The organism is Phycisphaerae bacterium (genome assembly GCA_012729815.1).
Taxonomy (GTDB): domain Bacteria; phylum Planctomycetota; class Phycisphaerae; order JAAYCJ01; family JAAYCJ01; genus JAAYCJ01.
Map to the genome: position 1 here is coordinate 1 of JAAYCJ010000176.1, position 41,236 is coordinate 41,236.

The following is a 41,236-nucleotide window of genomic DNA, read 5'->3' on the forward strand; positions in this document are numbered from 1 at the left end:
ACGACGCTGACCGCCCTCCACGCGGTGGACAAGGGTTTTCGGGAAGCGATCAAAGCCGAAGCTGAGATCGAAGAAGCCCAGCAGAAGGGCACGGACATCTTCACAAGCCAGACCCTGGCCGTCCTCAAGCAGACTCAGGAGAAGCTTGCGGCCCTGCGGGAGCACTTCGCCGAGCAGAGCAAGCAGGCCGAAGAGGCTCTCAACGCCACCGCCGACATCTCGCAGTGGACGGTGACCCTGGTCTCGATTGTCGCGGTCGTGGCCGGCCTGGCCATCAGCATCTTTCTGGTCCGCTCGATCTCGCTGCCGATCAACCGGGTGATCGCCGGTCTGCGGAGCGGGGCCGAGCAGGTGGCGGCGGCGTCGGGGCAGGTGTCCCAGTCGAGCCAGCAGATGGCTGAAGGCGCCAGCGAGCAGGCATCGAGCCTCGAGGAAACCAGCTCCTCGCTTGAGGAGATGGCCTCGATGACCAAAAAGAACGCCGAGAACGCCAAGCAGGCCAGCGGCATGACCAACGAGGTCGGCTCGGCCGCCGAGAAGGGCGGCGAGGCCATCCGCCGCATGAGCGACGCCATCGCCAGGATCAAGACCTCATCCGACCAGACGGCCAAAATCCTCAAGACGATCGACGAGATCGCGTTCCAGACCAACCTGCTGGCCCTCAACGCCGCGGTCGAAGCCGCGCGGGCCGGCGAGGCGGGCAAGGGCTTTGCCGTGGTCGCTGAGGAGGTGCGAAATCTGGCCCAGCGGTCGGCCGAGGCGGCCAAGAACACCGCCACGCTGATCGAGGAGGCCCAAGGCAACGCCGAACACGGCGTGAGCGTCTCGAGCGAAGTCGAGAACGTGCTTAAGGAGATCATCGAAGGCGTCCATCAGGTCACCACGCTGGTCAATGACGTCTCCTCGGCCTCGGATCAGCAGGCCCAGGGCATCGACCAGATCAACACGGCGGTGGCCCAGATGGACAAAGTCACCCAGTCCAACGCAGCCAACGCCGAGGAGTCGGCCAGCGCCTCCGAGGAACTCTCGGCCCAGGCGGTCGAACTGACCGAACTGGTCGGCGCCCTGGTCCGGCTCGTCGAAGGCGCCGGCGCCGGGTCCGCGCAATCCGGCGACCAAGCCGCCAGGGCCCAGCCGAAGGGCAAGACGCTCGCGGCCACGATGGACAAAAGCAAAACTCCCAAGGCGGCCGCCTGCGGGAAGTCCGTTGACGGTCATGGCGATCTGACGGAGTTCTAGTCTACACTACCCCAGTGTTTACCCCGGAGCAGGGGCGAAGGCGCTACTCCTCCTTCGCCCCTACCCCTTTTTTTACACGTTTACGCGTCCACCGGCCGGTAGTCGGCGGATGCCTCGTTTCGAAAGTTATCGGGCGTTTGAGCATCCCAGCCGATCCGCCGGATGGAAAAACGCCATGCGAGGACTCTTACCTAAAGTGGTCGCCTGTTTTACCGACTATACCAATAGCTCGACACACGTTGGGGCACCCAGCGGCCGTTTGAGCCGCACTTGTCGTGAAAACGAAAGGGCTGAATGATGACCACCGCAGTGAAAGGTCAGGAAAGCCGTTCGATGGACTCTCACACCGTCGCTGCAACGACCCCGGTCCGGGCTGAGGCGGGCAAGTACCTGACCTTCAACCTGGCCAGTGAGGTCTATGGTCTGGAGATCCTCAAAGTCCAGGAAATCATCGGCATCATGCAGGTCACCCGCGTGCCCTGCATGCCCGACTTCGTCCGCGGGGTGATCAATCTGCGCGGCAAGGTCATTCCGGTGGTGGACCTGAGACTCAAGTTCCGCATGTCCGAGCAGCAGGACACCGAAAAGACCTGCATCATCGTTGTCCAGGTCGCCCGGAGCACCGGCCAGATCACCATGGGCATCATCGTGGATGAGGTCTCTGAGGTGATGGACATCACCGGCGACCAGATCGAGCCGGCCCCCTCCTTCGGCACGAACGTCGATACCGAGTTCATCCTCGGCATGGGAAAGGTGGGTCAGCGGGTGGTCATCCTGCTCGACATCGAGAAGGTGCTCTCGAGCACCGAAATCGAACTGGTGGATACGGTGGCCGAGGAGGCTGGGGCCTGAGCGTCCCGCAGCCGAGGCTCAACCACTTCCAGATAGTTTCGAGCTTGCGATTTGTCATAAACAGGCGGCCGGCCTGGGGGGTACGGCCGCCTGTTCCCGTTTTACCCGCCTGGCCGCCACCCCTTGCGGTTGTAAACCCACCCGGCCGGGACTACAATTGTCCGTCACATTCCGGAGATGATCGTGTACCGCGTGTGCAAACATTTCGAGTTCCAAGCCGCCCATGTGCTCGGCAAGCACCCGGGCCGATGCCGCTATCCGCACGGCCATGGCTACCGCGTCGAGGTCGTCCTGGCCGCCGAGCGGTTGGATGACAATGACATGGTCTGCGACTTCGGAGCCATTAAGGCCATCGTCGAGGAGTGCCTGGACGGCTGGGACCATGCCATGATGATCAACTCCGCCGATACGCGCACCGTTGAAACGCAGGCCGAAAACCCCCGAAAGGTCGTTTTCCAGGATCGCGACCCCAGCAGCGAGGTCCTGGCCCGTGAGCTCTTCGAGCACATCGTCCGCCGTCTGGCCCAGCCGACGGTGGAGAACCGGCATGGCGTCCGCTATAAGCTCAATCCTTACGCCCATTTGGAGAAAGTGCGGGTCTGGGAAACCTCCGGCGCCTGGGCGGAATACGAGGCGGACTGACCGGTGAGCACGGCCCTCAGATCCTCGGCACCGCCGCCCGGGCGATTACAGCCCCGTACACCCGGCGCGCCCCGCCGCCTCGCAGGGCACGGGCGGCCTCCCGGATGGTCGCCCCGGTGGTCATCACGTCGTCAACCAGGCACACCACGGCTCCATCCAGCGGCATATGAGATTTAGTTCTAAAAGCTCCACTGATGTTCTCGGCTCGGGACGTCGCACTCAAGTTCACCTGCGGCGCCGTTGCCCGCGTCCGCTCCAACACTCTCAGAACCGGGATGCCCGTTCGCCTGGCCAGATGCTCAACCAGCAGGCGGGTGTGGTCGAAGCCCCTTCGCCAGATCCGGCTCCAGTGGCTGGCCACCGGCACCAGGACATCCACCTCCTCGATCCACAGCCGGTCCGCCAAGTGTCCCGCCAACAGCTCCGCCAGAACCTGGCCGGCATGCAAGTGCTTGTTGTATTTGTAGTTGCGGATGGCCTCGGACAGCAGAGGCTCGTACGTGCCCACCAGGCAGAGCCCGGCCAGCACCCAGGGCTCGTTCTCGCAGCCGGCGCAGCGTTTCTTGCGGGTAATCCTCTGGTGAGGGCCCAACGGACGGCCGCAGGTCGGGCAGTAGGGCCGCTGGCGGGTAATGACCAACTCATTCCAGCAGGGGGGGCACCAGTTGGCCTGCGGGCCGAGCAGCCTCTGGCAGGCCACACAGTGCCGGGGAAATGCCAGAGCGGCCAGATGCTCGCCCAGTCCGGCCAGTCTTTCCCGCAGAACTGCCATCGGCCCACCGCCATCCGGGTTGGTCCCGCCTGGACCTTCAAACCATGGTTGCATAAGCCTACTGCCGCTGGTATTTTACGCACTAATGTATGGACCGCAATGGGAGACCTGAGAAACCACCGGTACCGGCGTGCTCGGAGAGCGTCAGCCGCCGGGCATGCGATGCGGCGCGGACCGGACAGAGAGTGAAACGAAACAAACCATGATTGTTATTCTGCAACGGTACATTTTTCGCGAGTTGTTCCGGGCGTTCCTGCTGACCGTGGTCGCCCTGACCGCGATGCTGGGCTTCGGCGGAGGGGTCAAGGACCTGCTGATGAGCCAGGGAATCACAGCCGACCAGATGGTCAAGCTGCTGATCTACCTGCTGCCGGTCGTGCTGACCTACGCCCTGCCGGTGGCGGCCCTGTTCAGCACGACGATCACCTACGGGCGATTCTCTTCGGACAATGAGATCAACGCCTGCCGGGCCAGCGGCATCAACATCCACAAGCTGCTGATCCCAGCGTTCGTCCTGAGCATCATCGTGACCGTCCTGACCTTCGGGCTCGAGAACTTCGTCATTCCCGATCTGGCCGAGCGGACCGGCCGGCTGGTCAAGGGCAACCTTCAGAGCATGGCTGAGTTCCAGCTCCGTCGGCGCGGGTATCTCGCCCACATGGGTCGCGCCTTGCACGCCGATCGGGTCGACGGATCGGTGCTGCCGAAGCGTCAGCCGGACGGCACCATGTCGCGCGGCCACATTCAGCTTTCCCAGGTGACCTTCCTCGAGCAGCAGGACGACGTGCCTGTCCGTTACGGGACGGCCAGGTCAGCTTTGATCTTCTTCGACTATGACCCGGACGGCCTGCGGATCGACTTCTGCTTCAATAAAGTGCGCATGTTCGACGAAGAGCAGGGGCAAATGGTCCAGTTCGACTTTTACACCCCGGACAAGAGCCTGAGGCCGCCGGACGGTCTGATGGATCAACGGCGGGTCAAGTTCCTCCCGCTGCCGATGCTGCTGGACATCGCCCGCGATCCGATGACCTTCAAGCCGATGACCGAAAGCGTAGCCGCCCTTCGCGGGCAACTGCGTGAGGCGGTGGCGTCCGCGATGCAGATGGACGAATTCCGGCGCGAGGGCGAGATCCGGCTGTTGGACGCCGACCACCGCTACGCAGTGACCGCTGACGAACTGACGCTCCGCCCGGACGGCCAGCTTCTGCTCCAGGGCAACGTGAAGGTAGTGCGGAACGGTCCATCCGGCGTTCAGAGCTTGCTGGCCCGCTCCGGATCAATCCTGGCGGTCGATCGTGGGCCCGGTTCGCCTCCCGCGGCTCAGGTCCGCCTTCGCGACGTGCGAATTCAGGACACCGCCTCAGCCGACCCGAACATGGTGGTGGAGCGGCCGGACATCGAACTGGAGAACCTTCAGACCGCTCCGGAGGCGCTCTCCGAAGCTGAGGAGTATACCGACGATCAGCTTCTCGACCCGGATTTCCCCCTGGACTTCGGCGACATGTACCTGGCCAACGTCCGCGATCAGGCGATCGAAAATCGGGCCCGGTTCTTCAACCAGTCGATGGCTGAGATCAACACCCGCCTGGCCTACAGCTCCAGCGCCCTGGTGCTGCTGATCCTGGGAGCGGGGCTGGGCATCATCTTCCGCGGCGGGCACTTCGTCAGCGCCTTCGGCCTGAGCTTCATTCCCATGCTCGCGGTCGTGGTGATGATCGTGACGGGCAAGCAGATCAGCCGGGCCGGCGACCCGGTGATCGGCTCGATCGCCATCTGGTCGGGCCTGGCTCTGGTGATCGTGGCCGACGTCGTCATTCTGGGCAAGTTTTTGAAGCGTTAGGACCGCATCATGCGATATCCGATCAAGACCATAGACCGCTACCTGATCCGCAGCTTCACCTACAGCTACCTGATCAGCGTGCTGATCATGATGAGCCTCTACGTGCTGCTGGACATGTTCGCCAACATCGACGAATTCGCCGACCCGGACAAGCCGATGCGGCGGATGATCCGGGAGATCCTCAGCTACTACGGCTACCACAGCTTCCTCTACTTCGCCCAGGTGGCGGGCATGATCACGCTGGTGGCCGCCGCCTTTACCCTCGCCCGGCTCTACCGCAGCAACGAGCTGACCGCCATGCTGGCCGGCGGGATCTCGCTCTACCGGGTGGCCCTGCCGATCATCCTGATGGGCCTGGTCTTCAACGCCCTGTGGGTGGTCGATCAGGAGTGTATCATTCCGCGGATCGCGGACAAGCTGGTGCTCGCCCACAGCGAGGCCGGCGGCAAGCGGGCCTTTTCGCTGGGTTTCCTGCGCGACTCCCGCAACGCCCTGCTGACCGCGTCGCGCTACGTGCCGGCGGAAAAGAAGATGGAAGAGATGCTGGTCCTCGAGCGGGACGCCGAGGGCCAACTGGTGGCCAAGATCTCGGCTGAGAGCGCCACCTGGGACGCCGATCGCGGCTGCTGGGCCCTCACGCGGGGCATGGTTCAGGCGCCCTCCAACGTCGAGGAATTCGTGGTCCGCGGCGAAGTCAAGCGCCGGCCGATGGAGTACTACAAGAGCGAGTGGCAGCCGGACGACCTTCTGCTTCGCCAGGCCGCCGGATGGACCTGGTTGATGGGCCTCGGCGAGCTCAACGCCCTGTTGCGCAAGCCTCACCTGGTGCCGGATATCCGCGAGATCGTGGCCGCCCGGCACGTGCGATTCACCCAGCCGGTGGTCAACATTCTGATCCTGCTGCTGGGAATCCCGTTCTTCCTGAATCGCGAGCCGCACAACGTGCTGTTGTCGGTGGGATGGTGCCTGGCCCTGGCGATCCTGTGCTTCATGCTGGCCTTCGTCAGCCAGAACGTGGCGTCGACCTCGGCCTATCCGGCCCTGGCCGCGTGGATGCCGATCCTCGTGTTCGGGCCGGTGGCCACGTACCTGATCACGAGCATCAAGACCTGACGCCGGATCGACGGGACCGACGTCGGAAAATCAGTGGGGTACAAACCGGGAACGGACCGATGTCGATTTTCACCGTGCCCATGACCATCCGCTACACCCAGCGCCTGGGACAGATCGTCTCGGCCATGGCCCGCCACGGATTCGGCACGTGGGTTTCCCAGTTGCGCCTTCGCCGGCATGTCCCCTGGTCCGGCCGATGGCTCGGGCGCCGTGAGGTCCCGGATGAACAGGTCGCCAAGGCCAGCGTGGGCAAGCGGCTTGTCGCCTTCTGCGAGGAACTCGGTCCGACCTTCGTGAAACTCGGACAACTGCTCAGTTCGCGGCCGGACCTGATCCCGTCCGACTGGATGGACGACCTGCGCACGCTTCAGGACCGCGTCATCGCCTTTCCCACGCCTCAGGCCCACCGCATCATCGAAGCCGACCTGGGCAACCCGGTCGCCAAGCTTTTCGCCGAGTTCGACCCGGTCCCGCTGGCCAGCGGGTCGATCGCCCAGACCTACCGGGCCAGAACCTTCGACGGCTGCGACGTCGTGGTCAAGGTCCGCCGTCCCGGAATCGACCAACTCGTCCGGCTTGACATGCACATTCTGACCCGCCTCGCCGAGAGCATGGAGAAGTACATTCCGGAAGTGCGGCTTTATCAGCCGACCTCCGTGATCGACGAGTTCTCGCAGACCATCGCCCGCGAAATGGACCTGCTCAACGAGGCGACCGTCACCGAACGAATCCACCGTTTCTTCGCCAATCACTCCAACGTAGTCACGCCCGCTGTCCGATGGGACTTGACCTCCAACCGCGTGCTGACCATGACGTACCTCAAGGGCCGAAGCTTCAACGAGGCCCTCTCCGACCCGGACCTGCCCATTCAGCGCCGGGCACTCGCCCGCACCCTGGTCGACGCGTTCATGCAGCAGTACCTTGAACTGAACGTCTTCAACGCCGACCCGCATCCGGGCAATCTGATCGTGATTCCCCCAGCCACCATCGGCATCATTGACTTCGGCATGGCCGGCCAGCTCGACTCCAAACGCTGCGCCTATTTCATCGTCCTGATGACCGCTGCGACCTACCGACAAATGGACCTGGTGATGGACCTGCTGGCCACCATGAACGCCCTGACGACGGCGACGGACGTCGAACTGCTCAAACGCGATCTGGGCGCCCTGCTCGATAAGTACCAGGCCCTGCCGTTGCGCTACATGAACTTTCAGATCGTCTTTAACGAGATGAGCGCCCTGGCCCGCAAACACCACGTGAGCCTGCCGCGGGACTTCGTGATGATGGGCAAGAGCCTGGTCAACGTCGGCGGCGCGGCGCTGCAGCTCGATCGCGACATGAACCCCAACGAGGTGATCCGCCCGCGCGTTCGCCAGGCCCTGCTCAAACTCTTCGGCCGCGACAACCTCGGCCGCGAAGCCCTGCTGGGAGTCTGGCACGGGGCCATGCTGGTCAAGGATTTGCCCGGCATGGTCCGCGAACTCTCGCGCAAACTCCTGCGGGGCGAACTCAAGGTGGTCATGGGCCACGAAGGGCTCTACGAGCTGACCCGCGAACTGGACCGTTCGAGCAACCGGATCTCCTTCGCCATGGTCGTCGCGGGCATCATCGTCGGCTCCAGCCTGATCGTCCATGCCCGAGTCGGACCCACCTGGTTCGGCGGCATGCCCATCCTCGGCCTGACCGGCTACCTGGTCGCCGCGGTCATGGGCCTCTACCTGCTGATCGCGATCATCCGCAGCGGCAAGCTCTCGTAATCCAACCGTCGTTACGCTACAATAACCCGGCGGCCGTACCGCCGTCGCGTGGAGCAATGCGATGATCCTACTGATCGACAATTACGACTCGTTCACCTACAACCTCGTCCAGCGGATCGGCGAGATCGACCCCTCCGTAGAGACCCGCGTCTTCCGTAACGACCAGGTCACCATCGAGGAAATTCGACAACTCGCCCCTCAGCGGATCATCATCTCGCCCGGCCCCTGCACGCCCCTGGAGGCTGGGATCAGCAACGAGGTCATCCGCCAGTTCGCCGGGCAGGTGCCGCTTTTCGGGGTGTGCCTGGGCCACCAGTGCATCGGGCACGTCTTCGGCGGCAAGGTCGTCCGCGCCGGCCGACTCATGCACGGCAAGACCAGCCAGGTCGAACACGACGGCAGGGGGGTCTTTGCCCAGGTGGAAAACCCGTTTACCGCCACCCGCTACCACAGCCTGATGGTCGAGGAGGCGTCGCTGCCCGAGTGCCTGGAAATCACCGCCCGCACCACCGACCAAGGCGAACTGATGGGTCTGCGCCACCGGCAGCACAAGATCGAAGGGGTTCAGTTCCATCCCGAGAGCTTTCTCACCGACGCCGGTTATAAAATCATTGAGAACTTTCTTAAGCTGTAATTGATTTCAATCAAGTATTGAAAGAGGGTTTCCTTTACTCCCGTATCGCGATACGATTTCAGGAAACCTTAAAAGGAGCGAACGATGGGAAATAAGGAATTGAAAGACAAGGTTCAGGAAGTGATCGACGGCGTTCGCCCCGCGCTGCAGGCGGATGGGGGCGATGTGGAATTGGTGAACGTGGAAGACGACGGTACGGTCAATGTCCGCCTTCAGGGGGCGTGCGGATGCTGCCCGATGGCCCAGATGACCCTGAAAATGGGGATCGAGCGGCGGCTGAAGGAAAAGGTGCCGCAGGTCAAGGAAGTCGTCGCGGTTCAATAGTGATATGCGTGGATGGGCGGCAGGCCGGTTGGTTTGCCGCTCCGTCGCCTATCATCATCTGCTTAGAGCCCAAAGACACGGTCCGGCGGAATGACCCGCCGGACCGTATTCCTATCTGGGCATGCCCCAATTATGGGGCGGCCTCGGCCGTTGTTGTGGCCGCGTCCTGGGCTGCGGATGAGTCCCCGTCATCGTTGTAGCTGAGCAGCAGCAGGATGCTTCCTTTGGCCGAGGTCCGCCCGTTGTGCTCGCTGCGCCAGGCGTCAAAGAGCGGGAAGATGTAGTTGTGGTCGTCAAATTCGACCATCGCGCCGTCCCCGTCGTACCGTCGGTGATGGTCCCAGCCGATCAGCAGGAGTACGTTCCCCCTCTCGTTGACCCAGCCGCTTCCGTCCGGCTCGGGCTGTCCGGACTTCTGAGCCACAAGCAACGGCCAGATGCCCACATACTGTTCCATCTGCTGAACCGAGGAAACACGTGTTTCCCCGCAGCCCGCCGCTGCAACGCCGATGCCCGCGACGACCAGACAGGACAACACTCTTCCGCCGCTCTTCATAATTTTTCTCCTCGTAACGCCACTTGACGCCTTCTGTATGAGAAACCGGAATGGGAGTAGTCTCCATTCAGTTTTTTCTGCGTCCATTTCGCATCGGCTGGCTTCCGTACCGGACAGTTGCTCCTGGCACGGGACACTTATCGTGCCCTGGTTCCAATCGCCGTAAAGCTATAATCCATCAGGGGCCGATAATTGAGAAAATGTCATGGCCAAAGATAGGCAGGACGACAACCTCGACGTGGAACTCGGCCACGGGGACCGGATCGGCGGGAAGTACCTCAAGCACTCCGGCGTGGGCTTCGAGTTTGCCGGGGCGGTGGCCTTTTTCACCGTGATCGGCTACTTTCTGGGCCGCCACTGGGGCAATGTCGCCGTCGGGGTGCTCGTCGGGGCGTTGGTCGGGATTGCCGTCGGGATGTATCTAATTGTAAAAGCGGCACTTATAATGAACAGGGAAGAGGGCGAGAGTCGCCGGAAGTAGCCATTCGTTTTCCGGGGTGGGGCGGAAATAGTTGACATTGTCCGGCATATGTTTAACATCTATCTCTTTTGACCGGGCGCGCGGAGCCCCGGGCCGTTGGACAAGGATGTCACATGCCACAGGCCGGTGAACAAGGTGAACGAGGCGGGCTACAGGCAGCCGCCATCGATCGCCGCAGTGCGGTGGCGCTGGTAGCCGTGCCGTTGGTGGCGATCCTGGTGGCGGCAGGGGCGGCCATGGTTATCGGACGTAGCGCCTCGTGGTTCGGGCCGCTGATCGCAGCCCTTCTGGTGGGCATGGGTGGTTCAGCGGCCGGTTCGCTGATCGTGGTTTTGACGGGGACCTACCGGCCGGACTACCTGCCGCAGGGGTGGCTGGGCGGCATGGCGGCACGATTGTTCGCCACCCTCATCGGCGTCCTGGCGGTCGGCATCGCCCTCGACGGCAGCGCCGTGTTCCTGATTTCCGCCGTGGCCTTCTACCTGATCGGTCTGGCCGCGGAGACGATTTTGGCGGTTCGAACGGTTCGGCAGTGCAGTTTTTCAGGATAGTCTGATGTTGGGTCTACTCGTCGCAGCCAGTCCGCTGGAGCACGTGGTCAGCCACGACCTTTTCCACGTCGGCCCGATCGTGGTCAACAACCACATGCTCATGTCGGCGGTGGCCGCGCTGCTGATGCTGATCGTGTTCGTGCCGATGACCCGCTACCGGTCGCTGGTGCCGTCGGGCGTGCGGAATTTCTTCGAGTCGATCTGCGTCTACTTCCGCGACGAGGTCGCCCGCCCGATTCTCCACGACGAGACCGACCGGTTCATCGGCGTCATCTGGACCACGTTCTTCTTCATTCTCTTCGCCAATCTGCTGGGCATCATCCCCATCGCGGCGATTGTCTATCTGGTCAGCAGGGGCGAACTGCACGAGTGGGGCGGGACGGCCACCGGCAACATTTATGTCACCGGGGCGTTGGCCGGCTTCATGTTCGTCTTCATCCATCTTTCGGGCATTGCCCAGAACGTTCGGCATCAGCGTCATGCGGGCCGCTCGCCGATTACGGCCGGCCTTTTCGGCGTGGCGGTCTACCTGTACAAGATGGTTCCTCATATCGAGGGCGCGCTGGGCATTATCCTATTCCTGCCGCTTCTGGGACTGGAGTTTCTGGGAGCGGTGGTCAAGAGCGTGGCCCTGGCTATTCGGTTGTTCGCCAACATGATCGCCGGGCACATCCTGCTGGCCGTCCTGTTGTTCTTCATCACCTTCGCCCAGGGCTACCTGAGCGGGTTTGCCCTGGCGAGCGTGAGCGTTGTGGGCAGCGTGGCGATCACGCTGCTGGAGTTGTTCGTGGCGTTTCTCCAGGCGTACATCTTTACGTTCCTGGCGACGATCTTCATTGGCATGGCCGTGCATCAGGATCACTAGTGCCGGCCGCGGAACGGAGTCCGACTTTCGGTTGTGCTCAACTTTTTTGGAGGTTTCTCGATGTCGAGCAGGTTTCTCTCGATGGTGGCGTTGACGATGATCGTGCTGGGAATGACCTCGATGGCCATGGCCCAGACGGAGCACCAGGCGGCGGAAAAGGCGGTCGTCGCGGGTCCCGAGTCTCTGTTGTTCGACAGCGCCGGGGCCGCCCACTTCGCCGGACCCATCGGGGCCGGACTGGTTCTGATCGGCGGCGGCTTGGGCATCGGGCGGATCGCCGCTTCGGCGTGCGAGAGCATCGCCCGTCAGCCGGAGGCCGGCGGCCGGATCTTCACCTCCATGATCATCACCGCGGCGATGATCGAAGGCGCCACCCTGTTCGGCGTCGTCGTCTGCCTGCTGGCGATCTTCGTCTAGCGCGTGGCAACCGCCGTCCGGACGGATAGAATGGTAGATTTGAGGAGTTCGGCAATGGGCCGAAGCACGTGGATGCGCATTGGAACGGCCTGCCTGATCCAGGCGGGGGCTGCGCTGGCCGCCGAGACCGAGGGCGAAACGCCCTCGCTGTTCTCGGGCGGGTACGGCACCGCCATCTGGCAGTTGGTGGTCTTCGTGGTCCTGATCGTCGTGCTGGGCAAGTTCGCCTGGCCCAACCTGCTCGACGCCCTGCGCAAGCGGGAGGATCGGATTCGCGGCGAACTCGACGAGGCCAGCCGCCAGCGGAAGGAGGCCCAGGACCTGCTCTCGCAGTACGAGAGCAAGCTGGCCGCCGCCCAGGTCGAAGCCGAGAAGATTCTCAAATCCACCTCGGGCGAGGCTGAGCGGATCAAGACCGAGATGCTCCACGAGGCCCAGAAGCAGGCCCAGGAGACCCTGATGAAGGTCACCGGGCAGGTCGAACTGGCCAAGCGCGAAGCCCTGCGGGAGATCTACGGCAAGAGCGCGGACCTGGCGGCGGATCTGGCCGCCCGCATCCTCGGTCGCGAGGTCAACGCCGAGGACCATCGCGTTTTGATCCATGAGTCGCTGGAGACGCTGGACGAACTGGAGCCCAAGTCGTAGCAGGAAACCATGGCCGCTGAAGACCGTTACGAACGTCGTCGGATCGCTGCGAGTTACGCCTCGGCCCTTTTCGAGCTGGCCCAGGCGGGCGACGCGGTCGATCGCATCGCCGAGCAGCTTGCCGGTTTGCGCAGCGTGCTCGAGGCGCACCCGGAACTGGTGACGCTCTTTGAGTCCCCGGTGGTCGGTTTCGAGGATCGCCGTCGGCTGGTCGAGCGGATCGGGTCCGGCTGCGATGAGATGCTGGCCGGCACGTTGGCGGTGATGAACCGTCGGGGCCGGCTGGGCATGCTGCCCGAGATGATCGCGGCGTTCCGGGACCAGTTGGACCGCCTCCGCGGTCGGGTTCGGACGCGGCTGACCACGGCGACGGACGTCGACGAGACCACGATGGCGGATATCCGCAAAGCCCTCGGCAAGTACCTGAAGCGCGAGCCGGTGATCACGCACCGGGTCGATCCGGCGATCATGGGCGGTTTCGTGGCCCGGGCGGGCGACACCCTGATCGACGCGTCGGTGCGGACGCAACTGGCCATGATGAAAGAACGTTTAACCCAACGAGGCGAAGATGAAGTTCAAAGCGGACGAGATCACGTCGGTCATTAAGCGGGAAATCGAGAACTTCCGGACCGAGCTGGATCTGGCCAATGTCGGGCAGGTGCTGGAGGTCAGTGACGGGATCGCCCGGGTCTACGGCCTGACCTCGGCCATGGCCGGCGAGATGGTCCAGTTCGAAAGCGGCGTCTACGGCCAGGTATTCAACCTCGAGGAAGGCAGCGTGGGCATCGTCGTGCTCGGCGACTACCTGACCATCGAGGAGGGCCACAGCGTCCGATGCACCGGGCAGTTGCTTTCGGTGCCGGTCGGACCGGAGCTGATCGGCCGCGTGGTCAACCCGCTCGGCCAGCCGATGGACGACGGCGGGCCCATCGTCACCACCCGCCGCCGTCCGGTCGAGACGCCGGCGCCCGGCATTGCCGAACGCCAGCCGGTCACCGAACCGCTCCAGACGGGCCTCAAGGCCATTGACTCGATGACCCCCATCGGCCGCGGCCAGCGCGAGTTGATCATCGGCGACCGCAAGACCGGCAAGACCGCCATCGCCCTCGACACGATTATCAACCAGAAGGGCCAGGGCGTGATCTGCGTCTACGTCGCGGTCGGCCAGAAGGAGTCGACGATCGCGAGCGTGGTCGATACGCTCAAGCGGGCCGGCGCGATGGACTACACCATCGTCGTGGCCGCTTCGGCCGCCGATCCGGCCCCGCTCCAGTACGTCGCCCCGTACGCCGGCTGCGCCATGGCTGAACACTTCATGTACGAGGAAGGCCAGGCCACGCTGTGCATCTACGACGACCTCTCGAAGCAGGCCCAGGCCTACCGCCAGTTGAGCCTCCTGCTTCGCCGGCCTCCCGGCCGCGAGGCCTATCCGGGCGACATCTTCTATCTGCACAGCCGCCTGCTCGAACGCTCGGCCAAACTCGCCGAACGCCGCGTCATCGTCGAGATGACCTCGCCGCCGGACACCCGCGAGGGCGTCAACGGCAAGGTCTACGTCGGCGTGCCCGGCATCCACGAGGCCAAGACCGACCTGGGGCGGATGGACAACCGCGACCGCCTTGAGGTGCGGGTCGTGCCCGGCAGCGGCGGCTCGCTGACCGCGCTGCCGATCATCGAAACCCTCGAGGGCGAGGTCTCGGCCTACGTGCCCACCAATGTCATCAGTATCACCGACGGGCAGATATACCTGGTCTCCGACCTGTTCTTCGCGGGCGTCCGGCCGGCGGTCGAGGTGGGCATCAGCGTCTCCCGCGTCGGCGGCAAGGCCCAGAACAAGGCCATGAAAAAGGTCGCTGGTTCGCTGCGGCTCGACCTGGCCGCCTATCGCGAGCTCGAGGCGTTCGCCCAGTTGGGCACCGAACTTGACGCCGCCACCCAGGCCCAGCTCGACCGCGGGGCCCGCATGGTCGAGATCCTCAAGCAGCCGCAGTACGTGCCCATGTCCGTCACCGACCAGGTGTTGATCATCTACGCCGGGGTCAAGGGCTTCCTGGACGACGTCCCGATTCCGCGGGTCCACGAGTTCGAAAGCAGGTTCCTCAAGTTCATGCGGGACCAGACGACCGACATCTATAACGAACTGCAGTCCAGGGGCGAGCTGACCGACGACCTGGAGGAGGGCATCCGCCAGGCGATCAAGACGTTCAAGGAGACCTTCAAGCGGTCGTAGCCCCGCTGCGGCGGGCGCGGCGAATCCGCGGCGAGCACACCGATGGCCAAGACGCGAGCGATACTTCGGCGACGACGGGCGGTGCAGAACATCCGCAAGATCACGCGGACCATGCAACTGATCGCGACCGCCCGCTTCCAGCGGTCCTTCAGCCGGGCCACGCGGTTTCGCCCGTACAGCGAGCAGATCGCCCGGATGGTGGCCAACGTCTCAGCCTACGCCCAGGTCGATCACCCGCTGCTCCGCAAGGTCGAACAGCCCCAGCGGATCGCCCTGCTGATCATCAGCGCCAACCGCGGCCTGTGCGGCGGATACAACAGCCAGGTCATCAACACCTCGCTCGGCTTCTACCACGAGCGGCGGCATCTGGGGCTCGACGTCGACCTGTCGGTGGTCGGCAAGAAGGGCAACGCCTACATGCGCTACACCGGCGTCCAGGTCGTCCATCGCCATCTGCTCGGCGACAACCCCACCTACGCCCAGGTCGAACAGATTGCCGACGGCTACCGCCGCGACTTTGTCAGCGGCAAGGTGGACGCGGTCTATGTCGGCTACATGCGGTTCCACTCGGCGTCCCGGCAGAACCCGGAAGTGATCCAACTGCTGCCCGCGACGCCCGCCGCCCCGGCCGCCAACCAGACCTCCCAGGTCGTCTGGCAACACGAGTACGAATTCACGCCGCCCGCCGAACAGCTTCTGGCCGAACTGCTGCCGGAGGCGGTCAGCGTGCGGCTCTACCAGTGCTTCATGGACGCGGTGGTCTCCGAGCACGTGGCCCGGATGATTTCGATGAAGGCGGCCACCGACAACGCGACCGAGATGATCAAGAGCCTCACCCGCGACGCCAACCGGGCCCGGCAGTCGCAGATCACCGGCGAACTGACCGAACTGATGGGCGGGGCCGAGGCGATGTAGCGGCCGCCGTCCGCGGTCGGGCCGCTCGGAAAAGTGGCATAGCAAGGAGATAGATCCATGGCGAATATGGGCAAGGTCGTTCAGATCATCGGTTCGACGCTGGACGCCGAGTTTGACGAAGACCAGGTGCCGGCCCTCCTGAACGCCCTGAAGATCGAGGCGGACAGCCCGGTCGGCAGGATCAACCTGACCTGCGAGGTCGAGCAGCAGCTCGGCGCCGGCCGCGTTCGCGCGGTCTCGCTCGGGTCCACCGACGGCATCGTCCGCGGCATGGAGATCATGGACACCGGCGCGCCGGTCAAGGTGCCGGTGGGCAACGAGACCCTTGGGCGGGTGTTCAATCTGCTGGGCGAGACGGTGGACATGCGAGGCCCCATCCAGGCGGCCCAGTCGCGGGCCATCCACCAGGACCCTCCGGAGTTCGCCGACCTGGAGCCCAAGACCGAAACCTTCGAGACGGGCATCAAGGTCATCGACCTGCTCGCCCCGTTCGTTCGCGGCGGAAAGGTCGGCCTGTTCGGCGGCGCCGGACTCGGCAAGACCGTCGTCATCCAGGAACTGATCGCCCGGATTGCCACCAAACACGGCGGTTACTCCGTTTTCGCCGGCGTCGGCGAACGCACCCGGGAAGGCAACGACCTGTGGCTCGAAATGCAGGAGACCAAGATCGGCGACACCGGCAAGTCGGTCATCGACAACACGACGATGGTCTTCGGCCAGATGAACGAGCCGCCGGGCGCCCGTCTGCGGGCGGCCCTCTCGGCCCTCACGATGGCTGAGTACTTCCGCGACGAGAGCGGGGCCGAAACGCTGTTGTTCGTCGACAACATTTTCCGTTTCGTCCAGGCCGGCTCCGAGGTCTCAGCCCTTCTGGGCCGGATGCCGTCGGCTGTCGGTTATCAGCCGACCCTCGGCACCGAGATGGGCGCCCTCCAGGAGCGGATCACCTCGACCCGCTACGGGGCCATCACCTCGGTCCAGGCGGTCTACGTGCCCGCCGACGACCTGACCGACCCGGCTCCGGCCACCACGTTCACCCACCTCGACGCCTTCATCGTGCTGGATCGCGGCATCGCGGGCAAGGGCATCTATCCCGCCGTCGATCCGCTGGGCAGTTCCTCGCGCATCCTCGATCCGCAGTACGTCGGCGAGGAGCATTACGCGGTCGCCCGCAAGGTCCAGCAGATCCTCCAGCGCTACCGTGAACTCCAGGACATCATCGCGATCCTCGGCGTCGACGAACTCAGCGAAGAGGACAAGCTGGTGGTCTCGCGGGCCCGCAAGATCGAACGCTTCTTCTCGCAGCCGTTCATTGTGGCCGAGGCGTTCACCGGGCTGCCGGGCAAGTACACGCCGCTGGCCGACACGATCCGCAGCTTCAAGGAGATCACCGAAGGCAAGTGGGACCACCTGCCCGAGCGGGCCTTCATGTACGTCGGGTCGATCGAAGAGGCCGAGGAAAAAGCCAAGTCCTTTGAGAGCGAGGGCCGCTAGTCATGCCGGACGGCGTCGTCGGACAGCTCCGCTGCACGGTCGTTACTCCGGAGGGCAAATTGGCCGACCATGAGGCCGATTTCGTCGTCCTGACCGCCCACGACGGGCAGTTCGGCATTCTGCCCGAGCGGGCTCCGCTGCTGTGCAAACTCGGGCCGGGGCTCCTGCGGATCGATCGCAAGGGCGCCAGCCACCACTACTATGTCCGCGGCGGGTTCGCCGAGGTCTTCGACAATGACGTGACGGTGGTGACCACCACCGCCGTCGCCGCCGAAAGCATCAATCCTCGGGACCTCCATCAGGAGATCGGCGAGGCCCAGGCCATGCCCGTCGAGACTTCCGATCAGCGTGAGGCCCGCGAAGCCGCCCTGGCCGCCGCCCACGCCAAGGAATCGGTCTACCACCTGCACCTCCGCAAGCACGCCTGACCGGCGAGAACCGCCGCCGGTCGAAAGTCTCAATCGGCTATTTGATCTTGGCCGCCGAGGCTGTACTATTATCCGGTATTCCATAGTGACAGTTCGTAAACGCAATTGAGGTTGTCGATGAGCGCACAAGAGCAGACCGCCATTACCCCGACCCGGACCGAGGATTACCCCGAATGGTACCAGCAGGTGATCCGTGCCGCCGACCTGGCCGAACCGTCGCCGGTCCGCGGCTGCATGGTCATCAAGCCGTGGGGCTACGGTATCTGGGAGAACATCCAGCAGACGCTGGACGCCATGTTCAAGGCCACCGGCCACCAGAACGCCTATTTTCCCCTGTTCATCCCGATCAGCTTCCTCCAGAAGGAGGCTCAGCACGTCGAGGGCTTCGCCAAGGAGTGCGCGGTGGTCACGCACCATCGCCTGGCCGCCAACGACGAGGGCAAGCTCGTGCCCGTCGGCGAGCTGGAAGAGCCGCTGATCGTCCGGCCGACCTCCGAGACCATCATCGGAGCCATGTTCGCCAAGTGGGTCCAGTCGTACCGCGACCTGCCGCTTCTGATTAACCAGTGGGCCAACGTCGTCCGCTGGGAGATGCGCACCCGCATGTTCCTGCGGACCACCGAATTCCTCTGGCAGGAGGGCCACACCGCCCACGCCACCCGGCAGGAGGCAACCGAGGAGACCCGGCGTATGCTCGAAGTCTACGCCGACTTCGCCCGCAACGCCATGGCCATGCCCGTGATCCAGGGCGAGAAGACCGAGGGCGAGCGCTTTCCCGGGGCCGTCTCGACCTACTCGATCGAGGCGATGATGCAGGATCGCAAGGCCCTGCAGGCTGGCACCTCGCACTTCCTCGGCCAGAATTTCTCGCACGCCTCGGAGATCAAGTTCCTCGACGACCAGGGCCAGGAGGTCTACGCCTGGACCACCTCGTGGGGCGTTTCGACCCGGCTGGTGGGGGGGCTGATTATGACGCACAGCGACGACGACGGCCTCGTTCTGCCGCCGCGCCTCGCCCCCGCCCACGTGGTGATCCTGCCGGTGATCCACAAGGAGGAGACGCGAAGCCAGGTGATGGAATACTGCGACCGACTCGCCCGCGAGCTTCGCGACCTGAGCTACCACGGCCGGCCCGTGCGGGTCGAACTTGACGCCCGCGACAAGCGCGGCGGCGAGAAGAGCTGGGAGTGGGTCAAGAAGGGCGTGCCGATCCGTCTCGAAGTCGGGCCGCGCGACATCGCCTCCGACTCGGTTTTCGTCGGCCGCCGCGACCTGCCCATCAAGCAGCGAACCGGCCAGCCGCGCGCCGAGTTCGTCGGCTCACTGGTCAAGGTCCTCGACGAGATGCAGGAGACGCTCTATCAGCGGGCCAAGACCTTCCGCGACGAGAACACGGTCAAGATCGACGACCGCGATGAGTTCTACAGGTTCTTCACGCCCGCCAACGCCGAAAAGCCCGAGATTCACGGCGGCTTCGCTCTCGCCCATTGGTGCGGCGATCCAGCCGTCGAGGACCAGGTGGCCCGCGACCTTCAGGTCACGATCCGCTGCATTCCGCTCGACGGCCAGGACGAACCGGGCACGTGCATCTTCACCGGCCGGCCCAGCGCCCGCCGCGTGGTCTTTGCCAAGGCGTATTGAGGTTCGCCGCTGCCACTTGCGGGGCTGGCGGTCTTTACAGCGCCGCTTCCGCCTTCGCGCGAATCTTCTCGCTCAGTTCCATCGTCTTCTGGGCGCTGTGGATGTCGGTGATGCACGCCTCCGGCTTGGTGAGGCAGTTGAGGAAATGCTCCGCCTGGCGTTCGAAGCGGCTGGGGAATGCTCCGAGTTCAACGTCTTCCCACACGTCGTGGCGGAACCACCGCATCCGGTCGCCGGCGGCGTAGTCGTAGATGGCCGACTGCCGATGGCCGCAGACCTCGACCGTCGCCCGTCCGCCGGCGTGGCGGCTGCCCGCCTCCAGATACGCCATCGCCTCGTTCGGACCCGACAGCAGCATGGTCACGTCGATGACCTTATCAAGGTTCATGGCTTTCTTCGGCCGGAACTGGGCGCCGACCACCTTCCACGGATCGCCCAGCAGATACCGCATCAGGTCCACCGAGTGCGAGCCGTTGTCCATCAGGTTGCCGCCTCGCCCATAGGCGTTGCCCGCGCTGCTGCAGAAGACGTTGCGAAATGTGGTGACCGGCCCGAAGCGCCCGCGGTCGATCTCCCGTTTGATCCGCACGATCGGCTCGTGGAACCGGTGGCAGAACGCGACCATGAACAACGTTCCCGCCTTTCCAGCCGCCCGCACCATCCTGCGTCCCTCGGCTGCGGTCATGGCCAGCGGTTTTTCGCACAGCACCGCGCAGCGGCTTGCCAGCACGTCCAGGGCAATCGCGGCGTGCGAGTCCGGCGGCGTGCAGATGATCACCGCGTCGGGCTTCCCTTTTTCCAGCATCTCGACGTGGTCGCCGTAGGCCTTCAGGTGGTACTGCTCCGCCTTCTGTTTGGCCGCCTCGGCGCCGATGTCGCAGATCGCCGTCACCTCGCACCGCCTGGAGAACTTGCGGAACGCGTTGATATGCACCGGGGCGATCCCGCCCGCGCCGATGATCCCGATCGTTACCCGCCTCTTCGCCATGATCCGCTCCTTACCGCAGCCGACGTTGCAGCCGCAGGCCGCCATTCTACCCCGCCCGCCCCGTGAGTCAACGCCGCCCGCCACGATTCCCTTGCATCCCTCGATCGGGGTTATAGAATGCCGCTAATGGTCCAAATGCAAACCAACCACCGGACGGCCGCTTTGCCGGTCGTCTGATGCAGGAGGCAACCCATGCGGTATCGCGGTGAAAAGACCCGGGAAATCTCATTTCCCCTCGGCGGGATCGGCAGCGGGTCGATTGGGCTGGCCGGCAACGGGGCCCTCGTCGATTGGGAGATCTTCAACAAGCCCAACAAGGGCAGCCATCTCGGCTTTTCGCACTTTGCGGTTAAGGCTGAGGCCGGCGGAAAACTGCTCGACGCCCGCGCCCTGGTCGGCGACGCCCATCCGCCCTACACCGGCTCGGCGACCTCCGGCGGCACCAGTTGGCAGAGCTTCGGCTTCGGCATCCGGCGCACCAGCCTCCAGGGCCTGCCGCACTTCCGCTCCACCGAGTTTGTCGGCGAGTTTCCCTTCGCCACCGTCGAGTTCAATGACCGCCAGTTTCCCGGCCGCGTCCGCCTCCATGCGTTCAATCCCTTTATTCCCCTCAACGACCGCGATTCCAGCATTCCCGCCGCCTGCTTCGTCGTCGAGATCGAAAACCCGACGGCCAGGAAGATTCGCTACACGATCGCCGGCACGCTGTTGAACCCTCACGCGGAGCAGGCCGTCAACCGCTTCGCCAAGAAGGCTGGCGCCAAACTGATCCGCCTCTCGTCGCCCAAGTGGAAACCCGACGACCTGGAATTCGGCGACATGACCATCGCCACCGACGCCTCGCAGACCAGCCATCAGGAAACCTGGTTTGTCGGCCACTGGTTCGACAACCTTGAAGTCTACTGGCGCGACTTCGCCCGCATCGGTCCGCTGCCTGCCCGACGCTGCGCCAAACCGGTCGAAGGCGGCAACGAGGCCAAAGCCGGTCACACCACGCTGGCCGCCCGGATCGAGGTCGGCCCGCGCCAGACCAAACAGGTCCGTTTCGTGATTGCCTGGCACTTCCCCAACGTCAGCAACTATTGGCAGCCGCCAACCTGCGACGAAAAGAAATGCCCGACCAACCGGTGGAAGAATTACTACGCCTCGCTCTTCAAAGACTCCACCGACGCCGCCGGCTATGTGCTTAAGCACTGGGACCGCCTGCACAGCCGGACCCAAAGCTTCAAGAACGCCCTCTTCGGCTCGACGCTGCCGGACTACGTGCTCGACGCGGTTTCCGCCAACATCTCCATCCTCAAAAGCCCGACCGTCCTTCGCCTCGAGGACGGATCACTCTACGGCTTTGAGGGCTGTTGCCCGACCTGCGGCTGTTGCGAAGGCTCCTGTCAACACGTCTGGAACTACGCCTACGCCCTTCCGTTCCTATTTCCCAACCTCGAACGTTCGATGCGAGAACTGGAGTACACCCACAGCATGCGCGACGACGGCAAGCTCGGTTTCCGCCTTCGCCTGCCCCTGGGCCGGGCCCGCCAGGACTTCGCCTGCGCCGACGGCCAGTTCGGCACCATCATCAAGTGCTACCGCGAGTGGAAGATGTCCGGCGACGACGCATGGCTGCGGAAGTGGTGGCCCTCGATCCGCAAATCCCTCGAATTCGCCTGGGCCACGACCAACGAGCACCTCTGGGACGCCGACCGCGACGGCGTGCTCGAAGGCCGCCAGCACCACACCCTCGACGTCGAGCTCTTCGGCCCCAACTCGTGGCTCACCGGTTTCTACCTGGCCGCCCTCAAAGCCGCCGCCGAGATGGCTGAGCATCTCGGCGAGCCAGGCAAGGCAAAGGAATACCGCGAACTCTTCGCCCAGGGCAAAACGTGGGTCGATAAGAATCTCTTCAACGGCGAATTCTACCACCAGAAGGTCGATCTGGCCGATCGATCCATCCTCAAGCCGTTTACGAAGTTCGAGTCGGCCGAGCAGCGACGAAGCCCGCAATCCGTGCAGAACTACTACTGGGACGCCGAGCACCGCCAGCTCAAGTACCAGGTTGCCGACGGCTGCCAGTGCGATCAGGTACTCGCCCAGTGGCACGCCAACCTGGTCGGTCTCGGCGAAATCTTCAATCCGCGCCAGGTCAAAAAGGCCCTGCGGGCCATCTACCGGCACAATTTCAAGAAGTCCATGCGCGACGAGTTCAACCCCTGCCGCCTCTATGCCCTCAATGACGAGCCGGCCCTGGTGATCTGCGACTGGCCGCGCGGCGGCAAGCCCGCGGTGCCCATCCCGTACGCCGAGGAGGCCATGAACGGCTTCGAATACCAAGCCGGCATTCACATGATCCAGGAAGGCCTGGTCGACGAGGGCCTGCAGGTCATCCGCGCCGTCCGCCTCCGCTACGACGGCGAGAACCGCAACCCGTGGAACGAGTTCGAGTGCGGCAGCAACTACTCCCGCTCGATGGCCAGCTACGCGCTGCTGCCCGCGCTGTCGGGCTTCAGCTTCGACATGGTCAACAAGCACATCGGCTTTGCTCCCGTGATCAACCAGAAGAACTTCTCCTGCTTCTGGTGTATCGACGGGGCGTGGGGCGTATATCAGCGGAAGGGCGGTCGGGTGCTCCTGACCGTCGAAGAGGGGTCGCTGACGCTGAACTCCTTCTCCGATAGTCTGTTTTCCGACGGCAAGAGGGTCAAAGTCGGCAAGGTATCGACGATTTCTGAAAAGGGCATGCTTCGCCTGTCCAAGCCGGTCACCATCGCTTCCGGCCGGACTCTCATCATCGGCTAGGTTCATCCCTCAGGACCACGATACAAAAGAAAGGATGATATCAGACCATGCCCGAATGCCTGCTCGTCCGCGACCGCCGGCCCAACGCCCGGATCGTCCTTCAGGAGCCCAGCCGCCGGGCCGCCCAGGAGGCGGCGATGGAACTGGTTCACGGCGTGGCCCTGGCCACCGGCGCCCGGCTGTTCATCGACGGCTCGGACGTCTTCGAAGACCCGCTTGAACCGCGGCGACAGACGCCGGTCCGGATCCGCTTCAACCTTCTGCCACGTTCAATGAACTGCCTGACCAAGGATACCTTCCGCGTTCGCGTCACTTCCGATTCCCTGGACATCAGCGCCGAAACGCCCGCGGGCTTTCTCAACGCCGTCTACGGCCTTCTCGAACAGTACTGCGGCTTCGTCTGGCTCTGGCCCGGCCCGGACGGCGAGGCCTGCAAGTCGCTCGATTCGCTCGCCATCCCGGTCGGTGAATGGTCCGACGGTCCGGATTACCTCTGGCGGCACCTGCTCTTCGCGGACATCGATCCCGCCCACGAGAGCAAGTGGACGATCAAGGAGTTCCACCTGCACCCGGATGCCGCCGCCATGGCCGACTTCCACCGCTGGCAGCAACGAAACCGCCTGGGGGGCCTCAAGGTCTACATGGGCCACACGTGGGGCGAACTGGTCAGCCCGCTGGTCTACGGCCGAACCCATCCCGAGTTTTTCGCTGAAATCAACGGCTCGCGCGAGGCCGGCCTGGCCAACTTCACCGGCAAGCACGGCGGCCAGCTCTGCACCACCAATCCGCAGCTTCTCGACCTGTTCGTCGAGAAGGTCCGGGCGTTCTTCAACGCGCACCCGGACTACGATGTAATGAGCATCTCGCCCAACGACGGCACCGGCTTCTGCGAATGCGACCGCTGCATCGCCCTCGACGTCGCCTGCGGCAATCCGCCGCCTCAGGCGGTCCGGACCGCCGGCGGCGCACTGGAGGCGGCCTTCAAGGATGACGCCGACAAGACCGGGCCCGCCATGCGAATCACCGGCCCGATCACCGACCGCATCTTCACCTTCGCCAACCACGTCGCCGCCCGTATCGCTGAGTCGCACCCGGACAAGCTGCTCCTGCTGCTGGTCTACAGCGTCTATCGCGACCCGCCCAGAAAGGTCAAACTCGCCCCGAACGTGATCGCCTGGTTCTGTGTCCAGTGTCATCAGCATTGGGACGACGGCTTTCGCCAGGCCGATTTCGACAACGTCGCCACACTGGCCAAGAACGCTGACGAACTGGGCATCTACGAGTACTACGATCAGGGTGCCTGGCCCGGCGTGGTCCGCAGCTTTCCCGACCTGATCGCCGGCTCCGTCCGCGAATTTCACCGCCGAGGCGCCGCCCACTACTCGACCCAGGCGAGCACCGGCTTTGCCACCAACGCCTTTAACCTCTGGTTCCTCTCACGCGTCCTGTGGAATACCGCGTCCGACGTGGACGCCGAGCTGGACCGGTTCTGCGCCAGCGCCTTCGGCGCCGCCGCCGCGGCTATGACCGACTACTTCAACCTCTGGCGAACCCGCTGGAAAGAGACCAAGGGTATGGCCGGCACCGGCGACTCGATGGGCGAAAAGACCGACCAATCCAAGCGCCTCACCCCGTTCGACCAGGTCCGCCGCCTCTACCCAGCCGACTTCCTGACCACCTGCCGCCAGACCCTCGACCGCGCCCGCTCGCAAGTCGACCCGCTATCCGCCCAGCGCCGACGGATCGATTTCGTCGAACAGGGCCTGCGAACGACCGAACTGGCCGTCCAAGCCGCCGGTGCCTCTCACGCCCTGGCTGAAAAGGGATGGCCCATGACCCACGGTGACGTGACGCCGGAAGCGGTTCAGAGACTCGGCGATCCCGCCGCCGTTCGCCGAATTGCCCTGGCCGCCCTGGAGCACTGGGACCGCTGGGAAGCCTGGCTCGAGACGCACCGCAACGGCTTCGTCCTCTCCCACTTCTGGGCTCGCTACTGCCTCGACTCCCGCAAGGGCCTGCATCCGCACCAGGCCCTCCGCCGCATCCTCGAACTCCTGCCGGCTGGATGACCGCCGGTGGCAGGGGGGTTACGCCGCTGAGGCCGCCACCTGCTTGTGGGCGATAGCCACCGCCGACTGCTCCTCGATCTGGTCGCGAACCAGGTTCCAGTAGGTCCCCTGGGCCTCGACCAGCTCATCGTGCGTGCCCGTCTCGACGATCCGCCCGTTGTCGAGCACCACGATCTTGTCGGACTTGGAGGCCACCGACGCCCGGTGCGAAATGATCAGCACCGTCTTGCCCGCCAAAGCGGTCTTGATCGTCTTCTGGATCTTGGCCTCCGTTTCGGCGTCCAGGGCGCTGGTGCAGTCGTCCAGGATCAGCACGTCCGGGTCGGTTACCAGGGCTCGGGCTAGGCTGATCCGCTGCTTCTGACCGCCGCTGAGGCGCAGGCCGTTCTCGCCGATTACCGTCCCGTACCCGTCCGGCAGCGACTCGATGAACTCGTGGATCTCCGCCGCCTTGGCCGCCGCGATCATCTCCTCGTGCGTCGCCCGGCTGTTGCCGTAGAGGATGTTGCTCGCCAGCGTCCCGGAGAAGAGGACCGGCTCCTGCGGCACGTACGAAATCCGCCGACGCAGCGACGACGTTCGAACCTTGCGGAGGTCCTGACCGTCGATGCTGATCCGGCCCTCGCCCGGATCGTACAGCCGCAGCAGCAGCATGCCCAGCGTGCTCTTGCCCGCCCCGGACCGTCCCATGAGGCACACCTGCGAGCCCTTGACCACCTCCAGGTCGATCCCGCTGACCGCCGCCCGCTCGGACCCGTCGAAGCTGAATGTGATGTTCTCGAAGCGGACCCCCTGGCTCAGCCGCTCCAGCGGCCGGGCCTTCGGATGGTCCACGATCGTCATGGGCTCATTGAGCACCTCCAGCACCCGCTCGCACGAGACCCGCAGCCACTGCACCGTCGCGGTCAACTGCGTCAACGCCGCGACCGGCCAGAACAGCCCGTGGCAGACCGTGTGGAAGAATAACAGGTAGCCCAGCGTCAGCTCGCCGCGCCGCAGCAGGATCACCCCGTACCCCAGCGTCACCCCGGTGACCGACGCCGAGATCATCGTACAGACCATCGACAGCAGGTTGTTCTTCAGCACGATCCGGCGATTCCGGCGGAACAGGTCAGTCGCCCGCACGAAAAACTCCCGCAGCTCGCGCTTCTCCTGACCGAACCCCTTGACCACCCGCGGATTCGCCAGCCGGTCACGCACCAGCCCGTACAGCGACGAGTGGTTCCTCCGCTGCGTGATGCTCATCTCCCGGATCTGTCCGGCGAACTTGTAGTACGCCCAGCCGTAGAACGGCATCGCCAGCAGCGCCAGCCACGTCAGCTTCGGGCTGATGTAGAACATCAGCGACACGTTGATCACGATCAGGCCCGAAAACCGCACGAGCTGCGTCATCACGCCCGTGAACTGTCCCTCGATCACCTGTACGTCGTCGATCGCCCGACTCAGCAGCCGCCCGGTCTGGTGCTGATCGTGAAAGCTCATCTGAAGGCGCAGCAGCTTCTCGTGGATGTGCCGCCGCATCGAGAACACCACCTGCTCGGTGATCTTGGCGATCTTCACGCTCGACCACGCCGACGCCGCCACCGTTGCCAGGTGCGTGCCGACCAGCAATGCCGCGATCAGGGCCAGCAGGCGGAGCTTCTCGGCGTTCGGACGGCCCGTCCGCCCGTCGATCCGATCCTGCAACGCCCCGTCCGCCGCCAGCTCGCCGACCAGCACCGGGTCGGCTGCGTTCTCGCCCGGCAGCATCCCGTCGGTGATCGGCCGGTGATCGACCGCCTGTTCGCCCGGCCACTGCGAAATCGGCTCCTCGATCGTCACGAACCCTTTGGGCTGGCCGTGCAGAATCGGCTCGGCCACCAGTTCCACCTGGAGCACCTCGTCCACCAGGTACCGGCTCATCGCGGCCATGATCGACCCCTCAGCCGCGAAGCCCAGGTAGCACACGCCGATCAGCAGCAGGCCGAATATGTGGAATCGGAAATAACGTCGATAGATTTCCAGCAGAGAACGCATTGGAAAAACTCCCTCGGTTTGTGGCGGGTCCCGCCCGGTTGCTCCGTCTCAGGCCACTTTGGCAAACTGCGTAAAGTACAGATGCCGGTAGTGTCCTCCCTCGCGGGCGAGCAGTTCGTGGTGGCTGCCCGCCTCGACGATTCTCCCCTTGTCCAGAACAACGATTATGTCCGCGCCGACAATCGTGCTCAGCCGGTGTGCGATCACGAACGACGTCCGGTTGCGCATGATCTTCACCAGGGCACGTTGCAGCAGACGTTCGGATTCGGTGTCCAGGGCGCTGGTCGCCTCATCGAGAATCAACAGCGCCGGATCGGTCAGAATCGCGCGGGCGATGATCAGCCGCTGCTTCTGACCAACCGAAAGCTTCGAGCCCTCCTCGCCCAACAGGGTGTCATAACCCTGCGGAAGGGCCGTGACCGCCTTGTGGATCTCCGCCGCCTTGGCCGCCGCGATCACCTGATCGATCGTGGCGTCGCGACGCCCGTAGGCGATGTTGTCCCGCACCGTCCCCTCGAACAGGATCGGATCCTGCGGCACCACCGCGATGTTCCGCCGGATGGTGGCCTGCGAATAGCGGTTGATGTCGATCCCGTCGATCAGGATCCGCCCGCCGCTCGCCCGATAGAACCGCATCAGCAGCGAAATGATCGTCGTCTTGCCGCACCCGGTGTGCCCGACCAGGGCCACCGTCTTGCCAGCCTCCACCTGCAGATCGATGCCCCGCAGCACCGGGTTGTCCGGCTCGTAGTGGAAGCACAGATCCTCGAAGCTGACCTGCCCGGCCAGGCGATGGCGGAACACCGCCTCCGGCGGGTCGGCCGGCTCGCGATCCTCGCCCAGCAACTCGAACACCCGTCGGACCGAGACCATCGCCCGCTCGACCTGATCACTCATCGTGCTGAACCGCAGCGCCGGCTGAAGCAGGTACACGCAGTACCCGGTAAAGGCGATCACCGCCCCCAGCGACATGTCCGAGACGATCACCAGGTAGCACCCGAGCAGGTAGATTCCCGTCTGGCCCGTCCAGTAGATCAGGCTCGACGAGGTTCCGAACACGACCGAATACATGTGGGCCCGAACTCCCAGATTGCGGGCCTCGTTGGCGTCCGAGAGGAAGTGCCGCGTCTCGGTCCGCTCCTGCCCGAACGCTTTGACCGCCGCCGCGCCCGCCAATCGCTCCTGCAGCGACGAGGTGATGTCCTCCATCTTCTCGCGCACCGCCTTGTGCCACTTACGAATGCGGGTGACAAAGAAACGATAGTTGATGATGTACAGCGGAATCAGCAGAATCAGCAGGCACGTCAGCCGCCAGTTCAGCGTCATCATGACCGCCATCGCGATGCTGCACGCCACCAGGTCCGTCACCAGCGTGATCGTCTGGCCCGAAACCATCTGGTTGACCTGTGAAACGTCGCCCATCAGCCGTTCCATGACCCCGCCCGTCGAACTCTTGTCGTAGAACCGCATCGGCAGGAACTGCAGGTGCTCATAGAGCCGCCGCCGCAGGTCCAGCACCAGCTTGTCACCGATCAGGCTGATCACGTAGTTGTTCAGGAACCCGACCCCGGTGGCGATCAGCGGGGTCAGAATGAACAGGGCCAGCACCAGCCCAAACAGCTCCTGACGCTGATTGCCGATCACCTGGTCGACCAGGGTCTTCATCAACAGGGGCGGCGCCAGCGAGATGGCTGTGCTCGTCGTGGTCAGCAGCAACCCGCGGTAAAACCACTTCTTATAGGGCCGGATGAACTGCCAGAGGACCCTGAAGTTGTTGGTGGATTGCGGTTCGCAGTGCATGTGGAATCCTCCCCACGTACAAAGTCCCTGCTCGGGTAAAAAATGAAAAAGTGGGGAAAGTGGACTTGGATTTTGCCGGACTTACCGGTCCGTCAGGTGAGCTTGTTGGGCGTTAGTTCTCCTGCCTCCGGGATCATGAACCCCAAAAGCACTTTCGGCTGGCCGCCCGGACCAGCGTCCGAGGCTACCAGCCTCTATTTCGGCCTCTCATTCGCGCCGTTCCCTTCTGGTTGTAATAGTTCGGTTCAGTACCGACCTTTAATTTAAAAATACCAACGAAACCTCATTTGGCAAGGTTTTTCGCGAATTTTTCGCAGGAAGCCTCCGACCCCCGACCCGAGTCCTACGTGATGATCGAGCCGCTGCTGAGCCACCGGCAGCCCGGCTTGAGGGCGGTCGCCGTCTCCGGAAGGGGGGTATCCAACTCCGGGATCGACCCCGCCCGCCCGGACAGGTAGTCCTCAATCCGGCGATCCAGTTCCCGGTGCCGCCGGACCAGCCCCGCGAACCGCAGTTGCATCGCCTCCAGCCCGAAAACCTTGTTTCGCCGCAGCCATTGGTCGCAAAAGGACTTATCGAACGCCTCAATCATCCCGATCAGCTTCTCGATGTCGCGCCGCAGGCTCTTGAGAGTGGCCGTATCGTCCTTGGCGTACGCCCGGTGCAACTCGCTGCGCACCGCGAGCTTGACCGCCAGCAGCTGGGCCAGCAGCAGGGCGTGCGAGAGGTTCCCAGCCCCGCGGTCGTCCTTAAAGGCGGCCAGCTTTTGGGCCAGTTGGCCAAACGCCTCAGCCTGGTGGTCCCACCTCCTGGGATCCTCAATCAGCGTATTGCGGTGGAAGATGCCCAACAGCGGGTCGTCCCATAAGTAGCTGGCCGTCTCTTTCGGTACGCCTAACTCGCCCGCCAGCGTGTTGGCCGCGTAGCTGCCGAAGCACGTGGCCGCGAACCGCTTCTCCAGGACCTTCGGATCCGCCTGACCGGTCCAGGCCAGCTCGGCGGCGTACTGAAGACCCGCCAGCGCCGAGTCGAACTCACAGTAGCCCCCGTCATCGCCCCACAGCGTGAAAAACAGCTCCTTGACCCCTGAATCGCGGCACGCCCGGACACACGCCCCGGCAGCCGATTCAGTGATCTTTCGGCCGTACCACGGCATGCCCCACGTCCAGACCCCCGAACCGACCACCGGTTCGCTGCCCAGATCCCGATGGCGGGCAATGAAATCCAGGTAAAACTCCTCATCCTCGTGGTAGTAGTCCCAGTAGACCAGTTGCACCCCTTCCGGTATCGCCGCCTTGACGTCCGGCGGGATCACGCACGCCGTGTCGTAGTACTGACCCGTCTTGCTGCCCATCCGGAAGTACATATCGGACCAGATCATCGGCGAGAGGCCATGCTTCCGGCAGATCTCCACCACCCGGCCCAGGTGCCGGTTGAAGATGTCGTACCCGCGCTCGTACCCGAACCGGTCCATGAACTTGCCGCGACCGAGGCTGTGCGCCTCGTCCATGCCGATGTGGACCCGGCGCGAGGTGTACACCGCTGCGAACTGCGCGATCATCTTCTCGATCAGCTCGTAAGTCCTGGGCTCATCGACCAGCAGAATGTCGGCGGTGTCCTTGACCTCATTGAAGGCCGACCAGCGGAGCTGGCCCAGATGCCCGAGCGTCTGGATGCAGCCGATCATCTCGATCCCCAATCCGGCCGCGTACGCGTCGATCTCCCGCAGCTCATCCGCTGTGTACCGCCCGCGAAGGTACCCGAAGTAGGGCTCGTCGGGCAATTCATACGTGTCCTCGGTGTACAGCATCGCCATGTTGTAGCCCATCAACGCCAGCCGACGGAGCCACTTGCGGAAGTGCTCAGCCGTCATCACCGCGTTGCGCGAGCAGTCCAGCATGATCCCCAGCGTGGTAAAATCGGTCGATTCTGCGTACGTTTCCTCCGGCCCGGCCAACTCGGCCAAAAGCGTACCGACCGCCCGCAAGGCGTCGCAAGTTCTGGCATAGCTGACAGTTACACCGCCACCGGCCCGCTCGATGGTAAACCCCGAAGACCGTTCCGGCGGCCGAAATGAAACGGCCACACCGTCCGGCCCGCCTTCGCGAATCGGGTATTCCTCAGCGAGCAGGCCCAGCGCCCGGGCCACTGGTTCCGGTGTGTCTAGAGGGTTCCAGGAAAGGTTGGCGGCCATGGTGGACCTCCCAAAGCGGATCGGTTGCCATCGCGTACGCAAGGCCCATAGCATGCCCGCCGAACCGAGCTCGCGTCAACCCCAAACTCGCTTGCCACTGGGCCATTCGCCTGCGCCGTACCGCTCCAAATCGTTTCACTAGGCCAAAACGGGCAAAAACCACTGGACAAAACCGCCCTGGAAGCCAATAATTTATGTTCTCTACCGGCTCGCTCAGACGACCCGAGAGGGATCGAGTTTAATCACTGGCGTTTGGAGGAATTTGCGTCATGGCAGCAGTTGTTGACAAGGAAAAGTGCACCGGTTGCGAAGCATGCGTCGGAGCCTGCCCCGCTGAAGCGATCTCGATGGACAGTGACGGCAAGGCGGTGGTGGACGCTGGGGCCTGCAGCGAGTGCGGCGTCTGCGTCGACGAGTGCCCGGTCGAGGCCATCTCGATGGCCTGATCGTCCGCATCGTCAAGCCGCTTAAGCGGTTATGAACTCAAAGGGTCCTGTTCCCGGCTGGGGAGCAGGGCCCTTTTTTTGAAAGGAGGCGGATTGCTCTTGACTGCGACGGTAGGCTAAGGTAAATTCCAGAACGGCTGGGGCGGGGGAGCGGGTCTTCACCGGGCAACAACATGGGAGGCAACATGAAGATCGCACTGGTTGGCGTCTATGCATCGCCGGAGGCGACGGGGCTGCGTCTGGTCAGTTCGTTCCTCAAGTCGCGCGGCCATCAGGTCCGCATGATCCTGATGACCGCCAAGCGTTCGCACAAGTCCCAGCGGACTTACAAGCCGGAACTCATCGAGCAGTTCGTTGAAAAGGTGCGCGACTGCGATTTGGTGGGCATGGGCCTGATGACCAACTGCTACTACCAGGCCCGTGAACTGACCGAGGCGATCCGCCGCGTCGACCTCAAGTCGCCGGTCGTCTGGGGCGGTGTGCATCCGACGGTCGCGCCCGAAAGCTGCATCGACTTCGCCGATATCGTCTGCGTCGGCGAGGGCGAATGGCCCATGCTCGAACTGGCTGACGCTATGGAAGCCGGCAAGGACTACTCGCGTATCCCAAGCCTCTGGGTGCGGCAAAACGGCCACGTCGTCAAAAACGAGGTCCGACCGCTCCACGAAAACCTCGACGAGATGCCCTTTGCCGATTACGAGATCGACAATGACCACTACGTGGTGCACAAAGGCGACATCGTTCCAGCCGAACCGGACAAGATGCGCCACAGCCTGGTCCGCTACCGCCTGCTGACCACCCGCGGCTGCCCCTACGCCTGCGCGTTCTGCTGCAACAGCACGTGGCTGCGCACCTATCGTGGCAAGGGCCCGTGGGTCCGCAAACGCTCGATCGCCCACGTGCTTGACGAACTGGAGGCGATCAAACGACGCTTTCCGACCGTCAACTCGGTGAACGTCGCCGACGATACCTTCTTTGTTCGGGACGAGTCGGAGTTCGAGGAATTCGCCGAAGGCTACCGTTCGCGGATCGGCTGGCCGTTCGAGATCAACACGCACCCAGCCACCATCAGTGACCGCAAAGTACAACTGCTGCAAAGCTGCGGCTGTTGGCTGATCAAAATGGGTATCCAGAGCGGTTGCCAGGCCACCAACTACGAGATCTACAATCGCCGCGTCTCCAACGAACGCATCATCGAGGCCATCCGGACCCTCGAACGATTCCCCGCGCTTCGCAAGGAGTACCACTTCATCGTCAGTAACCCTTTCGAGAACGATGAGAGCATGATCGAGACGCTGCACTTTGCCGCCGAGCACCAGGGTTCCGCATCACGCGCCCTGATTTTCCCGCTGGCCTTCTTTCCCGGTTCGCAACTCTACCTCCGCGCCAAGGAGCAGGGCCTCCTCAAGGACGAGCAGGCGGAAATCTACGAGCGGATCTACACCGGAGCCGCCAAACGTCAGTTCGTCCGACTCGGCTACCTGACCATGCTCCTGCAGATCGCGGTCAACGTCCGCCGCTGGGGAATCCCTCGGCCGATCGTCCACCGCTTCATCGACCTGATGACCTGCGGCCCCGTCCGGGCCTGCCTCGACCGTTCCTGGTTCAAGTGGACCGCCATCGGAGCCTACCTGGGTGGACGCAAGGTCAGCCGGATTCTCGGCCAGGCCGTCCGCCCCTTCCGCAAACGCCAACCCGCCTGGGCCGCCGCCGCCGAACCGGAAGGATAGCATACCCGGTGCCTGTGCCAATGCGGGATCGGCGATCGGCGCCGGTGCGGCCGGATTTCTTCCCTTTCTTCCCGCCGCAGGGTATGATAGCGGCCAGCCTTGGACCTTCCGATTGGAGGTTGCGGATATGCATAAGGGCAGGCGTTTGAGGTGGTCTGTCGTTCCGGCCCTGTTCAGTGCAATCCTGGTTTCCTGCCTGCTCGTCGGCTGTGACGGCGGCCAGACCGATCCCAACCAGATCGCCGACCCCAACGATTCCACGACCGATCCCAACGACCCCAATGCCCTGCCCGACGCCTCCAGCCCCGAAGCCGGACCCAACCCGTCCAACGACCAGGCTTGGACCAAGGTCTCCGACGCGGTCGATCAGATCCTCGACGACGGAGGCGCCGTGGACCTGGCCCGCATCACCTTTCTTTCGCTGATCCTCCAGGAGCCGGCGGTCGCCACCGGCGGGGTCGACCCCGAACACAGCGGGATCGCCTGGGCCCGCTTCACCGACGGTGAGGTCCGGTTCCTGATGATCGTCGACGAGGACGCTGACAGCCAGGACTGGGACACCGGTCTGCCCGAACCGCCGGACACAGCCAAGGCGGCCTCGCCGCTCAACGTCAAAGCGGGCGAGTCCTCGCCGCCGCCCGCCTTCGCTCCCGCCGCCGCTAACGACGTCCCTCCGCACTACCTGCCCGCCAGCAACAAGGCCCTCCTGGTCAACGGCTGGGCGCCTTTTCACAAGCAATGGTCGATCAACGACTCAACGCCCCACGTCAAGAAGATGCTCGAATCCCGCGGCTACAAGGCGACCACTGGCCGACTGAGCGTGGGGCATTTCTCCGGCCTGAGCCACTTTGGCCTCGTCCTGATCGAGGGCCACGGATCGTGGTTCGACGTAGACCCCAACATCGTGGACGACCCCGACATTCCGGACGATCCCCGCCCCAGCGGCTACGGGATATTCACCACCGACGCCTTCACTCCCGAGAATCGCGAGGCGATCTGGGGCGCCGACGCCAAGGGCCGCGACAATTGGCTCGAAGACGTCCAGCGAGAATACGTCGGCCAGTTCGAGGTCAAGACCTATCAGGGCAGGAGGGTCGTCGATCGCCGTTACTACTACTGGGTCTCGCCCACCTTCATCACCAAGTATGACAAGGGCACGTTCCCCGACCACGCCGTCGTCGTCCTGAGCTGCTGCCGCGGTTTCCAGAACGGCAATCCTTTCGCCGAGACGGTCTTCAGCAAGTCCGACCGGGGGGCGGTGGTTTTCGGCTGGACCAATCGCATCCATTCCGTCCGAGCCATCCACGCGATCCTCTGGCTCTTCCAACTCGCCACCGCCTCCAACGAGAGGGTTACGGCCGAGGGCGTCTACGGCGAAAAAGACGTGCTCGAATCCGCGACTCCGCCCCGCGGCAGTCATCAGGTCCAGCTCTCCGCGGTCCACGAGGCCCTCGTGCAGGCGGGAAAGGACGTCGATCCCAACAGCGGGGCCCGCTTGGTCTACGACCTTCAGGATGACGAACCTTACGAAACCCTCCTCATGCCGCATCCGCTGATGCTCGTTCCGGCCTCGTGGGAGTTGATCCAGGATTGCTGCCTCTGGATGCACGCCCAGGATGCTCCAACCCTCAAGATCGGCGACGCCGGCGTCTCTCTCACCAAGCAGAGCTCAGCCGAGTGGACCGCCCACCTTCCTGTTGGCGCCTACGGCAGCATCGTGGCCGCCGAAGGTGGCCGCAACAGTATCGCCCGGCCGCTGCACCGCTGGCAACCGAAGGTCAAGATGAGCCGCCCGGGCGACCAAGGGCTCTGCTTCGAGATCAACCTGGCCCTTCAGTTCCGCTCGACCGCTTTGGGCTTCCGCAATAACGTCTGGCAGGACGCCCCGCCGCCCAACTTCGCCGCCGGGGCCGAACTGGCTGGCTCGACCGTGACCTGGCGCATCTGGGGCGAGGAAACCGATGGCGCCACCCGGACCAACTACAGCGGCTCGGGGGCCAAGGTTCTGGCGCTCGGCGATGCGGCTGGGATGCTGCGGTCTCTCGACGGTGCCACCGCTGAGATGAGCTTCGAGATTAACATCCCGCTCACCTTCACCGTGACCGACCTGGAGAACGGGACCAGCCAGTCGTTCAACCTGGATGCCGCCATGTTCAGGTTTGTCCGCAGCGGCCTGGCCCTCTCCGAATCCTGGGCCGTCCCCGCCGCCTCCTTCGATCAGAGTGCCGCCGCCCCGTGGGGCTATCCCGCCCGCGTCGAGTGGAACGCCTTCGCCGCCGACCCGCCGTTCGACAACACCACCATTCCCCGCTGAGCCGGCAGGCCGCTGTCTGCTCCTCCTTGACCCTGCTCAAGCGATTCTCTTTCCTGTTGCCGTCAACTCCCGTGCCTCATACACTGGTGATCGTCGCACAGCGACCATCAATCCAAGGAGACGCCACATGGACGGTTTTCGCGAACTCGACGCCGGGCTTGCCGGCCTCGTCGAGCGCATCTACGCCAGCTACGAATCGCAGGAAGGCATCCACCACCTCGGTCGGCGATTCCTGCCCAGCCGGGCCGAGGGCATCGAGGTCATCCGCCTGATGCTCCCGATCCTCTACCCCGGCTACCACGGCCGACAGGACCTGACCTTCGACAACGTCCGCTACCGCCTCGGCGAACTCCTGCTCCAACTCGGCCGTACCCTCCACGCCCAGATACGCCAGTGCCTTGCCTACGGATGCGAACTGAACGCCGCCGACGGCTCAGCCGATCCCGATCATCCCTCCGTCGCCGCCGAGGCCGCCGAAAAGACCCTCGCCTTCCTCAACGAAATCCCCGAACTCCGCCGCATGCTCGCCGGCGACGCCCAGGCCGCCTACGACGGCGATCCCGCCGCCGTCAACACCGACGAGATACTCCTGGCCTATCCGGGGTATCTCGCCATCACCATCTACCGCGTCGCTCACGCCCTGTATCGGCTCGGCGTGCCCCTCTTTCCGCGAATCCTCACCGAGTACGGCCACTCCATCACCGGCATCGACATCCATCCCGGCGCCGCCATCGGCCGAAACTTCTTCATCGACCACGGCACCGGCGTGGTCATCGGCGAAACCACCGTCATCGGCGACAACGTCAAGATCTACCAGGGCGTCACCCTCGGCGCCCTGAGCTTCCCCAAGGACGAACGCGGCAAGCTCATCCGCGGCCATAAACGTCACCCGACCATCGAAAGCAACGTCACCATCTACGCCAACGCCACCATCCTCGGCGGCGAAACCGTCATCGGCGAAGGCGCGGTCATCGGCGGAAACGTCTTTGTCACCTCCTCCGTGCCCGCCGGCTGCCGCGTCTCGCTCAAACCGCCCGAACTTCGCTACAAGACCCGCCGGCCGAACTCGAGCGACTCCGAAGCCGAAAAAACCGACCGGCGGGAATAGAATTGCCATGGCTCCGGAAGCGCACGCGGCAACCTTTTTTATCGAGACCCTCGGCTGTCAGATGAACAAGCTCGACAGCGAGCTCGTTGCCGCTGCGCTCCAGGCCGAGGGCCTGACCGCCGTGCCATCCGCCGACAAGGCCGATTTGGCCGTCCTGAACACCTGCAGCGTCCGCGAACACGCCGAGGCCAAGGCCCTCAGCCGCCTGGGCCACTGGAACCATCTCCGCCGCAAGTCCGGCCGGCCCGCCGCCATCGCTATCATCGGCTGCTTCGCCCAGCGCGACCCGCGGCACATCCTCGCCAAGGCCCCGTTCGTCGATATCGTCTGCGGCCCCGGCCGCATCCATGAACTGCCCGAACTCCACCGCCGCCTGGCTCGCGAAAAGCACCTGGTCGCGACGGATGACTTCCAGGCCCTCCGCGCCGGCCGCGCCGAAGCCTGCCCCGATCTCGAATCGCTTGACGTCTCCCGGCCGACCCAGGTCAACGAGTTCCAAGCCTTCGTCCGCGTTCAGCGCGGCTGTGACAAGTTCTGCACCTACTGCATTGTGCCCTACGTCCGCGGCCCCGAGTGTTCGCGGCCGGTGCCCAACATCCTCGACGAGGTCAAACGCCTCGACGCCGCCGGCGTCAAGGAGGTCACGCTGCTGGGCCAGGCGATCAGCTCCTATCGCGCCGAGCTCGATGGTCGAACCGTCGGACTCGCCGAGCTGTTGCGAATGGTCCACGAGCGGACCGCGATCCCGCGCATCCGCTTTATCACCTCGTATCCCGGCGACTTCCACACCGACGTCCTCTCGGCGATGGCCGAACTGCCGCGAGTCTGCCCCTACCTCCATCTGCCTGCCCAGCACGGCTCCAACGCCATGCTTCGCCTGATGAACCGCAAGTACACCGTCGAGCAGTACCTTGAAATCATCCAAGCCGGAAAAACGCTCGTGCCGGACCTCTCGATTGCCGGCGACTTCATCGTTGGATTTCCCGGCGAGACCGACGACGACCACCAGCGCTCGCTCGATCTCCTGCGTCGCGTCCGCTACAAGAACTGCTTCGTCTTCAAGTACTCGCCGCGTCCCGGCACCGTCGCCGCCCGCCGCCACCACGACAGCGTTTCCGATGACCTCAAAACCGCCCGTCTCCGCCAGCTTCTGGACGTCCAGGATGCCATCGCCGCCGAAGACAACCGCCAACTCATCAGCCGGACGCTGTCCGTCCTCGTCGAAGGCCGATCCAAAAAGAGCCGCACCACCGGCCGACCGCAACTCGTCGCCCGCACCGTCGACGACAAAATCGTCGTCCTCGACGGCCCCGAATCCCTGGTCGGCCAGATCACCTCCGTCCAAATCACCAACGCCACTGCCCTGACCCTCTTCGCCGAGTTGACCGCCACGCCCTGATGCGAGGCGGCGCCACGGTAGGGCGGGAGGTTCTGCGGCAAAACCGCAGGTTCACCCGCCAGGCTCTTCTTCGGCGTTCGGTCCTTTGCCAGATGTGTCCGTGCCTGCGGCTGGAATTTGATGGCATGCGATGGCGATCGAGAGATAATCTCGGGGCGTGTCAAACTATGGCCGCATGTGGAGACCGACAGTATCTCCGAAGGAAGGAAGCCGCCAAGACCCAAAGGAGCCGCTGACCATGAATACCCCCAACCCTCCCTTCGCCACCAGCGACTACATCCTCGCCGTATCCGCCGACCCGCCCGCCCACGACGGCACGGGCGACATGTGGCCCGTGACCTGGGCCGCCGATGACGCGATCTACGCCGCCGCCGGCGACAACGACCCCGGACAAGGCGAAGGCACCGGCTTTCGAGGCAAGCCGCACTGGTCGCCCATGAACGTCTGGCGTGTCCGCGACTGCCCGAGCCCGCACGTCACGCCGGAGCTCGTCCACAACCTTCCGGTCGATCCCAAAAAGTACTGCCAGCGTCCGCTGACCGATCTCGACAACGGTGTCAAACCCGCGGGATTGCTCAGCATCGCCGGAACCTTGTACCTGGCCGTGGCCAACATCAGCGACGTCAACCGCCCCGGAAATCCCTCCTTCAACCGCCAGCGCAACGTCAACGCCTGGATCATCACCTCGCGCGACTACGGCAAGACCTGGGACGTGGACGTCACGCCGCAGGAGTTCTTCACCGGCCGCCTGTCCTCACCGCACTTCGTTCAGTTCGGCCGCGACTACGCCGGTGCGCCCGATGAATACATCTACGCCCTCTTTCCCGCCGCAAACGACGGCTGCAGCTATTGGGACAACGGGGACTATATGCTCCTGGGTCGCGTCCGCATTGCGGACATCCTTCGCCGCGACCGCTGGGAGTTCTGGACCGGAATCGACCAAGCCGGAAAGCCCAAGTGGAGCAATAACGATTCCTCTGCCGCGCCGGTGTTCAGCTTCCCAGGCTTCACCGCCGAAAACCACGTGGCCTACAACCCCGGACTCGGGCGCTTCATCATGGGCAACGGCGGCTTCTACGGCAAGGACGGCCAACCGCTTCCCTATCACAACGGACCCCGCGGACAGTACCGCTCTCAGTTGACGGTCTACGAGGCAACCAATCTCTGGGGCCCGTGGCGACTCTTCTACCGCGTCGACGACTGGGGCAAGGGCAACTACCAGCCGAGTTTCCCGACCAAGTGGATGAGCAAGGACGGCCGAGAAATGGTCATGGTCTCCTCCGGCATGGGCGAGAACTACACCTTCACCACCCAAAAGCTCCACCTGACCGTCGCCTCCGACACCTGAAGCGTCTACAGGGAATCGGTCTGTAATCTGTAGGGCGGGAGGTTCTGCGGCAAAGCCGCAGGTTCACCCGCCACTCGACCGCCAACCATTGAGCTTGGTTGCAGCGCCGCCGCCCATCCCTTCCCGTCGATACTCTCATCCGCTATAATTGCACATATGAGGATCGCCATTGCCTGCAGCCTGCTCGCCCTGGTCCTTGCCGCTGATGCGGCGGCCCAGCCGAAGCTCAATCTGCCCGGCCACAACAACCCGCCGCCCGCCCGGCCGCAACGGCATTCCGGCGGCGAAGGCGTTCCGCCTCTGCCCCTGCCCGCTACCCCCATCCGCCGCAGCGAAAAAAAACGCGAGCCCGCCCCGCCCGTTCTCGTGGCCAAGATAGAATACGCCAGGAACTTCTACAACGTGACCAACGACGCCCGTAATCTCCTGGGCTTCGCCGGCCGGGCCATCAACGATATCGCCTATCGCCCAGCCGACTTCCAGTGGCGGAACTTCAGCTACGACCCCACCGAAGTGCCCATCATCTACCTCAGCGGCCACGACCCCGTCGCCGTTCTTCCACCCGAAGACATGCGCCGCCTCCGCAACTACCTGGTCCTCGGCGGCACCCTCGTCGCCAACGCCTGCTGCGGCTCACCCGAATTTGCCGACAGCTTCCGCACGTTCGTGGCGGAACTCTTCCCCGAACGCCCGCTCCAGCGCCTGCCCGTCGAACACCCGGTCTTCTTCGCCGCCGAACGGCTCGAACAGGTCCGCTTCAAACGCGGCAACGGCGAGACCTTCACCGCTACGCCGCTGCTCGAAGGCGTCGATCTGGGCTGTCGCACCCTCATCTACTTCGCCTCCGCCGACCTGGCCAACGGCTGGTACGGCCAGGACCCGCCCGCCGACTACCCGCCGGGCTTCTGGGTCCTCAAGGACGACGCCCGCAAACTCGGCGTCAACCTGGTCACCACCATCCTCGCCCAACTCCAATACGCCCGCTCGTTTCCCATCGCACAGATCGACTACCAAGCCGACGAAGTCATCGGCGAACCGCTTGCCATCGGCCAGCTCATCCACGGCGGCGACTGGGACCCCAACCCCTCCGCCCTCGCCCGTCTCCAGAAGTACATCGCCGACCACTCCACCATCCCCGTCGCCTTCGACCGCGCCGCCGTCGATCCCGCCGACGCCTCCATCTTCGGCTATCCCGTCCTCTATCTCGTCGGCCACAAAAACTTCACCTTCACCGACGACCAGGCCGCCAACCTCCGCCGATACCTCAACCAGGGCGGCGTCCTGCTCGCTGAGTCCTGCTGCGGCCGAAAGGAGTTTGACCTCGCCTTCCGACGCGAAATCGCCCGCGTCCTGACCGATCAGCCGCTGGAGGCCCTGCCCCCCGACCACGGCCTCTACGATATCAACTTCCGCATCACCGACGTGACCGTCACCGACCTGGCCCGCACGTACTACGGCGACCTCGCCCGTCCGCACCTCGAAGCCGTCGAACTGAACAGCCGACTCGCCGTCCTCTACTCGCCGCTGGCCCTCGGCAACGGCTGGGAAGGAATTCCCCACCCCTTCTCCGCCGGATACCACGACTCCGACGCCCTCCGCCTCGGCGTCAACACCTTCACCTACATCCTGAGCCACTGA

Annotated in this window: 34 protein-coding genes; 28 read left to right on the forward strand and 6 right to left on the reverse strand. The window is 64.1% G+C overall.

What is annotated here, in order from left to right; genetic code table 11:
• The 3 genes from GXY33_11810 to GXY33_11820 all read left to right on the forward strand — a co-directional run.
• A partial coding sequence (locus GXY33_11810) for a methyl-accepting chemotaxis protein (GenBank protein ID NLX05816.1) occupies positions 1 to 1,239 on the forward strand: 1,239 nt, incomplete at its 5' end.
• Positions 1,240 to 1,572: 333 nt separating this feature from the next.
• Positions 1,573 to 2,091 (forward strand): purine-binding chemotaxis protein CheW, encoded by a 519-nt coding sequence (locus tag GXY33_11815; GenBank protein NLX05817.1) that lies wholly within the window; start codon positions 1,573 to 1,575, stop codon positions 2,089 to 2,091.
• 177 nt (positions 2,092 to 2,268) lie between these two features.
• A complete protein-coding gene (locus GXY33_11820; GenBank protein NLX05818.1) occupies positions 2,269 to 2,733 on the forward strand; it encodes a 6-carboxytetrahydropterin synthase in 465 nt (154 codons plus the stop codon).
• 16 nt (positions 2,734 to 2,749) lie between these two features.
• Here the strand turns inward: GXY33_11820 and GXY33_11825 are convergent, their stop codons facing one another.
• On the reverse strand, positions 2,750 to 3,505 hold the full coding sequence (locus GXY33_11825; GenBank protein NLX05819.1) for a ComF family protein: 756 nt from the start codon (positions 3,503 to 3,505) through the stop codon (positions 2,750 to 2,752).
• A gap of 202 nt (positions 3,506 to 3,707) precedes the next feature.
• On the opposite strand from GXY33_11825, the gene GXY33_11830 reads away from it, so the two are divergent.
• The 5 genes from GXY33_11830 (at position 3,708) to GXY33_11850 (ending at position 9,173) form a co-directional block, all read left to right on the forward strand.
• Entirely contained in the window at positions 3,708 to 5,345 is a 1,638-nt protein-coding gene (locus GXY33_11830) for an LptF/LptG family permease (GenBank protein ID NLX05820.1), read from the forward strand.
• A 9-nt stretch (positions 5,346 to 5,354) separates the two neighbouring features.
• Positions 5,355 to 6,458 (forward strand): YjgP/YjgQ family permease, encoded by a 1,104-nt coding sequence (locus GXY33_11835; protein ID NLX05821.1) that lies wholly within the window; start codon positions 5,355 to 5,357, stop codon positions 6,456 to 6,458.
• 59 nt (positions 6,459 to 6,517) lie between these two features.
• Positions 6,518 to 8,215, forward strand: a complete 1,698-nt coding sequence (locus tag GXY33_11840; protein ID NLX05822.1) for an AarF/ABC1/UbiB kinase family protein — start codon at positions 6,518 to 6,520, stop codon at positions 8,213 to 8,215.
• A gap of 61 nt (positions 8,216 to 8,276) precedes the next feature.
• The gene (locus GXY33_11845) at positions 8,277 to 8,849 is read left to right on the forward strand and encodes an aminodeoxychorismate/anthranilate synthase component II (protein ID NLX05823.1); all 573 of its coding nucleotides are present in this window, start codon (positions 8,277 to 8,279) and stop codon (positions 8,847 to 8,849) included.
• A gap of 99 nt (positions 8,850 to 8,948) precedes the next feature.
• A complete protein-coding gene (locus GXY33_11850; GenBank protein ID NLX05824.1) occupies positions 8,949 to 9,173 on the forward strand; it encodes a NifU family protein in 225 nt (74 codons plus the stop codon).
• A 130-nt stretch (positions 9,174 to 9,303) separates the two neighbouring features.
• On the opposite strand, the gene GXY33_11855 is transcribed toward GXY33_11850, so the two are convergent.
• The gene (locus GXY33_11855) at positions 9,304 to 9,729 is read right to left on the reverse strand and encodes a hypothetical protein (GenBank protein ID NLX05825.1); all 426 of its coding nucleotides are present in this window, start codon (positions 9,727 to 9,729) and stop codon (positions 9,304 to 9,306) included.
• A 205-nt stretch (positions 9,730 to 9,934) separates the two neighbouring features.
• Here GXY33_11855 and GXY33_11860 point away from each other — a divergent pair, with 205 nt between their 5' ends.
• The 11 genes from GXY33_11860 to GXY33_11910 all read left to right on the forward strand — a co-directional run bounded on the left by GXY33_11860 (position 9,935) and on the right by GXY33_11910 (position 19,396).
• Positions 9,935 to 10,210: an AtpZ/AtpI family protein gene (locus GXY33_11860; GenBank protein NLX05826.1), complete on the forward strand. Its 276-nt coding sequence runs from the start codon at positions 9,935 to 9,937 to the stop codon at positions 10,208 to 10,210.
• Between the two features lie 113 nt (positions 10,211 to 10,323).
• Complete coding sequence (locus tag GXY33_11865; GenBank protein NLX05827.1) at positions 10,324 to 10,761, forward strand: hypothetical protein; 438 nt, start codon at positions 10,324 to 10,326, stop codon at positions 10,759 to 10,761.
• A 4-nt stretch (positions 10,762 to 10,765) separates the two neighbouring features.
• Positions 10,766 to 11,626, forward strand: coding sequence for a F0F1 ATP synthase subunit A (locus tag GXY33_11870; GenBank protein ID NLX05828.1), 861 nt, complete (start codon positions 10,766 to 10,768; stop codon positions 11,624 to 11,626).
• A gap of 126 nt (positions 11,627 to 11,752) precedes the next feature.
• Positions 11,753 to 12,043 carry an ATP synthase F0 subunit C gene (atpE, locus tag GXY33_11875; GenBank protein NLX05829.1) on the forward strand — a complete coding sequence of 97 codons (291 nt, stop codon included), beginning with the start codon at positions 11,753 to 11,755 and terminating at the stop codon, positions 12,041 to 12,043.
• 54 nt (positions 12,044 to 12,097) lie between these two features.
• Entirely contained in the window at positions 12,098 to 12,688 is a 591-nt protein-coding gene (atpF, locus tag GXY33_11880) for a F0F1 ATP synthase subunit B (GenBank protein NLX05830.1), read from the forward strand.
• 9 nt (positions 12,689 to 12,697) lie between these two features.
• On the forward strand, positions 12,698 to 13,294 hold the full coding sequence (atpH, locus tag GXY33_11885; protein ID NLX05831.1) for an ATP synthase F1 subunit delta: 597 nt from the start codon (positions 12,698 to 12,700) through the stop codon (positions 13,292 to 13,294).
• A complete protein-coding gene (locus GXY33_11890) occupies positions 13,257 to 14,918 on the forward strand; it encodes a F0F1 ATP synthase subunit alpha (protein ID NLX05832.1) in 1,662 nt (553 codons plus the stop codon). The genes atpH and GXY33_11890 overlap by 38 nt, the downstream gene beginning before the upstream one ends.
• A gap of 42 nt (positions 14,919 to 14,960) precedes the next feature.
• Positions 14,961 to 15,833, forward strand: coding sequence for an ATP synthase F1 subunit gamma (gene atpG, locus GXY33_11895; GenBank protein NLX05833.1), 873 nt, complete (start codon positions 14,961 to 14,963; stop codon positions 15,831 to 15,833).
• Positions 15,834 to 15,890: 57 nt separating this feature from the next.
• A complete protein-coding gene (atpD, locus tag GXY33_11900) occupies positions 15,891 to 17,327 on the forward strand; it encodes a F0F1 ATP synthase subunit beta (GenBank protein NLX05834.1) in 1,437 nt (478 codons plus the stop codon).
• A 2-nt stretch (positions 17,328 to 17,329) separates the two neighbouring features.
• The gene (atpC, locus tag GXY33_11905) at positions 17,330 to 17,755 is read left to right on the forward strand and encodes an ATP synthase F1 subunit epsilon (GenBank protein ID NLX05835.1); all 426 of its coding nucleotides are present in this window, start codon (positions 17,330 to 17,332) and stop codon (positions 17,753 to 17,755) included.
• Between the two features lie 117 nt (positions 17,756 to 17,872).
• Positions 17,873 to 19,396, forward strand: coding sequence for a proline--tRNA ligase (locus GXY33_11910; GenBank protein ID NLX05836.1), 1,524 nt, complete (start codon positions 17,873 to 17,875; stop codon positions 19,394 to 19,396).
• 34 nt (positions 19,397 to 19,430) lie between these two features.
• Here the strand turns inward: GXY33_11910 and GXY33_11915 are convergent, their stop codons facing one another.
• On the reverse strand, positions 19,431 to 20,384 hold the full coding sequence (locus tag GXY33_11915; protein NLX05837.1) for a Gfo/Idh/MocA family oxidoreductase: 954 nt from the start codon (positions 20,382 to 20,384) through the stop codon (positions 19,431 to 19,433).
• A 192-nt stretch (positions 20,385 to 20,576) separates the two neighbouring features.
• Here GXY33_11915 and GXY33_11920 point away from each other — a divergent pair, with 192 nt between their 5' ends.
• Both GXY33_11920 and GXY33_11925 read left to right on the forward strand, forming a co-directional pair.
• Positions 20,577 to 23,174 carry a hypothetical protein gene (locus tag GXY33_11920; GenBank protein NLX05838.1) on the forward strand — a complete coding sequence of 866 codons (2,598 nt, stop codon included), beginning with the start codon at positions 20,577 to 20,579 and terminating at the stop codon, positions 23,172 to 23,174.
• A 47-nt stretch (positions 23,175 to 23,221) separates the two neighbouring features.
• Complete coding sequence (locus tag GXY33_11925; GenBank protein ID NLX05839.1) at positions 23,222 to 25,243, forward strand: DUF4838 domain-containing protein; 2,022 nt, start codon at positions 23,222 to 23,224, stop codon at positions 25,241 to 25,243.
• A gap of 18 nt (positions 25,244 to 25,261) precedes the next feature.
• On the opposite strand, the gene GXY33_11930 is transcribed toward GXY33_11925, so the two are convergent.
• The 3 genes from GXY33_11930 to GXY33_11940 all read right to left on the reverse strand — a co-directional run bounded on the left by GXY33_11930 (position 25,262) and on the right by GXY33_11940 (position 31,253).
• Positions 25,262 to 27,259 (reverse strand): ABC transporter ATP-binding protein, encoded by a 1,998-nt coding sequence (locus tag GXY33_11930; protein NLX05840.1) that lies wholly within the window; start codon positions 27,257 to 27,259, stop codon positions 25,262 to 25,264.
• A 48-nt stretch (positions 27,260 to 27,307) separates the two neighbouring features.
• Positions 27,308 to 29,059, reverse strand: coding sequence for an ABC transporter ATP-binding protein (locus tag GXY33_11935; protein NLX05841.1), 1,752 nt, complete (start codon positions 29,057 to 29,059; stop codon positions 27,308 to 27,310).
• A gap of 343 nt (positions 29,060 to 29,402) precedes the next feature.
• Positions 29,403 to 31,253: a beta-N-acetylhexosaminidase gene (locus GXY33_11940; GenBank protein ID NLX05842.1), complete on the reverse strand. Its 1,851-nt coding sequence runs from the start codon at positions 31,251 to 31,253 to the stop codon at positions 29,403 to 29,405.
• A 269-nt stretch (positions 31,254 to 31,522) separates the two neighbouring features.
• Here GXY33_11940 and GXY33_11945 point away from each other — a divergent pair, with 269 nt between their 5' ends.
• From GXY33_11945 to GXY33_11975, 7 genes are all read left to right on the forward strand, one after another.
• Positions 31,523 to 31,699: a 4Fe-4S binding protein gene (locus tag GXY33_11945; protein NLX05843.1), complete on the forward strand. Its 177-nt coding sequence runs from the start codon at positions 31,523 to 31,525 to the stop codon at positions 31,697 to 31,699.
• Between the two features lie 185 nt (positions 31,700 to 31,884).
• Positions 31,885 to 33,429 carry a B12-binding domain-containing radical SAM protein gene (locus GXY33_11950; protein NLX05844.1) on the forward strand — a complete coding sequence of 515 codons (1,545 nt, stop codon included), beginning with the start codon at positions 31,885 to 31,887 and terminating at the stop codon, positions 33,427 to 33,429.
• A 127-nt stretch (positions 33,430 to 33,556) separates the two neighbouring features.
• Positions 33,557 to 35,743 (forward strand): hypothetical protein, encoded by a 2,187-nt coding sequence (locus GXY33_11955; protein NLX05845.1) that lies wholly within the window; start codon positions 33,557 to 33,559, stop codon positions 35,741 to 35,743.
• 127 nt (positions 35,744 to 35,870) lie between these two features.
• Positions 35,871 to 36,851 carry a serine acetyltransferase gene (locus GXY33_11960; GenBank protein ID NLX05846.1) on the forward strand — a complete coding sequence of 327 codons (981 nt, stop codon included), beginning with the start codon at positions 35,871 to 35,873 and terminating at the stop codon, positions 36,849 to 36,851.
• A gap of 7 nt (positions 36,852 to 36,858) precedes the next feature.
• Entirely contained in the window at positions 36,859 to 38,250 is a 1,392-nt protein-coding gene (miaB, locus tag GXY33_11965) for a tRNA (N6-isopentenyl adenosine(37)-C2)-methylthiotransferase MiaB (GenBank protein ID NLX05847.1), read from the forward strand.
• A gap of 238 nt (positions 38,251 to 38,488) precedes the next feature.
• Positions 38,489 to 39,598 (forward strand): DUF4185 domain-containing protein, encoded by a 1,110-nt coding sequence (locus GXY33_11970; GenBank protein NLX05848.1) that lies wholly within the window; start codon positions 38,489 to 38,491, stop codon positions 39,596 to 39,598.
• Positions 39,599 to 39,754: 156 nt separating this feature from the next.
• Positions 39,755 to 41,236 carry a DUF4159 domain-containing protein gene (locus GXY33_11975; GenBank protein ID NLX05849.1) on the forward strand — a complete coding sequence of 494 codons (1,482 nt, stop codon included), beginning with the start codon at positions 39,755 to 39,757 and terminating at the stop codon, positions 41,234 to 41,236.

Bases quoted from the DNA above. Each gene is read 5' to 3' on its own strand.
- GXY33_11940 (NLX05842.1), bottom strand. From the start codon at position 31,253: ATGGCCGCCAACCTTTCCTGGAACCCTCTAGACACACCGGAACCAGTG.
- GXY33_11910 (NLX05836.1), top strand. From the start codon at position 17,873: ATGAGCGCACAAGAGCAGACCGCCATTACCCCGACCCGGACCGAGGAT.
- GXY33_11865 (NLX05827.1), top strand. From the start codon at position 10,324: ATGCCACAGGCCGGTGAACAAGGTGAACGAGGCGGGCTACAGGCAGCC.
- GXY33_11970 (NLX05848.1), top strand. From the start codon at position 38,489: ATGAATACCCCCAACCCTCCCTTCGCCACCAGCGACTACATCCTCGCC.
- GXY33_11855 (NLX05825.1), bottom strand. From the start codon at position 9,729: ATGAAGAGCGGCGGAAGAGTGTTGTCCTGTCTGGTCGTCGCGGGCATC.
- GXY33_11950 (NLX05844.1), top strand. From the start codon at position 31,885: ATGAAGATCGCACTGGTTGGCGTCTATGCATCGCCGGAGGCGACGGGG.
- atpE (NLX05829.1), top strand. From the start codon at position 11,753: ATGGCCCAGACGGAGCACCAGGCGGCGGAAAAGGCGGTCGTCGCGGGT.
- GXY33_11915 (NLX05837.1), bottom strand. From the start codon at position 20,384: ATGGCGAAGAGGCGGGTAACGATCGGGATCATCGGCGCGGGCGGGATC.
- GXY33_11845 (NLX05823.1), top strand. From the start codon at position 8,277: ATGATCCTACTGATCGACAATTACGACTCGTTCACCTACAACCTCGTC.
- GXY33_11955 (NLX05845.1), top strand. From the start codon at position 33,557: ATGCATAAGGGCAGGCGTTTGAGGTGGTCTGTCGTTCCGGCCCTGTTC.
- GXY33_11870 (NLX05828.1), top strand. From the start codon at position 10,766: ATGTTGGGTCTACTCGTCGCAGCCAGTCCGCTGGAGCACGTGGTCAGC.
- GXY33_11840 (NLX05822.1), top strand. From the start codon at position 6,518: ATGTCGATTTTCACCGTGCCCATGACCATCCGCTACACCCAGCGCCTG.
- GXY33_11925 (NLX05839.1), top strand. From the start codon at position 23,222: ATGCCCGAATGCCTGCTCGTCCGCGACCGCCGGCCCAACGCCCGGATC.
- GXY33_11890 (NLX05832.1), top strand. From the start codon at position 13,257: ATGAAGTTCAAAGCGGACGAGATCACGTCGGTCATTAAGCGGGAAATC.
- atpG (NLX05833.1), top strand. From the start codon at position 14,961: ATGGCCAAGACGCGAGCGATACTTCGGCGACGACGGGCGGTGCAGAAC.
- GXY33_11960 (NLX05846.1), top strand. From the start codon at position 35,871: ATGGACGGTTTTCGCGAACTCGACGCCGGGCTTGCCGGCCTCGTCGAG.
- GXY33_11935 (NLX05841.1), bottom strand. From the start codon at position 29,059: ATGCACTGCGAACCGCAATCCACCAACAACTTCAGGGTCCTCTGGCAG.
- GXY33_11920 (NLX05838.1), top strand. From the start codon at position 20,577: ATGCGGTATCGCGGTGAAAAGACCCGGGAAATCTCATTTCCCCTCGGC.
- atpD (NLX05834.1), top strand. From the start codon at position 15,891: ATGGCGAATATGGGCAAGGTCGTTCAGATCATCGGTTCGACGCTGGAC.
- GXY33_11945 (NLX05843.1), top strand. From the start codon at position 31,523: ATGGCAGCAGTTGTTGACAAGGAAAAGTGCACCGGTTGCGAAGCATGC.
- atpC (NLX05835.1), top strand. From the start codon at position 17,330: ATGCCGGACGGCGTCGTCGGACAGCTCCGCTGCACGGTCGTTACTCCG.
- GXY33_11815 (NLX05817.1), top strand. From the start codon at position 1,573: ATGGACTCTCACACCGTCGCTGCAACGACCCCGGTCCGGGCTGAGGCG.
- atpH (NLX05831.1), top strand. From the start codon at position 12,698: ATGGCCGCTGAAGACCGTTACGAACGTCGTCGGATCGCTGCGAGTTAC.
- GXY33_11930 (NLX05840.1), bottom strand. From the start codon at position 27,259: ATGCGTTCTCTGCTGGAAATCTATCGACGTTATTTCCGATTCCACATA.
- GXY33_11825 (NLX05819.1), bottom strand. From the start codon at position 3,505: ATGGCAGTTCTGCGGGAAAGACTGGCCGGACTGGGCGAGCATCTGGCC.
- GXY33_11975 (NLX05849.1), top strand. From the start codon at position 39,755: ATGAGGATCGCCATTGCCTGCAGCCTGCTCGCCCTGGTCCTTGCCGCT.
- atpF (NLX05830.1), top strand. From the start codon at position 12,098: ATGGGCCGAAGCACGTGGATGCGCATTGGAACGGCCTGCCTGATCCAG.
- GXY33_11835 (NLX05821.1), top strand. From the start codon at position 5,355: ATGCGATATCCGATCAAGACCATAGACCGCTACCTGATCCGCAGCTTC.
- GXY33_11860 (NLX05826.1), top strand. From the start codon at position 9,935: ATGGCCAAAGATAGGCAGGACGACAACCTCGACGTGGAACTCGGCCAC.
- GXY33_11830 (NLX05820.1), top strand. From the start codon at position 3,708: ATGATTGTTATTCTGCAACGGTACATTTTTCGCGAGTTGTTCCGGGCG.
- miaB (NLX05847.1), top strand. From the start codon at position 36,859: ATGGCTCCGGAAGCGCACGCGGCAACCTTTTTTATCGAGACCCTCGGC.
- GXY33_11820 (NLX05818.1), top strand. From the start codon at position 2,269: ATGATCGTGTACCGCGTGTGCAAACATTTCGAGTTCCAAGCCGCCCAT.